General features: G+C 68.1%; 55 protein-coding genes and 3 pseudogenes (1 of these 58 cut by a window edge). 29 read left to right on the top strand and 29 right to left on the bottom strand.

Features of this window, described 5'->3' with window-relative positions:
• The 4 genes from P3H15_RS26440 to P3H15_RS26425 all read right to left on the bottom strand — a co-directional run.
• On the bottom strand, positions 1–113 hold the beginning of the coding sequence (locus tag P3H15_RS26440; RefSeq protein ID WP_276139938.1) for a DUF3558 domain-containing protein. Its footprint begins 427 nt before the window's first position; the window shows 113 of its 540 coding nt (coding positions 1–113); it begins with the start codon at positions 111–113; its stop codon lies beyond the left edge, outside the window.
• Positions 97–372 (bottom strand): GNAT family N-acetyltransferase, encoded by a 276-nt coding sequence (locus P3H15_RS26435; RefSeq protein WP_276139937.1) that lies wholly within the window; start codon positions 370–372, stop codon positions 97–99. The genes P3H15_RS26440 and P3H15_RS26435 overlap by 17 nt, the downstream gene beginning before the upstream one ends.
• A 64-nt stretch (positions 373–436) precedes the next feature.
• Positions 437–1627: a DUF4185 domain-containing protein gene (locus tag P3H15_RS26430; protein ID WP_276139936.1), complete on the bottom strand. Its 1191-nt coding sequence runs from the start codon at positions 1625–1627 to the stop codon at positions 437–439.
• 111 nt (positions 1628–1738) lie between these two features.
• On the bottom strand, positions 1739–3112 hold the full coding sequence (locus tag P3H15_RS26425) for an FAD-binding oxidoreductase (RefSeq protein WP_276139978.1): 1374 nt from the start codon (positions 3110–3112) through the stop codon (positions 1739–1741).
• 513 nt (positions 3113–3625) lie between these two features.
• Here P3H15_RS26425 and P3H15_RS26420 point away from each other — a divergent pair.
• Positions 3626–3955 carry a hypothetical protein gene (locus P3H15_RS26420; RefSeq protein WP_011594545.1) on the top strand — a complete coding sequence of 110 codons (330 nt, stop codon included), beginning with the start codon at positions 3626–3628 and terminating at the stop codon, positions 3953–3955.
• Between the two features lie 29 nt (positions 3956–3984).
• On the opposite strand, the gene P3H15_RS26415 is transcribed toward P3H15_RS26420, so the two are convergent.
• Together P3H15_RS26415 and P3H15_RS26410 are read right to left on the bottom strand one after the other, a co-directional pair.
• Positions 3985–4668, bottom strand: a complete 684-nt coding sequence (locus tag P3H15_RS26415) for a Type 1 glutamine amidotransferase-like domain-containing protein (protein ID WP_276139935.1) — start codon at positions 4666–4668, stop codon at positions 3985–3987.
• Between the two features lie 5 nt (positions 4669–4673).
• A complete protein-coding gene (locus P3H15_RS26410) occupies positions 4674–5492 on the bottom strand; it encodes a maleylpyruvate isomerase family mycothiol-dependent enzyme (RefSeq protein ID WP_276139934.1) in 819 nt (272 codons plus the stop codon).
• Positions 5493–5660: 168 nt separating this feature from the next.
• Here P3H15_RS26410 and P3H15_RS26405 point away from each other — a divergent pair, with 168 nt between their 5' ends.
• Positions 5661–7202 carry an AMP-binding protein gene (locus P3H15_RS26405; protein WP_276139933.1) on the top strand — a complete coding sequence of 514 codons (1542 nt, stop codon included), beginning with the start codon at positions 5661–5663 and terminating at the stop codon, positions 7200–7202.
• Between the two features lie 11 nt (positions 7203–7213).
• On the opposite strand, the gene P3H15_RS26400 is transcribed toward P3H15_RS26405, so the two are convergent.
• Both P3H15_RS26400 and P3H15_RS26395 read right to left on the bottom strand, forming a co-directional pair.
• Positions 7214–7381 carry a hypothetical protein gene (locus tag P3H15_RS26400; protein WP_276139932.1) on the bottom strand — a complete coding sequence of 56 codons (168 nt, stop codon included), beginning with the start codon at positions 7379–7381 and terminating at the stop codon, positions 7214–7216.
• Complete coding sequence (locus P3H15_RS26395) at positions 7378–7779, bottom strand: DUF488 domain-containing protein (RefSeq protein ID WP_072945947.1); 402 nt, start codon at positions 7777–7779, stop codon at positions 7378–7380. Before P3H15_RS26395 ends, P3H15_RS26400 begins: the two co-directional genes overlap by 4 nt.
• Before the next feature lie 270 nt (positions 7780–8049).
• Here P3H15_RS26395 and P3H15_RS26390 point away from each other — a divergent pair, with 270 nt between their 5' ends.
• Genes P3H15_RS26390 through P3H15_RS26380 form a run of 3 tightly spaced genes read left to right on the top strand, consistent with a single transcriptional unit; the run spans position 8050 to position 10913 of the window.
• Positions 8050–9162, top strand: a complete 1113-nt coding sequence (locus P3H15_RS26390) for a Re/Si-specific NAD(P)(+) transhydrogenase subunit alpha (protein ID WP_276139931.1) — start codon at positions 8050–8052, stop codon at positions 9160–9162.
• Positions 9163–9489, top strand: a complete 327-nt coding sequence (locus tag P3H15_RS26385) for an NAD(P) transhydrogenase subunit alpha (protein ID WP_276139930.1) — start codon at positions 9163–9165, stop codon at positions 9487–9489.
• Positions 9489–10913, top strand: coding sequence for an NAD(P)(+) transhydrogenase (Re/Si-specific) subunit beta (locus tag P3H15_RS26380; protein ID WP_276139977.1), 1425 nt, complete (start codon positions 9489–9491; stop codon positions 10911–10913). The genes P3H15_RS26385 and P3H15_RS26380 overlap by 1 nt, the downstream gene beginning before the upstream one ends.
• Before the next feature lie 68 nt (positions 10914–10981).
• Here P3H15_RS26380 and P3H15_RS26375 read toward each other — a convergent pair whose 3' ends face one another.
• On the bottom strand, positions 10982–11599 hold the full coding sequence (locus P3H15_RS26375; RefSeq protein WP_276139929.1) for a hypothetical protein: 618 nt from the start codon (positions 11597–11599) through the stop codon (positions 10982–10984).
• 183 nt (positions 11600–11782) lie between these two features.
• Here P3H15_RS26375 and P3H15_RS26370 point away from each other — a divergent pair, with 183 nt between their 5' ends.
• A complete protein-coding gene (locus P3H15_RS26370) occupies positions 11783–13558 on the top strand; it encodes a multicopper oxidase family protein (protein WP_276139928.1) in 1776 nt (591 codons plus the stop codon).
• Positions 13559–13561: 3 nt separating this feature from the next.
• On the opposite strand, the gene P3H15_RS26365 is transcribed toward P3H15_RS26370, so the two are convergent.
• From P3H15_RS26365 to P3H15_RS26345, 5 genes are all read right to left on the bottom strand, one after another.
• A complete protein-coding gene (locus P3H15_RS26365) occupies positions 13562–14752 on the bottom strand; it encodes an MFS transporter (RefSeq protein ID WP_276139927.1) in 1191 nt (396 codons plus the stop codon).
• A gap of 19 nt (positions 14753–14771) precedes the next feature.
• Entirely contained in the window at positions 14772–16016 is a 1245-nt protein-coding gene (locus P3H15_RS26360; protein WP_276139926.1) for a dihydrolipoamide acetyltransferase family protein, read from the bottom strand.
• Positions 16017–16046: 30 nt separating this feature from the next.
• Positions 16047–17030: an alpha-ketoacid dehydrogenase subunit beta gene (locus tag P3H15_RS26355; RefSeq protein ID WP_276139925.1), complete on the bottom strand. Its 984-nt coding sequence runs from the start codon at positions 17028–17030 to the stop codon at positions 16047–16049.
• The gene (pdhA, locus tag P3H15_RS26350) at positions 17027–18124 is read right to left on the bottom strand and encodes a pyruvate dehydrogenase (acetyl-transferring) E1 component subunit alpha (protein ID WP_276139924.1); all 1098 of its coding nucleotides are present in this window, start codon (positions 18122–18124) and stop codon (positions 17027–17029) included. The genes P3H15_RS26355 and pdhA overlap by 4 nt, the downstream gene beginning before the upstream one ends.
• 241 nt (positions 18125–18365) lie before the next feature.
• The gene (locus P3H15_RS26345) at positions 18366–18734 is read right to left on the bottom strand and encodes a DoxX family protein (protein WP_276139923.1); all 369 of its coding nucleotides are present in this window, start codon (positions 18732–18734) and stop codon (positions 18366–18368) included.
• A gap of 115 nt (positions 18735–18849) precedes the next feature.
• Here P3H15_RS26345 and P3H15_RS26340 point away from each other — a divergent pair, with 115 nt between their 5' ends.
• Positions 18850–19878, top strand: coding sequence for a phosphotransferase family protein (locus P3H15_RS26340; protein ID WP_276139922.1), 1029 nt, complete (start codon positions 18850–18852; stop codon positions 19876–19878).
• A gap of 22 nt (positions 19879–19900) precedes the next feature.
• On the opposite strand, the gene P3H15_RS26335 is transcribed toward P3H15_RS26340, so the two are convergent.
• A complete protein-coding gene (locus P3H15_RS26335) occupies positions 19901–20338 on the bottom strand; it encodes a thioesterase family protein (RefSeq protein WP_276139976.1) in 438 nt (145 codons plus the stop codon).
• An 82-nt stretch (positions 20339–20420) separates the two neighbouring features.
• Between P3H15_RS26335 and P3H15_RS26330 the strand changes: the two genes are divergently transcribed.
• Positions 20421–21611 carry a benzoate/H(+) symporter BenE family transporter gene (locus tag P3H15_RS26330; RefSeq protein ID WP_276139921.1) on the top strand — a complete coding sequence of 397 codons (1191 nt, stop codon included), beginning with the start codon at positions 20421–20423 and terminating at the stop codon, positions 21609–21611.
• Positions 21612–21618: 7 nt separating this feature from the next.
• Positions 21619–22128 carry an O-acetyl-ADP-ribose deacetylase gene (locus tag P3H15_RS26325; protein ID WP_276139920.1) on the top strand — a complete coding sequence of 170 codons (510 nt, stop codon included), beginning with the start codon at positions 21619–21621 and terminating at the stop codon, positions 22126–22128.
• Between the two features lie 61 nt (positions 22129–22189).
• Here P3H15_RS26325 and P3H15_RS26320 read toward each other — a convergent pair.
• The 7 genes and pseudogenes from P3H15_RS26320 to P3H15_RS26290 all read right to left on the bottom strand — a co-directional run.
• Positions 22190–22456: pseudogene (locus P3H15_RS26320) on the bottom strand (LysR family transcriptional regulator); the annotation flags it as partial.
• Positions 22449–23918: a nucleobase:cation symporter-2 family protein gene (locus P3H15_RS26315; protein ID WP_276139919.1), complete on the bottom strand. Its 1470-nt coding sequence runs from the start codon at positions 23916–23918 to the stop codon at positions 22449–22451. The pseudogene P3H15_RS26320 and the gene P3H15_RS26315, both read right to left, overlap by 8 nt.
• A gap of 10 nt (positions 23919–23928) precedes the next feature.
• A complete protein-coding gene (gene pucL / locus P3H15_RS26310; RefSeq protein WP_276139918.1) occupies positions 23929–24822 on the bottom strand; it encodes a factor-independent urate hydroxylase in 894 nt (297 codons plus the stop codon).
• A 2-nt stretch (positions 24823–24824) separates the two neighbouring features.
• Positions 24825–25169 (bottom strand): hydroxyisourate hydrolase, encoded by a 345-nt coding sequence (uraH, locus tag P3H15_RS26305; RefSeq protein ID WP_072946167.1) that lies wholly within the window; start codon positions 25167–25169, stop codon positions 24825–24827.
• Positions 25166–25675 (bottom strand): 2-oxo-4-hydroxy-4-carboxy-5-ureidoimidazoline decarboxylase, encoded by a 510-nt coding sequence (uraD, locus tag P3H15_RS26300; protein WP_276139917.1) that lies wholly within the window; start codon positions 25673–25675, stop codon positions 25166–25168. The genes uraH and uraD overlap by 4 nt, the downstream gene beginning before the upstream one ends.
• Positions 25676–25906: 231 nt before the next feature.
• Positions 25907–26374 (bottom strand): DUF6328 family protein, encoded by a 468-nt coding sequence (locus P3H15_RS26295; protein WP_276139916.1) that lies wholly within the window; start codon positions 26372–26374, stop codon positions 25907–25909.
• A 1-nt stretch (position 26375) separates the two neighbouring features.
• Complete coding sequence (locus tag P3H15_RS26290) at positions 26376–27191, bottom strand: shikimate 5-dehydrogenase (protein WP_276139915.1); 816 nt, start codon at positions 27189–27191, stop codon at positions 26376–26378.
• Positions 27192–27276: 85 nt separating this feature from the next.
• Between P3H15_RS26290 and P3H15_RS26285 the strand changes: the two genes are divergently transcribed.
• Positions 27277–28851: a molybdopterin-dependent oxidoreductase gene (locus P3H15_RS26285; RefSeq protein WP_276139914.1), complete on the top strand. Its 1575-nt coding sequence runs from the start codon at positions 27277–27279 to the stop codon at positions 28849–28851.
• Between the two features lie 13 nt (positions 28852–28864).
• On the opposite strand, the pseudogene P3H15_RS26280 reads toward P3H15_RS26285, so the two are convergent.
• A pseudogene (locus tag P3H15_RS26280) lies at positions 28865–29146 on the bottom strand (HNH endonuclease family protein); the annotation flags it as partial.
• A 187-nt stretch (positions 29147–29333) separates the two neighbouring features.
• Between P3H15_RS26280 and P3H15_RS26275 the strand changes: the two are divergent.
• The 3 genes from P3H15_RS26275 to P3H15_RS26265 all read left to right on the top strand — a co-directional run bounded on the left by P3H15_RS26275 (position 29334) and on the right by P3H15_RS26265 (position 33079).
• Positions 29334–30506, top strand: a complete 1173-nt coding sequence (locus P3H15_RS26275; protein ID WP_276139913.1) for a tyrosine-type recombinase/integrase — start codon at positions 29334–29336, stop codon at positions 30504–30506.
• Positions 30507–30576: 70 nt separating this feature from the next.
• A complete protein-coding gene (locus tag P3H15_RS26270; protein WP_276139912.1) occupies positions 30577–32664 on the top strand; it encodes a site-specific integrase in 2088 nt (695 codons plus the stop codon).
• 13 nt (positions 32665–32677) lie between these two features.
• On the top strand, positions 32678–33079 hold the full coding sequence (locus P3H15_RS26265; protein ID WP_276139911.1) for a DUF6262 family protein: 402 nt from the start codon (positions 32678–32680) through the stop codon (positions 33077–33079).
• 97 nt (positions 33080–33176) lie between these two features.
• Here the strand turns inward: P3H15_RS26265 and P3H15_RS26260 are convergent.
• The 3 genes and pseudogenes from P3H15_RS26260 to P3H15_RS26250 all read right to left on the bottom strand — a co-directional run.
• Positions 33177–33617: pseudogene (locus P3H15_RS26260) on the bottom strand (deoxyribonuclease); the annotation flags it as partial.
• Between the two features lie 64 nt (positions 33618–33681).
• A complete protein-coding gene (locus P3H15_RS26255) occupies positions 33682–33999 on the bottom strand; it encodes a hypothetical protein (RefSeq protein WP_012688484.1) in 318 nt (105 codons plus the stop codon).
• 43 nt (positions 34000–34042) lie between these two features.
• Positions 34043–34975: an NADP-dependent oxidoreductase gene (locus tag P3H15_RS26250; RefSeq protein ID WP_276139975.1), complete on the bottom strand. Its 933-nt coding sequence runs from the start codon at positions 34973–34975 to the stop codon at positions 34043–34045.
• Positions 34976–35349: 374 nt separating this feature from the next.
• Between P3H15_RS26250 and P3H15_RS26245 the strand changes: the two genes are divergently transcribed.
• From P3H15_RS26245 to P3H15_RS26220, 6 genes are all read left to right on the top strand, one after another.
• Complete coding sequence (locus P3H15_RS26245) at positions 35350–38181, top strand: DEAD/DEAH box helicase (protein ID WP_276139910.1); 2832 nt, start codon at positions 35350–35352, stop codon at positions 38179–38181.
• Positions 38178–38951, top strand: a complete 774-nt coding sequence (locus P3H15_RS26240) for an SWIM zinc finger family protein (protein ID WP_276139909.1) — start codon at positions 38178–38180, stop codon at positions 38949–38951. The genes P3H15_RS26245 and P3H15_RS26240 overlap by 4 nt, the downstream gene beginning before the upstream one ends.
• A 60-nt stretch (positions 38952–39011) precedes the next feature.
• Positions 39012–42023: an AAA family ATPase gene (locus P3H15_RS26235; RefSeq protein WP_276139908.1), complete on the top strand. Its 3012-nt coding sequence runs from the start codon at positions 39012–39014 to the stop codon at positions 42021–42023.
• A gap of 48 nt (positions 42024–42071) precedes the next feature.
• Entirely contained in the window at positions 42072–43496 is a 1425-nt protein-coding gene (locus P3H15_RS26230; RefSeq protein ID WP_276139907.1) for an FAD-binding oxidoreductase, read from the top strand.
• An 80-nt stretch (positions 43497–43576) separates the two neighbouring features.
• Positions 43577–44056 carry a DUF1990 family protein gene (locus P3H15_RS26225; RefSeq protein ID WP_276139906.1) on the top strand — a complete coding sequence of 160 codons (480 nt, stop codon included), beginning with the start codon at positions 43577–43579 and terminating at the stop codon, positions 44054–44056.
• Between the two features lie 114 nt (positions 44057–44170).
• On the top strand, positions 44171–44914 hold the full coding sequence (locus P3H15_RS26220; RefSeq protein WP_072945999.1) for a GntR family transcriptional regulator: 744 nt from the start codon (positions 44171–44173) through the stop codon (positions 44912–44914).
• A 23-nt stretch (positions 44915–44937) separates the two neighbouring features.
• Here P3H15_RS26220 and P3H15_RS26215 read toward each other — a convergent pair whose 3' ends face one another.
• Together P3H15_RS26215 and P3H15_RS26210 are read right to left on the bottom strand one after the other, a co-directional pair.
• On the bottom strand, positions 44938–45402 hold the full coding sequence (locus P3H15_RS26215) for a PTS glucose transporter subunit IIA (protein WP_276139905.1): 465 nt from the start codon (positions 45400–45402) through the stop codon (positions 44938–44940).
• Positions 45399–45710: a glucose PTS transporter subunit EIIB gene (locus tag P3H15_RS26210; RefSeq protein WP_143051459.1), complete on the bottom strand. Its 312-nt coding sequence runs from the start codon at positions 45708–45710 to the stop codon at positions 45399–45401. Before P3H15_RS26210 ends, P3H15_RS26215 begins: the two co-directional genes overlap by 4 nt.
• 166 nt (positions 45711–45876) lie before the next feature.
• Here P3H15_RS26210 and P3H15_RS26205 point away from each other — a divergent pair, with 166 nt between their 5' ends.
• From P3H15_RS26205 to P3H15_RS26170, 8 genes are all read left to right on the top strand, one after another.
• Positions 45877–47124: a PTS transporter subunit EIIC gene (locus P3H15_RS26205; RefSeq protein WP_276139904.1), complete on the top strand. Its 1248-nt coding sequence runs from the start codon at positions 45877–45879 to the stop codon at positions 47122–47124.
• Positions 47125–47126: 2 nt separating this feature from the next.
• On the top strand, positions 47127–47396 hold the full coding sequence (locus P3H15_RS26200) for an HPr family phosphocarrier protein (protein WP_072946005.1): 270 nt from the start codon (positions 47127–47129) through the stop codon (positions 47394–47396).
• Positions 47396–49075, top strand: a complete 1680-nt coding sequence (ptsP, locus tag P3H15_RS26195; protein ID WP_276139903.1) for a phosphoenolpyruvate--protein phosphotransferase — start codon at positions 47396–47398, stop codon at positions 49073–49075. Before P3H15_RS26200 ends, ptsP begins: the two co-directional genes overlap by 1 nt.
• Positions 49072–50256: an N-acetylglucosamine-6-phosphate deacetylase gene (locus tag P3H15_RS26190; RefSeq protein WP_276139902.1), complete on the top strand. Its 1185-nt coding sequence runs from the start codon at positions 49072–49074 to the stop codon at positions 50254–50256. Before ptsP ends, P3H15_RS26190 begins: the two co-directional genes overlap by 4 nt.
• Positions 50244–51023, top strand: coding sequence for a glucosamine-6-phosphate deaminase (gene nagB / locus P3H15_RS26185; protein ID WP_276139901.1), 780 nt, complete (start codon positions 50244–50246; stop codon positions 51021–51023). The genes P3H15_RS26190 and nagB overlap by 13 nt, the downstream gene beginning before the upstream one ends.
• Positions 51024–51737: a copper homeostasis protein CutC gene (locus P3H15_RS26180; RefSeq protein WP_276139900.1), complete on the top strand. Its 714-nt coding sequence runs from the start codon at positions 51024–51026 to the stop codon at positions 51735–51737.
• Between the two features lie 77 nt (positions 51738–51814).
• The gene (locus P3H15_RS26175) at positions 51815–53137 is read left to right on the top strand and encodes an HNH endonuclease signature motif containing protein (RefSeq protein WP_276139899.1); all 1323 of its coding nucleotides are present in this window, start codon (positions 51815–51817) and stop codon (positions 53135–53137) included.
• A gap of 36 nt (positions 53138–53173) precedes the next feature.
• Positions 53174–53665 carry a pyridoxamine 5'-phosphate oxidase family protein gene (locus P3H15_RS26170; protein ID WP_276139898.1) on the top strand — a complete coding sequence of 164 codons (492 nt, stop codon included), beginning with the start codon at positions 53174–53176 and terminating at the stop codon, positions 53663–53665.
• Positions 53666–53669: 4 nt separating this feature from the next.
• Here P3H15_RS26170 and P3H15_RS26165 read toward each other — a convergent pair whose 3' ends face one another.
• Positions 53670–54257 carry a nucleotidyltransferase family protein gene (locus P3H15_RS26165; RefSeq protein ID WP_276139897.1) on the bottom strand — a complete coding sequence of 196 codons (588 nt, stop codon included), beginning with the start codon at positions 54255–54257 and terminating at the stop codon, positions 53670–53672.
• 96 nt (positions 54258–54353) lie between these two features.
• Between P3H15_RS26165 and P3H15_RS26160 the strand changes: the two genes are divergently transcribed.
• Positions 54354–55856, top strand: a complete 1503-nt coding sequence (locus tag P3H15_RS26160; protein ID WP_276139896.1) for a CoA-acylating methylmalonate-semialdehyde dehydrogenase — start codon at positions 54354–54356, stop codon at positions 55854–55856.
• 10 nt (positions 55857–55866) lie between these two features.
• On the top strand, positions 55867–55957 hold a 91-nt coding region (locus P3H15_RS26155; RefSeq protein WP_276139974.1), incomplete at its 3' end, for an acyl-CoA dehydrogenase family protein.

Genomic DNA, 55957 nt, shown 5'->3' with positions numbered 1-55957 from the left:
GCCGGATCGGTGTCCGAACCGCCGCCGGAACCGCAACCGGCCAGCACGACCGTCGCGGCGAGAAGACACGTCGCGCGGACGGCCGGGCGGAGCGGATCAGACGAGCTCCGCATAGCTCGGATTCTCGGTGATGTACTTCTCCACGTACGAGCACGACGGGATCACGGAGAGCCCACTGGACTTCGTGTCGTCGAGGGCGGCCTTCACCACCACCGCCGCCAGACCCTGCCCGCGGAACTGCGGGTACGTCACGGTGTGGTGGAAGTCGCGGGCGCCGTTCCGCTCGAAGTAATCGGCGTATCCGGCCAGCTGACCGTCGAGGTAGATCTCGAACCGGGATTCCGACACGTCGTGTTCCACCGTGGCCGCCACAGATCGCTCCTCTGCTCGTGTGGCGTGCGCGCTGTCCCGCGCACGCTGTCACTCGCAGATTACGTCAGTCCGCGAGGTTGGTGCGCAGCAGCATGACGTTGTAGTCCGACCAGGTGGTGGCCAGGAAATACAGGTCGGATCCCTTCGACCACGGGTGCATGTACGCGCCGTAGAGCTCGGGCACGTCCCGGCTGCTCACGAGCACTTCGGGTTCGCTCCAGCCGGATTCGAGGTGGTCGGACCGGCGCATCACCACCGAGTTGCCGGCATCGGTGTACATCGCCACGAACTGACCGAGGTATTCGTTGAACTGCACGGACAACTCGCTGACCGGTCCGGGGATCACCGGTGTGGCGACGGTGGCGTTGGCCTTCACCCAGGCCTTGCCGTCCCAGTACTCGTACAGCGTGAGGTTCCGGATGTCCGCCTCCTTCACCCGCGACAACCGGGCGTCGCCGGAACGCCCCGAGGGGGTGCCGAACGCGTAGACGAATCCGTCGTGCTTGACGTACGAGCCCATCTGGAAGTTCTCGGCGCCCGTGCCCGGCACGTTGGGCCGCAGCGTCAGCGGATCGGTGACCCAGTTCTCGCCGTTTTCCACGGAGTACGCGATGCCGGACGCGTTGGTGTCCCACTCGCCCGGGGCGCCCCAGCTGCGCACCGACATGTAATTGATGTATTGCGTCGCGGCCGGGCCCTCGCCGACCGAGATGCCGGTGGTGGGGATGACGGTCTGCTCCACGCCCGGGATCTTCTGGCTCTGGATGATCTCCTTGGAATGGTTCGGCAGGTCGACCGGGGAATTGTCGATGCCCATCCCGTCGGTGAGGTCTTTGTCGGAGCTGCGCAGCAGGATGTTGCTGCGCCAGTCGCCGACCAGACCGCACAGCGGGTTGTCGCTCAGCCCGACGGTGTCACCGAACGCGGTGAGGATCTCGCCTCCGCCGTTGTCCCACATGATGCCGAGGTCGGTGCCGAGTACCCGGAACCTGCCGATCGTGTCGTTGGGGCTGCGAGGCCCGGTGATGTGCGCGATTGCCTGAGTTTTGCCACGCAGCTCGGGAAGGCGGCCGTCACTGCCGTTGAGCCAGGGGATGGGATTGATGCCCTGGCCCGAGCCACTCGATCCGAGGCTGCCGGTTCCGCCGAGGCACGGCGCCGCCGTCGCAACAGGGGGCGCCAGCGTGACGAACGTGCAGGTGGAAGCGAGTAAGGCGGGCATCGCCAGGGAGGCGACACGGCGGAGTCCGGTCACGAGCGCACCTCTCTGCGACGAGTCGAGTTCGGTCCGGCCACGCTAGCAATACCTCACCTGTCACACCAGTCCCTTGGGTAACCATTGGGTATCGCACCCGCCCCGGGGTAGCTACAGAATCGCTCCGGGGTTGAGTATCCCCAGTGGGTCGAGTGCCGTCTTGATCCGCTGCGTCAATTCCATGACGTCCGGGCCCAACTGGTCGGGCAGCCAGGCCTTCTTCAAGCGGCCGACACCGTGCTCGCCGGTGATCGTGCCGCCGAGAGCGATTGCGAGGTCCATGATCTCGCCGAAAGCGAGGTGTGCGCGCTCGGCCATCGCGGCATCCTCGGGGTCGAACACGATGAGCGGGTGCGTGTTTCCGTCGCCGGCATGGGCGATCACCGCGACCATCACGTCACGCTCGCGGGAGATGGCCGCGATTCCCTCCACCAGCGCAGGCAGTTTCGGCAACGGGACCCCGACGTCCTCGAGGAGCAGGGTGCCCAGTCTCTCGACCGCGGGGATCGCGAATCGTCTTGCCGCGGCGAACGCTTCGCCCTCGTCGGGGTCGTCGGTGGTGAAGACCTCGGTCGCGCCGTTTGCCGTGCAGGCGTCCGCCATGACGGAAATCTCTTCGGCTGCAATCGAACCGGGGGCGTCCGACCGGGCGATGAGCATCGCCTCCGCCGTCCGGTCCAGGCCCATCTTCAGTGCGTCCTCGACGGCGCCGATCGAGGCGCGGTCCATGAACTCGAGCATCGACGGTCGCAGCGTGCGGGTGATGGCCAGCACGGTGTCGGCGGCCGCCTTCACGGAGGCGAACGACGCGACGAGGGTGCTCGCAGGCGGCTGGGCCGGGATCAGCCGCAGCGTCGCCTCCGTGACGATGCCGAGTGTTCCCTCGCTCCCGACGAACAGCTTGGTCAGCGACAGGCCGGCCACGTCCTTCAGCCGCGGGCCGCCGAGGCGCACGTCCGTCCCGTCCGCGAGAACCACCCGCAGCGCGAGGACGTAGTCGGTGGTGACGCCGTATTTGACGCAGCACAGCCCGCCCGCGTTGGTCGCGACGTTGCCGCCGATCGAGCACATCTCGAACGACGACGGATCGGGCGGGTACCAGAGGCCGTGTTCGGCGGCCGCGGCCTTGACCTCGGCGTTGAGCAGCCCCGGTTCGGCGACGGCGATCCGCGTCACCGGGTCCACCTCGATCCGGCGCATGCGCTCGGTGCTGACCACCACGCTGCCCGCCACGGCGGTGGCGCCGCCGCTGAGCCCGGAGCCGGCGCCGCGCGGGATCACGGGGACGCGGTGCTCGGTCGCCCAGCGCATCACCACCTGGACTTCCTCGGTGGTCGTGGGGCGGGCGACGGCGAGGGGGAGGACGGCGTCGGGATCGCGCGCCCAGTCCTGGCGGTAGGACGCCAGGACGTCCGGATCGGTGACGAGGCAGCCCCGGGGGAGCGCGCTCGTGAGCGCCGCGAGTGCGTCGTCGGTGACCGTCATCGTGACTCCTGGAATGCGGGTGTCGGGGACCTCGACGGTAGCCCGGCGAACGGCGAGTGTCCGCGAATTGGTCATGCGTCCAACTGAACCGATTCCGACCGTGTTTCCCGGATATCGCTCCAACCTGGACGTTCGGTGTAGAAGCGACCCCCCAATAGCCCATCTGTTAGTTACTTACGCGTAGGAGTCTCACGATGTGGGATCAGGGGGGTGAATTTTTTCGGAGGGTCCACCGATGGGGTATGCAACCGTGCCCGGAGGGGAAAATGCTGGTAGAGGCGTCCCGCGAACCGGGCGGACCCGGACGAATCGGGTGTAACACAGGTCACATTCGTCGCTCTGTTACCGGATCGTATCGACCAGGCAATGCAAAAACCCACTTCTACGGGTTAGCGTCTTGCATCGTCAAACACCGGCGAGGCGTTACACCCAAACGGAGATTCTCACGAAATGTGAGCCAGAACACCGTTGGGGCCGGGTTTTGCCGCACCGACCCTGGAAGGACCCGCACCGATGAATGCACTCCACCGAGATCCCAGCAGCTACATCTCCGCGATGTTCTCGTACGAGTTCCTCGATGGTGGTATCGACTACGACTCCATCGAGCAGATCCACCGTGGCGAGTTCGACGAATGGATCTTCGCACTCGCCGGTTCGGGATTGTTCACCAACGAGGAAGTTCGGTCGATGGTCCAGGAATGGCGCCTGAACCCGAAGACCCTCCTGAACACGCTCCTCGCCGACGCGGACGAAGTCACCGCCAAGCGCTGCGAGGTCACCTGGGCCGCACTCGACCGCGTCGCCCCCTTCACCCCGTCCGTGCCGGTCGCCGTCTTCGGCTGAAGGCCTTCCAGCCGCAGGGCTCGCCGTCGTCAGACGAGTTCGGTTCGATCTCCGTTCACGACGATCGCCTGATCGTCCGTCAAGGTGCGGTACTCGATGCCGGCGAGCCGCAGGGCGTCGACCGTGCGCCGAACGGCGGCCACGTCCTCCAAGGGCACCGCGTTCTCGGCCCCTGGAAGCTCCGCAGGCGGGTGATGCGGCACGATCGCGAAGCCCACCATCCCCAGTCCGTCCCAGCGCGGCTCCACGCCACACGTCGCGACCACCTCCGCCGGGTCGTCGGAGGAGTCGAGACCGTGCAGCGTCGGAGTCATCACGCAGGCCCCCGCGCTGTAGCCGGCGTACACGAGCGAATCGCTCGCCAACAGTTCCGGGATCACCCGATCCGCCCCACTCCGGGCCATCTGCGCGCGCAGCACGAACGTGTTCCCGCCGCGCACCCACACCATGCCGAACCCGTCGAGCCGCTGCCTCAGCGCGGCCGCACGCGGCTGCCCGTCGTCGCCGACGTAGTCGCGTAGATCCACCTCCTCCGCGGTGAAGCCCAGGCGCGTCAGCGGCATCACGTCACTGACGACCGCGGACGTCCGCGCCGTCCGCGGCCACGCGTCCGCCGCGGCCGCGATCACCCCGACACGCCCCGGACGGCCGACGAGCGCCAGCAGCGGCGCAGGGTCCGCACCGAACCGGTACGAGGACAGGAACAGGCGCACCGCGGTCAGATCGTGAACGCGAGGTTGTCGACGATCCGCTTGCCCGCGTCGGTGTCGCCGCGCAACGCGATCTCGTCGCGGTGGTCCGCGGCCGTCGTCCTGCCGCCCGCCAGCCGGGTGAACAGCCGGGAGTCGAGAGTCACCGTCGTCGTGGCCTCCGACGGCAGTTCGTCGACCACCGCGGCCCTGCCGTCGACGGCGATGTGGATGTTCCGCGCGAGCGGTCCCGTCAGCTCGAGCGTGATCCTCGACCCGTCCGGAGCCTTGCCGCGCTTGCCGACGAGGAATGCGACGGCGCCTGCGATCTCCGCGAACGCCGTCTCCCCGCGCAGGCCGCCCTCGTCGCCGGGCAGCCCGAGCGCGTCCCGCAGGTCGAGCTCGTGCATCCAGCAGTCGAACACGCGGATGCGCATGAACCGGAGATAGGGCGCCGGCCCGACCGGCGTGGTGGTCTCGGCCGCGAACATCTCGTCGGTCATCTCGCCCAGCTCCGACCGCCTGCGGGCGACGATCATCCGGAAACGCTCGAGCATTTCGGGGCCGGAGCACCCCCGCAGTCCCTCCACCCACTGTTCGTTGAACGCACCGATCTCGTTGCGCACGTGGGCGAGGCCGCGGACGTCGATGGTGGTGTGCGGCGCGGAGATTCCGGCGAGCAGCGACTCCGTGCCGATGAGATGCGCGGTCACGTCGTGCACCGTCCACCCGGGCAGGGCGGTGGGCGTGAACCACGCGTCCCCGGACAACGAGGACAGCACGTCGTCGAGTACGTCCCATTCCTCGAACAACGCGTCGAGGATCGATTCCTTCTGCAGGGCATTCACGGGTCGTACGCCTCCTTTTGCCTCAACTCTAGGACCTTCCGCCGGACAGTCCGAGCATTTTCGCCGCGGGTGGGCGAATGCGCCGGTGAGAGCGTCGAAGGACTCCCCGTCCGGGGGTTCGGTGTGGTAGACCGATGGTGAGAATCTCCATTAACAAAAGGAGTGCGGATGTTCCCTGGAAACTTCGTGGCGACCACCCCGGACAAGCCCGCCGTCATTCGTCCCTCGACGGGGGAGCGGCTGACCTACCGGGAGTTGGACGAGCGGTCCACCCGCCTCGCACGGCACCTGCGCTCGCTCGACCTGAAGGTCGGCGACCACCTGGCGCTCGTGTCGAGCAACGACCTCCGGGTCCTCGAGGTGTACTGGGCGGCGCTGCGATCCGGGCTGTACATCACCGTGGTGAACTGGCACCTCACCGCGGAGGAAGCCGGTTACGTCGTCGACGACTGCGGAGCCGGGGTGCTCATCGTGTCCGCCGACGCGGGCGGCGCCGTGCCCCGCGACCCGAAGCAGTTGCCCCGCGTCCGTCACCGGCTCGTGTACGGCGGTGCGCTGGAGGGCTTCGACAGCTACGAGGACGCCGTGGCGGCGCAGTCGGCCGAACCGCTCGATTCGCAGCCCCGCGGACAGGACATGCTGTACTCGTCGGGCACCACCGGACGGCCCAAGGGGATCAAACCCGCACTCCCCGAGGGTGAAGTGGACACGACGACGGACCCGTACACCGCGGTGTTCGCCCCGATGTACGGATTCGATTCCGACACCGTCTATCTGTGCCCGGCACCGCTGTATCACGCCGCGCCGCTACGCTTCTGCGGCACCATCACCTCCGTCGGCGGCACGATCGTGCTGATGGACCGTTTCGACGCCGAGGAATCGCTGCGGCTCATCGAGGAGTACCGGGTGACCCACAGTCAGTGGGTTCCGACGATGTTCGTCCGGATGCTCAAGCTGCCGAAGGACGTTCGCGACAAGTTCGACGTGTCGAGCCTGAAGGTGGCGATCCACGCGGCGGCGCCGTGCCCGCCCGACGTGAAGCGGTCGATGATCGACTGGTGGGGTCCGGTCGTCCACGAGTACTACGCCTCCACGGAGGGCGCCGGTGCCACGTTCATCGACAGCGCCCAGGCACTCGCCAAGCCCGGGTCGGTGGGCCACGACGGGGTCATGGGCATCGTCCACATCTGCGACGACACCGGCGCGGACGTCCCCGTCGGCGACGTCGGAACCGTCTACTGGGAACGGGAGGAGCGACCGTTCGAGTATCACAACGACCCCGCGAAGACCGACTCCGCGACGCACCCCGACCACTCGACGTGGACGACGAGCGGCGACATCGGGTACATCGACTCCGACCGCTTCCTCTACCTCACGGACCGGGCCGCGTTCATGATCATCTCGGGTGGAGTGAACATCTACCCGCAGGAGTCGGAGAACGTTCTCACCATGCATCCCAAGGTGTTCGACGTCGCGGTGATCGGCGTACCCGACGAGGAGATGGGCGAACAGGTCAAAGCCGTCGTGCAACTCGTCGACGGAGTGGAGCCGTCGGACGCCGTCGCCCGCGAGCTACTCGACTACGTGCGGGAGCGGGTCAGTCACTACAAGGCGCCGCGCAGCATCGACTTCTCCGACGACCTGCCGCGCACCCCCACCGGCAAACTCGTCAAGCACAAACTCCGCGCGCGGTACCTGAACGCCGGCTGAACCCCCGACCGTCACCTGTCCCGTGCCGCACCGCAGCGCGGGCAGGTGCTCGCGGTCCGGTCGGTGAGGAACAACCCGCAGTCGGGGCACACGCGGTCGAGCCAGCAGACCGGATCGCCGCCGCCGACGTCGCCGTCCGGCTCGGCGACGGGCACGGCCTCGTCGCCGGGAGACGTCACAACCGATCCAGCATGTATTCGGCGAGGACCTCGGCATGACTGTGACTGACGTCCTTCGTCGCGGTGAGCAGAACGATCGGCCGCCCCTGCGCCAGTTCCTGCACCCGTGCGACCGCCTTCCGGCCGGTCGGTGAATCGAGCTCGTGGACGTACCGCTCGCGGAACTCGCTGAACGCGGCGACGTCGTGCGAGTACCAATGACGCAACTCCGTCGACGGCGCCAGGTCCTTGGCCCAGTCGTCGAAATGGAACGCGTCCTTGCGCAGCCCCCGCGGCCACAGCCGGTCCACGAACAGTCGCAGTCCGTCGCCCTCGGTCGGATGGTCGTAGACCCGCTCGACGATCACCGGCGGATCCGCGGTGACGTCCTCCGCGCTCCGTTCCTTCGGTTTGCTCATGGCCGAACCTCCGCTTCCGTGCGGCTGTCTACCGTCAGACTACGACGAATCGCCCTGTGATCGGGTTCACAAACGAGCAGAAAGATCTGTGAGAACGACTGTTCGGACTCGATTCAGACGCGTACGCACGGACTTCTCTGTTCCCTACGTCACGCGATCTCTGGCTACTATCAGCTAACTCAGTCGAATCGGGGGAATTTTTTTCCGCTCATCATCGGTTGATCGCCGCTCGTCGCGGCACACACACCATCTACCGCAGGAAGTCGATACATGGATACATCGCAGAGCGCGTCCACTGCGCGCCCGACGATCGGTGTCGTTCGGGAGTCGAACGACGGTGAGCGTCGGGTGGCGTTGGTGCCGAAGGTTGTGGCGTCGTTGATCGCCAAGGGCGTCGACGTGGTGGTCGAGTCGGGTGCCGGGTTGGGCGCGTTGATTCCGGACGAGTTGTACAAGGACGCGGGGGCGACGATCGCCGATCCGTGGTCGGCGGATGTGGTCGTGAAGGTCGCGCCGCCGTCGGACGAGGAGGTGGGCCGGTTGCATGCCGGGCAGACCCTGATCGGGTTCCTCGCCCCCCGCAATCAGGACAACCAGGTCGCCGCGCTGAAGGCGGCCGGGGTGGCGGCGTTCGCCGTGGAGGCGATCCCGCGGATCTCCCGCGCCCAGGTGATGGACGCGCTCTCGTCGCAGGCGAACGTGTCCGGCTACAAGTCGGTGCTGCTGGCGGCGTCGGAGTCGACCCGGTTCTTCCCGATGCTCACCACCGCCGCGGGCACCGTCAAGCCCGCGACGGTGCTGGTGCTCGGGGTCGGGGTCGCCGGCCTGCAGGCCCTGGCCACGGCGAAGCGGCTCGGCGGCCGGGCCACCGGCTACGACGTGCGCCCCGAGGTCGCCGACCAGGTCCGCTCGGTCGGTGCGCAGTGGCTCGATCTGGGGATCGACGCCGCCGGTGAGGGCGGCTACGCCCGGGAGCTGACCGAGGCGGAGCGGGCGCAGCAGCAGCAGGCGCTCGAGGACGCGATCAAGGGTTTCGACGTGGTCATTACCACCGCCCTGGTCCCGGGCCGCCCGGCACCGCGCCTGGTGACCGCCGCCGCGGTGGAGGGCATGAAACCGGGCTCGGTGGTGGTCGACCTGGCCGGCGAGACCGGCGGGAACTGCGAGCTCACCGAACCCGGTCAGACGGTTGTCAAGCACGGGGTGACGATCTGCTCGCCGCTGAACCTGCCCGCGTCCATGCCCGAGCACGCCTCGGAGCTGTACTCGAAGAACATCTCCGCGCTGCTGGAGCTGATGCTCGTCGACGGGGCGCTGGCCCCGGATTTCTCGGACGAGGTCCTGGCCGCGTCCTGCGTCACCCGTGAGGAGGGTGTGTCCTAGATGTATACCGAATTGTTGGCGAACATCGCGATCCTGGTGTTGTCCGGGTTCGTGGGGTTCGCGGTGATCTCCAAGGTCCCGAACACGTTGCACACCCCGCTGATGTCGGGCACGAACGCGATCCACGGCATCGTCGTGCTCGGCGCCCTGGTGGTGCTCGGGAAGGTCGACAACCCGCCGTGGGGGCTGCAGGTGATCCTGTTCGTCGCGCTGGTGTTCGGAACGATCAACGTGGTCGGTGGTTTCGTGGTGACCGACCGGATGCTGGCGATGTTCAAGTCGAAGCCGGCTGCCCCCGTTGCTGCTGAGAAGGCGGGTGATCGGTGATGGAGTATTTGGTCAACGTGCTCTACATCGTGGCGTTCTCGATGTTCATCTACGGTCTGATGGGTCTGACCGGCCCGAAGACCGCGGTCCGCGGTAACCAGATCGCCGCGGTCGGCATGGGTGTCGCCGTGGTCGCCACCCTGATCTCGATCCGGGACACCTCCAACTGGGTGCTGATCGTGTCCGGTCTGGTGATCGGTGTGGTGCTGGGGGTGCCGCCGGCGTTGCGGACGAAGATGACCGCGATGCCGCAGTTGGTGGCGTTGTTCAACGGTGTCGGTGGTGGCACCGTCGCGTTGATCGCGTATGCGGAGTTCCTGGACTCGGACGGGTTCACCGCGTTCTCCCATGGTGAGTCGCCGACGGTGCACATCGTGATCGCGTCGCTGTTCGCGGCGATCATCGGGTCGGTGTCGTTCTGGGGCAGCGTGATCGCGTTCCTGAAGCTGCAGGAAACCCTGCCCGGGCGGCCGATCGGCATCGGCCGGTTGCAGCAACCCCTCAATGCGGTGCTGCTGGTCGGGGCGGTCGCGTTGGCGGTGGCGATCGGGGTCAAGGCGATCGACCCGACCGCACCCACGTCGCAGTGGTGGATCGTCGGGGTGCTGGTGCTGGCGGCGGTGCTGGGGTTGATGGTGGTGCTGCCGATCGGCGGCGCCGACATGCCCGTGGTGATCTCCCTGCTCAACGCGTTGACCGGGTTGTCCGCGGCGGCGGCGGGTCTGGCGCTCAATAATCAGGCGATGATCGTGGCCGGGATGATCGTCGGGGCGTCGGGTTCGATCCTGACGAACCTGATGGCGAAGGCGATGAACCGGTCGATCCCGGCGATCGTGGCCGGCGGGTTCGGTGGCGGCGGCGCCGCGGCGGCGGTCGGCGACGGCACCGCGAAGACGGCGAAGGCGACGTCGGCGGCGGATGCGGCGATCCAGATGGCGTACGCCAACCAGGTGATCGTGGTTCCGGGGTACGGGTTGGCGGTGGCGCAGGCCCAGCACGCGGTCAAGGACATGGCCAAGTTGCTCGAGTCGAAGGGTGTCGAGGTCAAGTACGCGATTCACCCGGTGGCGGGGCGGATGCCCGGGCACATGAACGTGCTGCTGGCGGAGGCCGACGTCGAGTACGACGCGATGAAGGAAATGGACGACATCAACGACGAGTTCTCGCGGACCGATGTCACCCTGGTGATCGGGGCGAACGATGTCACCAACCCGGCCGCGCGGAATGATCCGTCCAGCCCGATTCACGGGATGCCCATTTTGAATGTGGATCAGTCGAAGTCGGTGATCGTGCTGAAGCGGTCGATGAACTCCGGGTTCGCCGGCATCGACAATCCGTTGTTCTTCGCGGACACCACCTCGATGCTGTTCGGGGACGCGAAGAAGTCGGTCTCCGAGGTCACCGAGGAACTCAAGGCCCTCTAGGCCCTCCGGGCCCGTGCGTGGTTGACGAGTGCAGAGACTCGTTAACCACGCACGGGCGGCGGAGCCGCCTACAGCCGCCGCGAGAAGGCGATGGCGGCTGTGTCGGGCCGGCGCTCTTCGCGCTCGGCCGCGACGGGGGAGTACAGCATCAGGGTGGACGCCAGCGCCCACCAGATCGCGAAGATGATCAGACTGGCCGCGAGGCCGAAGATGCCGGTGGACTCGACGAGCGCAGCGGCCCCTGCGACACCGAGAACGACGGCGAAACCCAGGCCCGCGATGACGGGCCGGAACCGGGGCGCCGACACCAGCAGCGCCGAACCGTACAGGGCGGTGACGGCGACGACGTGCCCGCTCGGCAGCAGCACGGACGGCGCATCCGATTCCCAGGCCCGCACGGCGGCGCTGGTGAGATTCGCGCCGATACAGAGCAGCAGTACCGCACCCATGCCGTACGAAAGTTTTCGCATCGCCGCGACGATGGCGAGAACGACGGCCGCTGCGAGGACCGTCGTGACGTCGATCGCCTGGATCACGGGTTCGGCGACGGGTCGGAGTGCCTCCGGGAGGACGAGACCCGACGATTCGGGGCGGATGAGGTACAGCGCGCACAGTGCCACCACACCCGCCGCGGCGAAGGCGAGGCGACGAACACTGTGACGAAGCCTGCTAGTCGATTCGGTCACGACACACAGTGTGCCAACCGACGCTGAGTGATCCATGAGCGGCCGCTGTGAGGTCGGTGAACGGTCGTCGTCGTGCGACGAGCGTGGGTCCGGATCTCGGGTAGGTGCCGCACCCGTCGGAGTAACGTCGTCGTCGACCGATCTCGAATCGTCTTTCCGCGTGACACGCACGAAGTGACCGATATGAGTGGACGGATCTCGCGCCGATCGTTCCTGCGGGCGGTGGCGCTGGGCGGTGGGCTGGGCGGGGTGTCGGCCGGTTCGGCGAGCGCGTTCCCCTTCGACATCGATCCGCTGCGACCGTTGATGTTCTCGTCGCCGCCGATCCAGCCGTATCGTGATCGGCTGCCGATCCTGCCGACGACGTCCGGGACGCGCGTCGACGTGCAGGCGAGCAGCACGCTGCATCAGTTCCACGCCGACCTGGCGCCCTCGCCGGCGTTGGCATACAGCGGCGCGGACTATCTCGGCGCGACGATCGAGGCGCACGTCGATCAGCCGACGACGATGGCGTTCCGGAACGCCGTCACCGTCCACCCGTTCGCGGTCGACTTCGACACGTCGCTGCACGGGCTGAGCGACCGGGACCGCACTCAGGTGCCCACAGCGACGCATCTGCACGGCGGGGTGAACCCGCCCCAGTTCGACGGGCACCCGGAGCAGGTGTTCCGGCCGGGCGAGGAGTACCTGCACCATCTTCCGAACCGGCAGGACGCGGCCGGACTCTGGTACCACGACCACGCCATGGGGGTGACGAGGCTCAACGTCTACGCGGGCCTGGTCGGGCTGTACCTGCTGCGGGACGGCTTCGACACCGGACGCGCCGACAATCCGCTGGGTCTGCCTGCGGGGGAGTTCGAGGTGCCGCTCGTGCTGCAGGAGAAGATGTTCACCGCTGACGGCAGGCAGCGGATCCGTTCGACGCCCACCGTGCCGCAGGGGAGTTGGGAAGGGGGCGCGGTCGGCGATGTCGGGGTCGTGAACGGCAAGGTGTGGCCGGAACTCGACGTGGCCCGCGGCCTGTACCGATTGCGACTCGTCAACGCGGGTTCGCTGAGCGTGTGGAATCTGTATTTCGGCAACCGCATGCCGTTCTGGGTCATCGGCGGCGACAACGGGTTGCTCGACGCCCCGGTCGCGGTGACGCGGGTGCGGTTGAGCCCGGCCGAGCGGGTCGACCTGCTCGTCGATTTCGGCGCGCTGGAACCGGGGTCGACGGTGGAGCTCTGCAACGACGAGCCACCGCCGTTCCAGGCCGCGCTGATCGGCGAGCGCACGATGCCGAGGTTCTGCCGGTTCCGGGTGGGCACGGCCCGCGGATTTACCGGCGCGCCGCCCGCGACGTTGCGCGGGGGACCCGGGCAGCCGGAGTTGCTGCCGCCGATCCCGCGGCCTCAGGTCTTCCGGGACGTCACCCTCAGCCAGCCGAGCGACGTGCGCCTGCCACCGTCGATCATGTCCCTGAACAACCTCCGGTATTCGACCGAGGACATCGAGTTGCCGCGCCAGGGGACGGTGGAGCAGTGGAACATCGTCAACGCGACCAACGATCCGCATCCCGTGCATCTTCATCTCGCGAACTTCCGGGTGCTGGGGCGTCAGGTCATCGAGACGCTGCGTCTCGCGTTCGCCGCCCCGCAGCCGCCGCTCGGAATCCGGTGGACGCCGTCCGCCGACGCGTTCACCATCTCGCCGCTCCTTCCCGCGGAACCGTGGGAGCGGGGATTCAAGGACACGGTGCTGGCGAACGCCAATTCCGTCACCAGGATTGTCGTTCGGTTCCGGACCGCGGAGTCGCTGGGATTCGATCCTGATGCCGTGTTCGGGCACGGGGAACACGACGCCCACGGGCACGGCCCCGGTGGAGTTCCGCGATCACTGCAGGGCTACGTGTGGCACTGTCACATCCTCGATCACGAGGATCACGAGATGATGCTCAGATACCGCACCGTCGCCTGAGGTTCAGGTGCGCCGGACCGCCCCCGCGAACGTGGCGGCCACCAGCACACACACCAGTGGCACCACCATCGCGACGGTCAGGGGAACCACCTGGGTGATCCAGCCGATGGTGGCGGGTCCGGCGAGAAATCCGACATACCCCAGCCCGACCACGCGGGACATGTTGGTGCCGGCGGAACCCGCGCCGAGGTTGCCCGCGGCAGTGAAGATCTGCGGGACGCAGCCCGACAGTCCCAGGCCGAACAGCGCCCAGCCGAGGATCGTGAGCGGGAGCAGCGCCGAGACGAGGACGAGCAGCATGCCGAGCGCGGCGATCAGGGTGCCGTAGCGGACGACGGCGACGGGGCCGAGCGCAGCGCTCACGCGGTCTGCCGTGAACCGGCCCACCGTCATCATCACCGAGAAGGCGCCGAACGCGAGGGCGGCGACGGAATCCGACGTTCCGAGGTGTTCCTTGACCTGCAGGGTGCTCCAGTCGTTCGCGACACCCTCCGACAGCATGAGGACGAAGGCGATGCCACCGAGCGCGAGCACCCGCACGGACAGTCGGCCGTGGGCCTTCTGGGCGGGTGCCGGGTCGTGCCGCGAGCGGGAATGATCCGCCATCAGCCGGCGGGAGCCCACGGCGACGGTGACGACCCCGATGCCGCCGGCGACCAGCAGCGCCGTCAGGGGCGCCCATCCGGCGGCGAGCGTCGCCGCACCGAGCAGGGACCCCGCCACCCCGCCGACGGAGAACAGGGCATGGAACGCCGACATGATCGGCCGTCGATATCGCTGCTCGACTTCGACGGCCTGGGAGTTCATCGACACGTCCAGTGCGCCGTTGGCGAAGCCGAACACGAGCAGGGTGAGTCCGAGTTGCCAGGCAGTGGACGCCAGCCCCGGACCCACGGTGGCGACCGACAGCGCGAGTCCGGCGACGATCACCATCCGCCTGCTGCCGAACCGGTCGGCCAGGGGGCCGCTGACCTGCATGCCGCCGATCGCGCCGACCGCCAGCAGGAGCAGCAGCGAACCCAGCGTGGAGTGGCTGATGCCGGTCCGGTTCTCGATCGCCGGGATGTGCACGACCCACATGCCCAGCAGGAACCCGTTGATCCCGAAGATCCCGAACGTTCCCGCCCTGGCCCGGCGGAGCGGCTCGGCCGCCGGCACACGCGTGTCGACAGGGGATGCTCGGGAAGTGCTCACCGACCAAACGTACCGAGGATCAGAGGTGCGCGAGCAGTGAGGCGGGATCGTGCAGCATCGCCGCGACGGACGACAGGAACCTCGACCCCTGTTCGCCGTCGACCACCCGGTGATCGAACGACACGCTCAACGTGGTGACCCACCGCACCGCGAGTTCGTCCTCGTGCACCCACGGTCTCTTGCCGACGCTGCCGAGGCACAGGATGGCCGCCTCGCCGGGGTTGAGGATGGGTGTGCCCGCGTCGACACCGAACACCCCGACGTTGGTGATCGACACCGTGCCGCCGGTCAGCTGCGCGGGATCGGCCTTGCCGCTGCGCGCGGTCGCGGTCAGTTCGGTGATCGCGCGGCACAATTCGACCAGGCTCAGCGACTGCGCCTCCTTGATGTTGGGGACCACCAGACCGCGGGGTGTGGCCGCGGCGATACCGAGATTGACGTATTGCTTGGTGACGATCTCCTGGTTCTCCTCGTCCCACGAGGCGTTGAGGCTCGGGTTCGCCCGCAATGCGACGATCATCGCCTTCGCGACCAGGCTCAGCGGTGTCACCGACAGTCCCTCGAATTCGGGGAGGTCACGCAGACGCTCGAGCAGTTCCACCGAGCGCGTCACGTCGACGGTCACGAATTCGGTGACGTGCGGGGCCGTGAACGCGCTGCGGACCATCGCCGCCGCCGTCTGCTTGCGGACACCGCGGATCGGGGTGCGGGTCTCGCGCGGCAGCGACTCGGAAGGCTCCGGCGAGACTGACGGCTCAGTCGATCCCGCATAGGATTCCACGTCGTTCCTGGTCACGGCGCCGGACGGTCCCGTCCCCGTGACGACCGCGAGGTCGATCCCGCGTTCACGGGCCGTGAGCCGGGCGGCCGGCGACGCGTCGGGGCGCCTGCGGTCCGGGCGGACAGCCTCCGCGCGGGCAGTCTCCGGGCCGACGGATCGCCGCCGGGCGCGCTTGCTCTCGGCGGCGGCTTCGGGCCCGTAGCCCACCAGGACGGGTGTGCGCACGGGAGCCTCCTCGATGGCCGCATCCGTCGCGATCCGGATGATCGGTGTCCCCACCGGCACCGTCGCGCCCGGTGCGACCAGCAGTTCCTCCACGACACCCGGGTACGGCGAGGGCAACTCGACGAGCGCCTTCGCCGTCTCGACTTCGCCGATCACCTGATTGAGTTCGATCGTCTGGCCCACCGCGACGGCCCAGGAGACCAGTTCGGCCTCCGTCAGTCCCTCACCGAGATCGGGTAGGCGGAATTCCTGTGCCAACGGACAACTCCTCTCCTCCGGTGAAGGCGATCAGGCCGCAAGACTGCGATCGACGGCGTCGAGCAGGCGGTCGGCGTCCGGCAGATGATGCCGTTCCAGCTTCGACGGGGGATACGGGACGTCGAATCCGCCGACCCGCAGGACCGGAGCGTCCAGCTGGTAGAAGCACCGCTCGGAGATGCGGGCCGCGATCTCCGCACCCAGCCCGAGGAACGTCGACGCCTCGTGCGCGATGACGAGTCTCCCGGTCTTGCGAACCGACTCCTCGACGGTGTCGAAGTCGATCGGGGAGAGGGAGCGCAGGTCGATCACCTCGAGGGAGTGCCCCTCGCCGGCGGCGATCGACGCCGCCGACAGGGCCGTCGGCACGACGGAGCCGTACGCGACGATGGTCGCATCCGTGCCCGCCCGGGCCACCCGGGCCCGATGCAGCGGCAGGTCCGGTTCGGCGTCCACGTCGAACTCGGCCTTGTCCCAGTACCGCCGCTTCGGTTCGAAGAACACCACCGGGTCGTCCGCCGCGACGGACTGCTGGATCATGTGGAACGCGTCCGCCGGGTTGCTGGGGGTGACCACGCGGAGTCCGGCGGTGTGGACGAAGTACGCCTCCGGCGACTCCGAATGGTGTTCGACCGCGCCGATGCCGCCGCCGTACGGGATCCGGATCGTGAGGGGCGCGGTGACCCGGCCCTGTGTGCGGTAGTGAATCTTGGCGACCTGCGAGACGATCTGGTCGAAGGCGGGGTAGACGAATCCGTCGAACTGGATCTCGCACACCGGCCGGTAGCCGCGCAGCGCCATCCCGAACGCCGCGCCGACGATCCCCGATTCGGCGAGCGGGGTGTCGATGACCCGGTTGTCGCCGAAGTCCTTCTGCAGAGTGTCGGTGACGCGGAAGACCCCGCCGAGGCGCCCGACGTCCTCGCCCATGATCACGACCTTCCGGTCGTGTTCGAGGGCGCGCCGCAGACCGGCGTTGAGCGCGGCGCCGAGCGACAGCGTGGTGGTGGTCATGACAGTGCCTCCTCGATGCCGGCGAAACCTGCGAGATACGCGCCGTACTGCTCGCGTTCCTCGTCGATGAGCGGGTGGTCGGTGGAATAGACGTGATCGAACAGATCGAGCGGCGCGGGGTCGGGCGCCTCGACGGTCCCCGAGCGCAGTCGCGCGGCCACGGCGTCTGCGGTGGCCTGCACCCGGGCGAGGAAGTCGTCGCCCAGCAGTCCCTCCCGGTCGAGGAGCCGCTTCATCCGGTCGATGGGGTCGCGGGCCTTCCAGATCTCCGTCTCGGCCGCGGCCCGGTACCGGGTGGGATCGTCCGACGTGGTGTGGGGGCCCATCCGGTACGTGATGGCCTCGATGAACGTCGGTCCACTGCCTTCGCGGGCGCGCTGGGTGGCCTGGCGGGTGACCGCCAGGACCGCGAGAACGTCGTTGCCGTCCACCCGGAGGGCGGGCATGCCGTAACCGGCGGCGCGCTGTGCGATGGGGACGGGACTCTGCAGGTGGACCGGTTCGCTGATCGCGAACTGGTTGTTCTGGCAGAAGAATACGACCGGTGCGTTGAAACTCATCGAGAAGCCGAGGGCCTCCGCGAGGTCGCCCTGACTGGTGGCGCCGTCGCCGAAGTAGGCGATCGTCGCGATCTCCGCACCGTCGAGGTGGGCGCCCATGGCGTACCCGGTGGCGTGCAGCCCCTGGGAGCCGACGACGATCGCCGGATTCGTCACGTTCACGGAACTCGGATCCCAGGCCGAATGCGCGCATCCCCGCCACATGCGGGTCATCACACCCGGGTCCACGCCCCGGCAGTAGGCGACGGCATGTTCGCGGTAGCTGATGAACGCGTAGTCGTCGGGACGGAGGGCGCGGGCGGAGCCGACCTGGGCGGCTTCCTGACCGAGCAGCGGGGCCCAGAGTCCCAGTTCACCCTGGCGTTGCAGGGCGACCGCCTCGACATCCATCCGACGCGCGGCGACGAGGTCCTCGTACAGGTCGCGCAGTTGGTCGGGTCCGATGTCGCGGACGAGGCTCGTGTAGTCGGGTCTGAAGACCCGTCGGCCGTCCGGCTGGATGAGCTGGACCGGATAGGCAATCTTGTCGACCATCGGGGTCACCTCGTGTTGTCGAGTCCGTGAACCTTGTGGGTTCGTCGGAGACGGGTACTGCGGTAGGACGGGTGTGTCCTACTTCACAGCATCCACGGGAACGCGAAGTGCGCAAGTGGCACCGCCGACGTCGAGCAGAATGCCCAGTTTCGGGGGTGCGATGGGTGTCATGCTGCGTCTAATGACCAATTCGAACGCCACCGACGCATGGTTGTCGCTGCAATTGTCCGAAACGTCCGGATCACCCCGCGAACACGAACCCGATCGAGGCGAGGACGGCGAGCACCGCGAGGTAGACCGCGGGCATCGCGACGGCCCGGGTATCGGGATTGCCGTAATCGCCGTGTCTGGCGTGAAACGCGATAGCGCACAAGAGGAGAATCAGCAGCGCCACCGTCGCGATCACGCCCAGCGGAGTCCAGTAGAGGCCGACGAGAACGCCGATACCGCCCGCGAGTTCCGCCACGCCGATCAGCCGCACCTGCTGCCCGCTCAGGCCCCGGGCCTGCAACCCCGTCCACGCGGTTCCCTTCAGTCTCAGCTTGGGAATGCTCACGGCGACGGCGCTCACGGCGAGGAGCACGCCACACACGATGAGGAAAACTTCCACGTCCGTCCCTCCAGTTCCGGCCGATTCGGCCTCACTGTTGCCACCCTAGGGCCGCGACCTGCGGTGCGGACCGGTTCCCTCCGCATCGGGCTTCCGAGCGGTTAGCATCGAGCGCGTGAATGCTGTGGGGCTGAACGAAGATGCCGTTTCTGCGTGGATTGCCGGACTCGGTGTGGGAGCGATCGCGCCGCTGAGCTTCGAGAGGATCGGGAACGGTCAGTCGAATCTCACGTACGCGGTCAGCGACGCGGGTGGCGGACGGTGGGTGCTGCGGCGACCACCGCTCGGACATCTGCTCGCGTCGGCGCACGACGTGGTCCGCGAACACCGGATTCTGTCTTCTCTGCAGGGATCCGACGTTCCGGTGCCGAAGATTCTCGGACTCACCGAAGATCCGGAGGTCACGGACGCGCCGCTCGTGCTGATGAGTTACGTCGCGGGGGTGGTGATCGACAGTGTCGGCGTGGCGAAGAAGCTGACACCCGAGCAGCGGGGTGCCGTCGGGCTGGCGATGCCGAAGGCGCTCGCGAAGATTCACGCGGTCGACCTCCGGGACGCCGGGCTGGAGGACCTGGCCAGCCACAAACCTTACGCGGCAAGGCAGTTGAAGCGCTGGACGGATCAGTGGGAGAAGTCCCGCACCCGCGAGGTCCCGGCCATCGAGGATCTGGCCGGGATTCTCGAGCGCAACATGCCGGAGCAGGCCGAACTGTCGTTGGTGCACGGTGATTTTCACCTGAGCAACGTCATCACCTCGCCGGAGGAGGGCGAGGTGGTCGCGGTGGTCGACTGGGAACTGTGCACGCTGGGAGACCCGCTCGCCGACGTGGGCGCGCTGCTGGCCTACTGGCCCGAGGCAGGCGACGAGGACGCCGGACCGTTCCCCGCCTCCACCCTCGAGGGATTCCCCACCCGGGCCGAACTCGTGGAGGCCTATGTCCACCACACCAAACGCGATGTCACGCACGTCGGGTACTGGCACGTGCTCGCGTTGTGGAAGCTGGCGATCATCGCCGAAGGCGTGCTGCGCCGCGTGATCGACGACCCCCGCAACAAGGCCGAGACCGGTGCGCCCACGGTCGCGCTGATCGACGGGATCATCGCCCGGGCGGTGGCCACCGCCGAGGCCGAGGGCCTGCGCTGAACCACCCGGTGGTGCCGGACCCTCAGGGCGTGCCCGGCGCCGCCAGAAGGGTTACGGCGCTGCGAATTTCGTCAGGGATCGGAACCGGCGTGCGGGTCTTCGCGTCCACGTAGACGTGAACGAAGCGGCCGAGAGCGGCGAGGTCGAGTGCGTCGCCGTTCTCGCGGAAAATGGCGAGCGCGTACACGATGCTCCGGGTGCCCAGCTTCTCGACGGACAATCCCACCTGCAGGCGGTCCGGGAACGTCAGCTCGCTGACGTACCTGCAGGACGTCTCGGCGACCACGCCGATGGCGGGCAGATCCCGGATGTCGGTGCCCGTCGTCGCGATCAGCCAGCCGTTGACGGCCGTGTCGAAGTACGAGTAGTACGTGACGTTGTTGACGTGCCCGTAGTGGTCGTTGTCCGCCCAGCGGGTCGGCACCGGCCACAGCGCGGGGAAGTGTGCGGCGGTCGGCATCGCGGGGGCGTCGTCGTGTTTCACCGTCCCGACCCTAATGCCACGGATCGTCTGCACCCCGCGTCGGGCAGAATCGCGTCCTATGTCTGTGCCCGACAGTGATGTGCGTTCACCGGATTCCGCCGCCCAGCCGATCAGCGCCGGAATCGTCACCGCCCTGGTGGGCTTCACCAGTTCGTTCGCGGTCGTACTCACCGGGCTGACGGCGGTGGGCGCGAACTCCGCCCAGGCCGCGTCGGGACTGCTGGCGCTGTGTGTGACGCAGGCGCTGGGGATGCTGTGGATGTCGCGGCACTACCGCATGCCGATCACCCTCGCGTGGTCGACGCCGGGCGCGGCTCTGCTCGCCGGGGCGGGAACGGTGAGCGGCGGGTGGCCCGCCGCGGTCGGGGCGTTCGCCGTCGTGGGGGCGGCGGTGATCCTCACGGGGCTGTGGCCGCGGCTGGGACGGCTCATCGCGGCCATCCCCCCGGCCCTCGCGCAGGCGATGCTCGCCGGGGTGCTGCTGCCGCTGTGCCTGGCGCCGGTGCTGGCGTTGCGCGACGCCCCGCTCGCCGTTGCGCCCGTCGTCCTCGTGTGGCTGGTTCTGCAGCGGTATTCGCCGCGGTGGGCGGTCCCGGCCGCGTTCGCGGCTGCCGCGGTGGTGATCGCGGTCGGTCTCGTCTCCGGCAACGACACCCTCGACACCAGCGCGCTCCTGCCGAGGCTCGACGTCACGGCACCGGCATGGACGTGGCAGGCGATGGTCGGGATCGCGATCCCGCTGTACATCGTGACGATGGCGTCCCAGAACATTCCCGGCACCGCCGTCATGAATTCCTTCGGCTACCGGGTGCCGTGGCGGCCGGCCATGCTGGTGACCGGTGTCGGGACCCTCGTCGGCGCCCCCGCGGGTGGGCACGCCATCAACCTCGCCGCCATCAGCGCCGCGCTCGCCGCCGCGCCGTCCGCACATCCCGACCCACGGAAACGCTGGATCGCGGCGTTCACGGCAGGCTGGGCGTACCTCGTGCTCGCGGTGTGTTCCGCCGCGGTCGCCGCACTCATCGCCGCGGCGCCCGAGGGCGTCGTGGAGGCCGTCGCCGGACTCGCCCTCCTCGGCACCCTCGGCGGGGCTCTGGCCTCCGCCCTCGACGACGTCCGCGAACGGGAGGGTGCCGTCGTCACGTTCCTGATCGCCGCCTCGGGGGTGAGCATCCTCGGCATCGGGTCCGCATTCTGGGCGCTGGTCGCCGGACTGATCGTGCGGGTCGCGGTGGGCTCGCGGCGATAATGGGCACATGACCACCATCGAGGTAGTGCAGGGTGACATCACGACGGTCGAGGTCGACGCGATCGTCAACGCCGCCAACTCCGGACTGCTCGGCGGCGGTGGCGTGGACGGCGCCATCCACCGGGCCGGTGGCCCCGAGATCCTCGCCGAATGCCGGCAACTGAGGGCCACCACATTGCAGGACGGACTGCCGGCGGGACACGCGGTCGCGACGACGGCGGGCCGGTTGCCCGCCCGATGGGTGATCCACACGGTCGGCCCCGTCTATTCCGCTTCGGACGATCGGTCGGCCACCCTGCGCAGCGCGTACACCGCGAGCCTGGCGGTGGCCGCCGATGTCGGCGCGCAGTCCGTCGCGTTCCCGCTGATCTCGTCCGGGGTGTACGGCTGGCCCGCGGACGACGCCGTCCGGCAGGCGGTCGGCGCCGTCCGTGACTCGGACTCCGGGATTCCGCGGGTGCTGTTCGTGGCGTTCGACGCGCGGATGGCGTCGCTGCTGCGGGCCGAGGTGGGGTGAGGACGCCTGCCCGCGTCCCCACCCCTCACCGGGTCCGGATCCGCCGTGACGCCATAGCGGTGGCCGAGGCCACGAACTCCTCGGTGGCGTCGAGGGTGCGCTGCGCGTACGGAAGCAGTCGCCCGCCGACCGGGGTCAGGATCGCCCGGCGACTGCTCCGCTCGATCAGGGTGACCCCGAGCCCGGTCTCGAGAGCAGCCAGCGCCCTCGAGAGGGTGGGCTGGCTGATCCCGAGATCCGATGCCGCCGAGCCGAAATGCAGGTGGGTGGCGACGGCGGCGAACGCGCGGAGTTGCGTCAGCGTCGGCTGATACGGCTGATCACTCATTGCGCACGGCGGAGGTGCGCGCCGTGTCCGCCCGGGGCTCGGTGTCCGCCGGTCGCTCAATGTCGGCCGGGTGCTCCGACTCTTCAGCGCGGTGGACGGCGACGGGAGGCGCCGCCGACACCACCGACGGCGCGGGCCGGTTGCCCGCCTTGATCTCGTTGAACAGGATGTTCAGCAACACCGCGACGATGCTCGCCGCGCTGATTCCCGAGTCGAAGACGATGTGCACCCACTCCGGGAAGGCCGAGTAGAACTCGGGCACCGCGATCGGGATGACGCCGAATCCGAGGGCCACCGCGACGATCACCAGGTTCAGGTTGCCGTCGTACGACACCTTGGACAGGGTGCGGATTCCGCTCGCGGCCACCGAGCCGAAGAGCACGATCCCGGCGCCGCCGAGGACGGGCAGCGGCACGGAGGCCACCAGCCGACCCAGGATGGGGAACAGCCCGAGAGCGAACAGGACCGAACCGCCTGCCGCGACGACGTACCGGCTCTTGATCCCGGTGATCGCGACGAGCCCGACGTTCTGGGCGAACGCGCTGGCCGGGAACGTCCCGAACACCGGTGCCACGGTGGTGGCGAGCATGTCGGCGCGGAGTCCGTCGCCGACCCGGCGAGCATCCACCTTCGTCCCCACGATCTCGCCGACCGCGAGGATGTCCGCCGTCGTCTCGGTCATGATCACCAGGATCACCACCGTCATCGAGATGATCGCGCCGATCTGGAACAGCGGGGTGCCGAACGCGAACACCTGCGGCAGTTCGAAGATCGCACCCTTCCCGACGGCACTGAAGTCGGCCTTGCCGATCAGCGCGGCGAACAGCGTGCCCACCACGATGCCGATCAGGATGGACAACCGCGACAGGGTGCCCTGGACCAGTCGGCTCACCAGCAACACGACGAACAGGCTGAACCCGGCGAGTCCGATGTTGGACATCGATCCCCAGTCCGGGGCCTTGGCGTTGCCGCCCATCGCCCACCGCACCGCGACCGGCAGGAGGGAGATGCCGATGACCGTGATGATCGACCCGGTGACGACGGGGGGAAAGTAGCGCACGATCTTGCAGAAGAAGGGGCTGATCAGCAACCCGATCACGCCTGCGACCATGATGGCCCCGAACACCGAGCGCAGCCCGCCCGGACCGGCGGCCACCGCCACCATCGTCGACACCGAGGCGAAGGAAATGCCCTGCACCAGGGGGAGTTTGGCGCCGAAGAAGGGAACGCCGAGGGTCTGCAGCAAGGTGGCGGCGCCGCTGACGAACAAGGCCGCCGACACGAGCAGGCCGATCTCGACGCCGGTCAGTCCGGCGGCGCCGCCGACGATCAGGGGAGGCGCGATCACGCCGCCGTACATGGTCAGGATGTGCTGCAACCCGTAGATGTACGACTTTCCGAGCGGCAAACGCTCGTCTTCGGGTCCGGTCGTTCCGGCGACCCGATGTCCGATCCGCTTCATCGCCGCGCTCCTAGCAGAATCCGGGAACGGAATCCCAGGCGCGGCCGGCGTCGGGCGCGCCCTCACGCTCGACGGTCGCCTCGATCAACCCGTAGGGGCGGTCGGCGGCGAAGAACACCTCGCCGGGGTTGTCGAGTCCGAACGGTTCCAGGTCGACCAGGAAGTGGTGCTTGTTCGGCATCGAGAACTTCACCTCGGCGATCTCCGGATGCGCCTCGAGGACCGCCGAACCCATCTGGAACAGCGACTGCTGCAGCGCGAGCGAATGGGTGGTGGCGAACGCCTCCAACATGATTGCGCGCACGTTCTCGAACGTCTTGTCGAAGTCGACGTCGGTGGTGAGGTACCGCCATCGGGCGCTCACCGACGTCGCGAGGATCCGGTCGGACGTCTCCTGCAGGGTCGTGTACTTGTCCTTCGGGTATCCGCGGAACTCCGAACCCGTCGACTTCAGCACCACCATGTTGCTGAGACCGGACACGATCCAAATCCGGTCGCCGTCGATGGTGACCACGGTGTTGCGTCGTTCGTCGCTGGATCGGACGAAGGAATGGTCGTGGCCCTCGCCGTCGACCGGGATCCGCGCCCACGAGTACTGCTCGATCTCCCACCGCCCGCCGGTGATCCACTCGAACTCGCCGGTGAAGTGCTTCCCGAGTCGCATGGCGAACGTCTCGATCGCGCCGACGCCGTCGCGCGCGAACGCGTACACCGTGTTCTTCTGGGTGTCCGTGGCCACGACGTGCGCGTTGTCGCCTTCGGTGTGTACCGCGTCGAGGTCTCCGCGCAGTTGCGAAGTGACGGTGACGTCTTCGATCTCGTGTCGCTTGGTGTCCCGGGTGATCTTGACCAACCGGACTTCCGCCTTGCCGTACTGGTTCTGGCCGAGCACGATCTTGCTCATGATTAGCTCCCTCGGTAGGTCGAGTATGCGAATGGGCTGAGAAGGACAGGTACGTGGTAGTGCTGTTCGCTGTCGGTGAGGGCGAACGTGATGGTGATGTCGGGGTAGAACGTCGGACGTCCCTTCGCGGCGAAGTAGCGTCCGGTGTCGAACACGATCCGGTAGGTGCCCGGCTCGAGTCGGGCAGGTCCCAGGGCCGCGGCGCGCCCGTCGTCGTCGGTGACGGCGTCGGCGACGGTGACCCACGCGGACTCTCGCAGGACCGCCAGCGTGACCGGCACCTCCCGCGCGGGCATGCCTTCGGCCGCGTCCAGCACGTGGGTGGTGACCTGGCTGACGTCGCTCATGCGTCCAGCATCCCGGTGAGCCGGAGTGCGGCGATGTCGCGCAGTTCCTCTGCGACAACGGCCAATTCGCCGGCCTCGTCGTTGACCAGCCTGCGGTCGAGGGCGGTGAGGACGTCGGACGTGCTGCGCCCGGCGGCGCGGATCAGGAAGACCCGTCCGAACTTGTCCTCGTAGGCGCGGTTGCCGTCGGTCAGCCGTTTCTTCGCCGCCGCGTCGGACGAATCGACGTTCGACTGCTCCGAGCGGGCCAGGTGCGACTCGGCGTCGTCGCCGCCCGGGGGTTCACCGATTCGGGGGTGGTGGGCGAGGGCCAGTTCAATCTCCTCCGCGGAGAGCGGGCCGGCCCCCGTCCTGGCCGCGGTGAGCAGCGAGGCGCGATCGGGGTACGGCCGGGCGGAGACGAGTTCGTCTGCCCACCGGGGGATGTCCAGGCAGATTCGCGCCCATTCCATTGCCTCGGACCGTGACGCCTCGTTGAATCGTTGGAGTCCTGCATCGAAAACCATGCGACCCTTCTTCCACAATGCGAAATAATGATTCCGTATAGAGAAGCGTGACAGGGGTCACAATTCGTGTCAAGACCCAAAATTGAATTAATCCAGATTCGGACACGGTTGGGGTTTACGGCCGACCGGGGGCGTGACGGGTCCCGGATGCGGTGGTGGGGGAACCACCTGCGGTGAGAAAAACGTTGTCGGGCAACAGCTCGCGGACAACGGGACGCGGAGCGGCGGGACCTACTCCTCGCCGTCGGCGTGGTGATTGAAAAGACGGGGCAACACAAACCAGAGCGTCGCGAACATCAGCGCGGCCGCCACGCCGATCACGATCGCGACCGGACCGCCCACTGCCACTTCGGCAATCAGGATCACGGTGCCGGTCATGGCGGCGGCCAGAAATCCGACACCCCACAGCGCGAACAGGTTGGCCTTACGCAGGATGTCGGCCCGGCGGCCCTGACGGAACAGCACGCGATGCCAGACCGCCGGGGCGATGAGGAGCGCCGAGGACACCGTCGTCAGGAGCACCGTGACGAGATGCAGCATGCGGAGGCCGAACGACTGCTCCTCGTACGCCTCGGTGAAGGCGACCGCCAGGAGGAAGGCGAACAGGATCTGCACACCGGCCTGCGCGACACGGAGTTCCTGCAGTAGCTCGCTGAAATTGCGGGCGAGCCGCTGCGCGGGTGTCTCGGCGGTGGTCACCTCACGACCGTGAATACTCGGAGGCCCTGCGGATCTCTTCGGGAGACGGGCGCACGCCGGTGTAGAGGACGAACTGTTCCGCGGCCTGCAACGCGATCACCTCGGCGCCCGTGATGACGGTCTTGTGGCGTTCGGCCGCCGCCCGGATCAGTGGCGTCGCGGCGGGCATCGCCACCACGTCGAATACGGCCTCCGCCGCGTCGATCGCGTCGAGTTCGAATGCCAGATCCTCGGCCTCGGGACCACCGGCCATTCCGACGGGGGTGGCATTGATCAGCAGCCCCGGTCGCGCCGCGCCCAGTTCGGGCTGCCAGTCGAATCCGTACTGCTTCGCGACGGCGCCGCCGGTCTTCTCGTTGCGGGCGATCACGGTGACGTCGGTGAACCCGTAGTCGCGCACGGCGGCGACGACGGCCTTGGCCATGCCGCCGCTCCCGGCCACCGCCACCGAGAGCGAGTGGGGCAACGCGTTGTCGCGCAACAGGTTCGCGATGGCCTGGTAGTCGGTGTTGTAGGCGTGCAACGCCCCGTCCTCGTTGACGATCGTGTTGACGGACTCGATGACCGACGCCGATTCGTGCATCACGTCGACATAATCGATGATCTGCTCCTTGAACGGCATGGAGACACCGGCGCCGCGGATCCCCAGCGCCCGGATGCCGCCGACCGCGGCCTGGAGGTCGTTGGTGGTGAAGGCTTTGTACACGAAATTGAGGCCCAGCTCGCCGTACAGATAATTGTGAAACCGGGTGCCGATGTTGCTCGGCCGGCCGGAGAGCGAGATGCAGAGAAGAGTGTCTTTGTCGAGCTGGTTCATCCGGTAAATACTAGTGGTGGGCTCCCATCCGTGCGCGTTCTCAGCTCCGAATACACGGTGACGACGGCAAAGGAGCAAGGCTGCGATGACTACCACGATCGGTGACCGGCACGAGGCGGCGCGGACGCCACGGAGACGGCGGCACCTGTTCTCGCGCGCGCTCGCCGGAGTGATCGCCGCCGGCATGGTACTCGGAGTGGGCGAACTGCTGGCGGCGCTGATCGACCCGAATGCGTCGCCGTTCTACGCAGTCGGATCGACGACGGTGGACCGCAGCCCCGCCTGGGCCCGCGAGTTCGCGATACACACGTTCGGCACCAACGACAAACCCGCGTTGTTCGTGGGCATGACGATCCTCATCGTGGCCCTCGCTGCGGTCGCGGGGATCGTCGAGCGCCCCCGGGCCCCGTTCGGCAGCGCAATCCTCGCGGTGCTCGGGCTGGTCGGAATCGTGGCCGCCACCCAGCGTCCCGGCGCCACCTGGATGTATGCGCTGCCGACAGTGGTGGGTGTCGTCGCCGGTATCGCGGTCCTGCGGGTGCTGACTGCCACCGCGCGGGCACCCGAGAACTCGGACTCCGAGGATTCGTGGTTGCCGCGCCGCACTTTTCTCCTGGTGGCCGCAGCCGCCGCCGCGACGGCCGCGGCCGCGGGAGCCGCGGGCCGGTACCTCGGGCAGCAGGTCGCGGGCGCCGTGGACAACCGCCGCGCCTTCGCGATTCCCGGGGTGACGGACCGGGCGGCCGCGATCGCGCCGGGCACCGACATCGGCGTGCCGGGCGGCACCCCGTTCGTCACGTCGAACGAGGACTTCTACCGGATCGACACCGCCCTGCGGGTGCCGCGGCTGACGACGGACGACTGGCAACTGCGTATCCACGGCATGGTGGACCGCGAACTCACCCTCTCGTGGGACGACCTGATCGCACGCACGCCCGTGGAACGGCTGATCACGTTGACGTGCGTGTCCAACGAGGTCGGTGGAAACCTCGCGGGCAACGCCACGTGGATCGGCTACCCCATCAAGGACATCCTCGACGAGGCAGGCGTGCACCCCGACGCCGACATGCTGCTGTCCACGAGCAGCGACCACTTCACGGCGGGCACCCCGGTCGCGGCGCTGCGGGACGGACGCGACGCGATTCTCGCGGTGGCGATGAACGGTCAGCCGCTGCCGTTCGAACACGGTTACCCCGTGCGGCAGGTCGTCCCCGGTCTCTACGGCTACGTGTCGGCCACCAAATGGGTGGTGGAGTGGGAACTCACACGATTCGACAAGGCCGAGGCCTACTGGACGAAGCGCGGGTGGTCCGCGGAAGGTCCGATCAAGACCGCATCCCGGATCGACGTGCCCGCCCCGTTCGCACCCACCGCGCCCGGCCCGGTACTCGTCGCCGGAACCGCATGGGCGCAGCACCGCGGCATCGAGAAGGTGGAGGTACGGGTCGACAACGGCGCATGGCAGACCGCGACCCTCGCCCCGCAGTACAGCATCGACACCTGGCGGCAGTGGACGTGGGAGTGGGAGGCCGCGTCCGGCCTGCACACACTCCAGGTGCGCGCCACCGATCTGGACGGCAACGTGCAGGTGGAGGAGCGGACGCCGCCGGTCCCGAGCGGCGCCACCGGCTGGCACACCCGGTCGTTCACGGTGGCCTGAGGCGCTGAGACGATCACGGACACCACTCCGCCACTTCGGCGAGCGCGTCGCGGTCCGCCTGTGTCACCGGAAGTCCGTACTCCACCGCCACCGAGAGGTACTTGCCCGCGTAGAAGCAGCGGTACGCCGGGTTCGGTGGCAGCCAGTCCTGCGGGGTCTGGTCGCCCTTGTCCTGATTGTCGGCGCCGTTGACGGCCAGCAGGTTGAACGTGACGTCGTTGGCGAACCGGAGCCGGCGCTCGGGCGGCCACGTCGACGCGCCCATGTCCCACGCCGCCGCCAGCGGGTAGACGTGGTATCCGGCACTAGGAGTGTTGTGCCGTTCACATCATCGACATGGGTGTAGTTCGTCGGCGATCGTCGTCACGGGTACACGTATCGGACGTTGGCATGCGATGCCGACGACATCGCTGACACACCGGACGGCAATCCCGAGACTGAGGCATTGAGCGCGTTAGCGTGGTCACGTCGAAGGAGACCAGATGGCGTCCACGCAACGTGTGATGACCGGCGGAGAGACGACGTGGACGGTGGTGTCCGATTCCCACACACTCGTCGAACCGATCGAGCAGTATCTGGAATTCGCCCGTCAATCGGAGTTCTCTCCGAACACCATCAAAACGTACGCGCGTGGTCTGGCACTCTGGTGGTCCTACCTGGAGAAGTCGGGACGGCAGTGGGATACGGTCCAGCTCAGCGACTTCGGACAATTTCTGATGGCCGTGCGCACCGGTCAGTTCGATCCGGCGATCCGGCAACTTCATCCGGAAGCGACCGTCACAGAAGCAACCGTGGCGATCCGCATACGACCGGTGATGAGCTTCTACCGATACCATGCCGCGTTCGGCGTCGATGCCGCATCGTTCCTCTACGAGCACGTGCGATCACGGCCGGGCAGATATATGCCGATGCTCGAACACATTGCTCGTCGAAATACTCAGCGACGGACTGCTATCCGCGTGAGACTCCGAAACCGGCGGACTCCACTGCTGGAGCCGGACTCCATCGACGCCCTGATCGCAGCCGAGGCATCGTGCGCGCCGACCGGCGACTGGTCAGGAGATCTGCGGTACCGATTTCTCTGGACCTTGCTGGCCGAGACCGGCATGCGAATCGGTGAAGCACTCTCACTTCAGCATCGAGACTGGAACACCAGCCGCGGCGACACGGCATCGGTTGCCATCGTGCCACGACCACACCCCCACGGACTGATACCGAAATCCGGCTACCGCAAGATCTTCGTCGGCAGCCGCCTCGACCGCCTCTACGGCGATTTCGTGTGGTGGCTCTGCGACCATGGCGCAGACGGCGTGATCGACGACTGGGACACCGGATACATCTTCTGCAACACCCGACGCGAACCGCTCTACGCACCACTGCGCGGCGAAAGCGTGTATGCGCACCTGAGAGCGATGAAACGGAAGGTGCCGCAGCTACCGGAATCGATGACGCCGCACTGGTTCCGTCATACCCACGCCACCGCACTGCTGCTCGCGGGAACACCGCTGCATGTGGTCAGCAGGCGACTCGGGCACCGAGACGTGCAAACCACGATCAACAGGTATGGGCACGTCACCGAGGACGCCGAACTCGAAGCGCTGGCGAACTGGCGTGACGTCGTATCCGGATGGGAGACGAAAACTGATGTCCCGTAGTCAAAAACGCGATCCCGGCCCAGAACCTAAACGCCTCGAAAGCCGCGACCTGCGGCTGCCCGTCTCGGAGATGTTTGATCCCCTTCGGGCGCGGCAGCTGTGGGATTCACTGCCCGAGCCATGCCGCAGAGATCATTTCGACAAGAAGAACATGCCCGACATCTACGCCCCCGCGGTCGCCGAGCGCAGCGTGGGAGGAGGACCATGGACATCGGTGGCCCTGAACTTTCGCTCGCTGCCGGAACCGATGACCTGGGAGTTGGCCTGGTTGATCCACCGGGAGGTGGAATTGGGTAGAAATATCCACCCAGTGCACTTCAACGCCGCCACAGGAACCCTGCGTGCCGCTACTGGCTACGGTGGGAAGACTGCCCGGTCGGCGCAGTCATTGCTGCACCTCACCCCTGAACAGTGGCTGAGAGAGGCGCAGCGGGCGCGGTTACGCGGACTGCAGCGCGGAGCCAGCCACGACGGAAATGCTCTCCACCGTTTGCGGCGTCTACAGGACATTCTTGTCTACCCCTACCATCAGGGCCCGTGGTGGCAGCTGAACCTGTGGAATCCACAACTCGACCCCCGCGTTCCCCAACGTGAACACGAACCGATGGGCCAACACACCGCCAACTTCAGTCGACTGAGCAGTGACTGGCTCCGTGAGGGCGCCAAATTATGGCTCTCGGAGAACCTCGAGAACGGCCGCTACAGCTGGAGCACGATCAAATCGCGTCTCGACGCACTCAAATGGCTTCAACGCCATCTCGACACGGTCGGTGACGCCGGCCCCGCCCTGACCAGCGACCCTTCCACCTTCCGGCCGTTCGTGCGGGGATTCTGCGAGATGCTACGCACGCACACCGTCACCACCGGAAAGAACAAGAACCAGCTCCTGGGCAAGAATCCGCGTCGGAACATCATGACCTCGATTGAACAGTTCTACCAATGGATGTTTGACCATCGCGACGAAGCGTCCCACACGCTGGGCCAACCCGAATGGCGACTACTGCGCCCCGAGCACTGCGTGTTGTTCCGGCCCGAAGACAAACCACGCCTGACCAACAAGCGACACGACGACGACATGGTCCTCGAAGACGCGGTGGTCACCAGGATCGCCGCCGGCGCCGAACTGCTCGCGAAGCCACGCACCGAGGGCGGCCTCGGTGACATCCAGGCCTTTCACATCTTGATGCTCCTCATTCGCACCGGACGCCGAGTCAACGAGATCCTCATGATGGACTTCGACCCCTTGATCCCACTCCAGAGAACATCGAAGCCGCATTCCGACACGGTCGACAGTGCGGACTTCGTGGCCCGCATGCGCTACCAACAGACGAAGATCGAATCCGCACAACCCGCCTCGATCCCGGTCGATGCCGAAATCGTCACCGTCATCAGGGCTCAACAACAGGTCGCGCGAGAGCACATGGCGCGAGTCGGCAGACCAGACCAGACTCCCAGATACCTTTTCCTGAAACGTATTCAGAACCGCAACGGCACCGCGTCCTATCCAATGCCCACCTTGCATGCGCACCTGGCCGCACTCGCGGATCGCTTGGCGATCACCGACAGCGCCGGACACCCGGTCACGATCAGTAAGACACACCGCTTCCGACACACAGCCGCCACCAACCTGCTCAACGCGGGCGTTCCATTGCACGTGGTGATGAGATACTTCGGACATGTCAGCCCTGAAATGACCATGCACTATGCGGTGACGCTGTCGGAAACCCAGGAGCGTGAATTCCTGCGCTACAAGAAGGTCACCAGCGACGGCCGAGCCCCCGCGATCGACACCTCGGATCTCTACGACTTCCTCAAGCTCGACAGCCGGGCTGATCGCGTTCTGCCGAACGGTTGGTGCACCCTCCCGCCGAAGCAGTCCTGCGACAAGGGCAACGCGTGCTTGACCTGCCCGAAGTTCGTAACTGATGCCACCCATGCCACCGAACTCTCCCGGCAACTCGAGGAGACCCAGCGGCTCATCGAGATCCGCAAGGAGACATTCGCGGCCCGCTACGGAACGCAGATGAGCGAGGACAACGTCTGGCTACAAGGCCGCACCGACGAGGTCACCTCACTCAACCAGATCCTGCTCGCGATCACCGACGCCGCCGACCAACACGGAATCCGCGGCGCCGGAGTCCACGACCACACCGCCTGACGGGAGCCGAATCATGCCCGAACACCTCCAGCAAGCTGCACGCCGCCGACACGACCAGGCCATGGCACGGGCCACCGACGCACTCCGAGAACTGTCCTCGGCTGGCCAGCCGGTCACCTTCGCGAGCGTCGCCCGCAAGGCCGGACTCTCGACCGACTTCCTCTACAAGCACGGCGACCTCCGCCGAAAGATCGAAGACCTCCGCACCACGGCCGGCCACCACAGCGCGGGCCGCGACACCACCCCCGCCGAGCAGCCGACCACATCCTCCGCAGTCCGCGCCCTGTCCACCCAGCTGAAGGAAATCCGCAGCCGCCACCACGCAGAAATGCTCGAGCTCCGACAGGCCCTCGCCGCCGCCCACGGAGAGAATCTCACACTCCGACGCGAAATCGCCCAGCTAAGACCCCTCTAGCAACACAGCGCCTGGCACGCTCGACCTCACCCAAGCATGCAGACGTCGTCGGCATGCCGACGACGCTCTGACCACGACCTTTCGCTGGCAACACCTACGAAGCAACAGATACGACGTGGTCGATCTGGACGGCTTTCGCGTCCGCCCGGTCGAACGGGAGCACCTCACCGGAGTACGGATCGGCGAGGACACCGCTGAGCACCACGCAGTCGCGGGTGCCGTCGCGGAAGACCACCGAGCGGAGATCGATTGCCAGAACGTTGTTGCGGGTGTCGCACCCGTCGTGGCCGCCCGCGGCGTCCTGGTCGTCGGTCCAGGCCGGTCCGAAGACGCACAGCTCCCGGCCGGAACACCCGCGCTGGTATCCGCCCGGGTGCGGACGGGATTCGACCGTCGCGACCCGCCCGAGCAACTCCTCGATGTGCGCGCGGGGCGGGCTGCCCGGTGCGGGGCTGTCACCCAGGTCGAGCAGCGACACCCCGCAACCACCGGCCGACAGGATCACGGCCAGCCACGCCGTCACGTACAGAAGTCTCATGCGTCCCCCGGCGCTCGAAAACTCTCCCCTACCGTCCAGGAGTATGCACCGGGCCCCCGACAGGTCAGCTGAAGGGCAGGCGCACCGCGGCGATCGACGACACGTGCGTGCCGTCGTGACCGATGACCCAGGAACCGCCGCTCTGCCGGCATTCGGCGAGCAGGTCGAGCGTGCGCAGGAGGAAGAAGATCGCCTCGCTGGCGACGGGAGTGACCGCAAGCCGGTGCGCCTCACCGTGTTTCATTCCGTCGAGCCACACACCCGACTGCCCGTCCAGGCGAATGGTGACGATGTGGGTGGCATCGACGAAGGCGTACTTCCGTTGCTCCCACGGGGTGGTGAGCGCGTACCCCTGTTCGAGAACCTGGATCAGGATGCTCATGGCCGACTCCCGAGAGTTTCCGGCAGCTACGTCTCTCCAGCATCTACCTCGGACCGGGTGAAAGCCAGACCCGCTCACCGAACTCGATCACGACCTTGCCGCTCGTGTGACCGGATTCGACCGTCGCGAGAGCGTCACCGGCGTGCGCGAACGGGAACCGGTGTGCCACCCGCGGGTCGAGGGTTCCGTCGGCCACCAGCGCGGCCACCTTCGCGAACACCGCGGACGTGCGGCGCCGTTCCACTCCCGAACCGCCGAGGTCCCGTGCCGCGAGTGGGTCGCCGACACTGATGATCGCCGCCGGATCCGTCACCAGCCGCGCCGCCTCGGCCAGCGCGGCACCGCCGACGAGATCGAAGACCGCGTCCACCGGGCCGGGCACCCGTTCGGCGAGTCCGTTCCCGGACGCCACCCACGTGGCGCCGAGCGACTCGACGACCTCCCGCTTGCCCTCGCTCGCGACCCCGATCACGGTGACGTCCCGGGCCGCGGCCAACTGCAGCGCCGCCACCCCCACGCCACCGCCCGCACCGACGACGAGCAATCGGCTGCCGGGAGCCAGGTCCAGGGTCGTCAGCGCGTCGTACGCGGTCCCCGCCGCGACGGGCAGGGTGGCCGCGTCGGCGAACGAGACCGCGTCGGGCTTGTGCGCCGCTGCGGCCGTGTTGACCAGGGTGTACTCGGTGTATCCACCGAAACCGGTGGCGGTCGCCCCGAACACGGCGTCGCCGACCGCGAACCCGGTCACCCGGGGGCCGACGTCGGCGACCACACCCGCGACCTCCCGGCCGAGAACCGCGGGAAGGGTGACCGGGACCGTGTCCTTCCGCGTTCCCGCCCGCACCTTCCAATCGGCGGGATTCACGCCCGCCGCGTGGACGGCGACCAGCAGTTGTCCGGGGCCGGGGGAGGGAACGGGGACGTCGAAGAACTGCTGCGTCTCGGGGCCGCCGTATTCGCTGAAGCCGTATGCCATGCTCACGCCCACAGTCCTATCACGAACTCCAGGCCCGGATCCGGGCACGACGTAGGCCCGCCGAACGGGGTCGGCGGGCCTGCTTCGTGAGAACTCAGGAGCCGAACAGGCTACCCAGGGAGCCTGTGCCTCCGCCGCCTCCGCCGCCTCCCATCAACGGTCCGAGGACCTGGATGAGCTGAACGAGAACCTGCAACATCTGTGTCGCGTCCATTGTGTCTTCCTCCGATCACTGCGATCTACCAACGGCAGCGATCCCGGTCGATCCCGGCGTGGACAGCCGCCACCTCGTTCATCGGTGGAATCTCGTCGAGGGTTACAGCCGCCGAGCAGGGATTTCTCCGACTGTCGGTTGCGCCTGATTGGATGGGTGCATGCTGCACGGCCTCTGGACACCCGGTTCGGGTCTCATGCTGTGGGTGGAGGACCGGAATCCGGCCGCCGAGGAGCCGACCGACGCGGTCGGGCGGGTGCTCGCCCGGAAGTTCCGCCATCACGTGAAGGTGCCGATGCCGACGCCGTCGGGCCCGGAGATGCTCGAGTGGGCGGCGGTCGCCCTCGCACCGCCGGACGCGACCGACTTCCTGCTGTCGGTGTCGGCCCGCGACCCCCGGGTCGCCGGGGATCTGCGCTACCTCGCCCACGTGGCGCGCGGCGTCGAGCGCTGGGTGCGTGCGGGACGCGTGGTGCCGGAGGTGCACCGGGCGGAGGGCGGCTGGTGGCCGCGCTGGCGGCTCCTCGGCGGCGAACGGCAGCGTGCGTGGCTCACGGAACTGTCGGTCGCGATGCCCCCGGTGCAGCGCCACGGAACCACCCCGCGGGCGGTGCTCGACGACATGGTGACCGAGTTGACCGACCCCGTCGCCCGGCGGGTCCTGGGCGGCAGGCACCCGGACGATTCCGGCACCGCACCGGAGCATCCGCTGATCGACGCGCTGATTCGGGGTGAGGACTTCGCCGAGGGCACCGCCCAGCTGGCGGGTGCCCTCGACGGGTGGCGGGACAGCCTGAAGGTGGACGAACCCGAACTGGTGCTGCGATTGCTCGAGCCGGAAGACGTGGACGTGGAGGGCGATTGGGACCCGGACACGGTGTTGTGGCGGCTGCAGGTGTGCCTGCGTCCGGAAGGTGAAGCGCCGGTGCCGATTCCGCTGCACCGGACGGAGGCGAGCCGCCTGCAGACCGGTGTTCGCAAACTGACCGAGGCCGTCGCCGCCTACCCGCGTCTGCAGGACGTCCCGAGCGACCCCGACAGTCTCGACCTGATGCTGCCCACCGCGGTGGTCATCGACCTCGTCGGGCACGGCGCGGTGGCGTTGAAGGAGAAGGGCATCAGCCTGCTGCTGCCGCGGGCCTGGAGTGTGGCGTCGCCGTCGATGCGACTACGGGTGAGCTCACCGAGCACCCCGGCGAGCGCGGAGAACCGGTCCGTCGGCAAAGACCAGTTGGTGCAGTACAACTGGGAACTGGCACTCGGCGACACGGTGCTCACCGCCGCGGAGATGAACCGGCTGGTCACTGCGAAGAGCGACCTCGTGCGGCTGCGCGGTGAGTGGGTCCGGGCCGATCAGGACGTGCTCTCCCGCGCCGCGCGGTACGTCGCGGAGCGGCACAGCAGCGGCGACCGCGCCATCGTGGACCTGCTGAAAGACCTGATCGCAGACGATCTGTCCGATCTCCCCGTCGAGGAGGTCACCGCCACCGGCTGGGCGGCCGCGCTGCTCGACGGCGACATCACGCCGCAGGACGTGCCGACCCCGGACGGGTTGGACGCCACGCTGCGGCCGTACCAGAAGCGGGGGCTCGACTGGCTGGTGTTCATGAGCCGCCTCGGGCTCGGGGCGGTCCTGGCCGACGACATGGGTCTCGGCAAGACGCTGCAGTTGCTCGCCCTGCTCGCACACGAGGACGCCGCCACGCCCACACTGCTGGTGTGCCCGATGTCGGTGGTCGGCAACTGGCAGCGTGAGGCGGCGCGCTTCGTTCCCTCGCTGCGGGTGCTCGTCCACCACGGTCCGCAGCGGCTGAGCGGCGACGACCTCGCCGCCGCCGTGACGCAGAGCGACCTGGTGATCACCACGTACGCGCTGCTGGCCCGCGACGTCGCGCAGCTGAAGGAGCAGGACTGGCGGCGGGTGGTGCTGGACGAGGCGCAGCACATCAAGAACGCGAAGACCGGGCAGGCGCGGGCGGCCCGCAGCATCCCGGCGGAGCACCGCGTCGCGCTGACGGGCACTCCGGTCGAGAACCGGCTGGACGAACTGCGCTCGATCCTCGATTTCGCGAACTCGGGCATCCTGGGTTCGGAGGTGATGTTCCGCAAGCGTTTCGTGGTGCCGATCGAGCGGGAACAGGACGAGAGGGCGGTCGCCCGGCTCCGCGCCGTCACGTCCCCGTTCGTGCTGCGCCGCGTCAAGACCGATCCCGCCGTCATCGCCGACCTCCCGGACAAGTTCGAGATGACGGTCCGCGCCAACCTCACCGCCGAACAGGCCGCGCTGTACCGGGCGGTGGTCGACGACATGATGGCGCAGATCAAGGACAAGAAGGGCATGAAGCGCAAGGGCGCCGTCCTCGCCGCCCTGACCAAACTCAAACAGGTGTGCAACCATCCGGCGCATTTCCTGCGCGACGGGTCGGCGGTGATGCGGCGCGGACAGCACCGGTCCGGCAAGCTGGGGCTCGTCGAGGACATCCTCGACTCCGTCGTGGCGGACGGCGAGAAGGCGTTGCTGTTCACCCAGTTCCGGGAATTCGGTGATCTCGTCACCCCGTATCTCGCCGAACGTTTCGGTACCCCCGTGCCGTTTCTGCACGGGGGTGTTCCGAAGCAGAAACGCGACGACATGGTGGCCTCGTTCCAAGGAGACGACGGGCCGCCGATCATGATGCTGTCGCTGAAGGCAGGCGGAACGGGGCTGAACCTCACCGCCGCCAATCACGTCGTCCACCTCGACCGGTGGTGGAACCCGGCCGTCGAGAACCAGGCCACGGACCGGGCGTTCCGGATCGGCCAGCGGCGGGACGTGCAGGTGCGCAAGCTCGTGTGCGTCGGAACCCTGGAGGAGCGGATCGACGCGATGATCGCCACCAAACAGGAGTTGGCGGACCTCGCCGTCGGGACGGGTGAGAACTGGGTGACGGAGATGAGCACCGAACAGCTGGGCGAACTGCTGCGGCTCGGCGACGAGGCGGTGGGCGAATGACGAATCGGCGGCCCGGACCGTACTTCGGTCGGTACGGCCCGCGACGACCCGTGACGGGCGGGCTGGAGGCACGGTCCCAGCGGGGATCATTCGGCCGCACGTGGTGGGGCCGCGAATTCGTCGACATCATCGAGTTCGTCGCCGACAAGGGCCGGATGAGCCGCGGTCGGAGTTACGCGCGCAGCGGTCAGGTGATCTCGCTCGAGATCGCAGGCGGAATGGTGACGGGGGAGGTTCAGGGCAGCCAACTCCAGCCCTTCGTCGCGACCGTCTCGATCGATCGCCTCGACGAGTCGGAGATCGCCGAACTGGTCGCGGTGGTCCGCAGGCAACCGGGCAGCCTGGCGATGCTGGCGGGCGGCGGGGTTCCGGAGGCGCTCGGCCCCCTGCTGCTGCCCGCCGGGGCGTCCGCGCTGAACTACGACTGCACGTGCCCGGACGACGGGTGGCCGTGCAAGCATGCGGCGGCGGTCGCGTACCTCACCACCGAACGCATCGACGAGAACCCGCTCGAAATCCTGACGCTGCGCGGCGTCGATCTGGACATGCTGATCGAGGGCGTCGGGGGCGACTCCTCCGACGCGGACGTCGACGACTGGTTCGGGGACGAGTCCTCGTTGCCCGGACTGCCCGACGCCGACTTCCGGGCGGCGATCGACGACCTCGACCCGCTCCTGCTGCGGAAGGCGATCCGCTCGGTCAGTGAGGACGAGCGTGCGGTGGACGCCGCGATCCGGGAGCTGAAAGCGCTGTACCAGCACTTCCGCTGACCGTGCGATGATGAATGACGCGGAAGCTCGCCTCGTTCCGCGACCGGGAGCTGGTCAGTCATGGTGACGGTCTACCTGCTCGGCGAGCAGCGCGTGTCGAACCCGGAGGGCGACGGGGCAGGCACCGTCTCGTCACGGGCGATCGCGCTGCTGGCCTATCTCGTGCTGCACGCCGGTCTCGCCCAGTCCAGGACCCGTCTCGCCGGGCTGTTCTGGCCCGAGTCGAGCGAGCAGCAGGCCCGCACCAACCTGCGGCGGGAACTGCACAACCTCCGTGGTCTCCTGGGGTCGGACGGTGCGCCGACCGCGGACGGGCCGACGCTGACGTGGACGGACTCGCCGTCGTGCCGGGTGGACGTCGACACGTTCCGCAGCGAGCGGGCGGCAGCCCTCGCCGCCCTCGCCGATTCCGACACCCCGGCATTTCTCGAACACGCGGACTGCGCGATCGACACCTATCGCGGGGACCTCATGCCTGGGGCGTACGAGGACTGGGTCCTCGACCATCGGGACGTGCTGCGCCGGGAGTGCGTCGAACTCTGCGAGGCGACGGTGCGGGTGCTGCGGGAATCGGGTGAGGTGGAGACGGCGACGACGTGGGCGCGTCGGCGCATCCAACTCGACCCGCTGGCCGAGGCCGGGTACCGGACGCTCATGGAACTGCAGGCCGCATCGGGCGACCGGGCGGCGGCGATGACCACGTATCACCGGTGCGCGGCGGTGCTGGAGACCGAACTCGGGGTCGCGCCGGGCGCCGCGACCACCCGCTTGTTCGACAACCTGCTGGGCGAGAAACCCGCCGCGGCTCCCCGGCGCGAACGCGTTCGGACGGCGATGCCCGCCCTGATCGGGCGGGAGCGCGAATGCACGGAATTGCAGCGGCGGTGGCGGCAGGCCCTCGACGGCAGGCAGGGGCTGGTGCTCGTCTCCGGTGACGCGGGGGTCGGCAAGACCCGGTTGACCACCGAACTCGCGGAGATCGCTCGCGCCGACGGGGCAGTGGTGGCGACGGCGCGGTGTTTCGGACTCCCGGGCCGCGTCGCGCTCGCCCCCGTCGCCGAGTGGCTGCGCAGCCCGGAGTTTCGGTCGGCGATCGGGTCGCTGGATCCGTTGTGGAGGGTCGAGGTCGAGCGGCTGGTCCCGAGCGCCGAGTCCGCGCCGCGGCCGGCGACGTCCCGGGCGATGGTCGACGCATGGCAGAGGCACCGCTTCTTCGAGGGGACGGCGCGCGCGGTGCTGTCGCCCGGCCGGCCGGTCCTGCTCGTCCTCGACGATCTGCAGTGGTGCGACGCGGAGACGACGGCGTGGCTGGCGTTCCTGCTGTCCCTCGACACCCGTCTGCGGGTACTGGTCGCGGCGACCGCCCGCACGGACGAGGCGCAGTCCCGCCGCGACGTGAGGGACGCGTTGCGGGCCCTCCGGTCGGCGCGATTGGTCACGGACGTCGAGGTGGACCCGTTGACCGCGGACGGGACCGTCGAACTGGCGAGGTCTCTCGGTGGCCGGGTGCTGGATCCTGCGGAGGAGGCGGTGCTGTACGCCGCGACCGCGGGCTACCCGCTGTACGTCGTGGAGGCCGCCAGGATGGTGCCGGGCACGGATGCGACCGAGGGCGGCGGGGGCGCCGGCGACCTCGGCGAGGTGCTGGCCCGGCGACTCGGGCAGTGCTCGGAACCGGCCCGGGACGTCGCAGGCCTCGCCGCGGCCCTCGGCGCGGATTTCGATCTGGACCTGCTCAGCGAGGCGAGCGACCTGGACACCGATTCCCTCGTGCAGGCGGTGGACGAACTGTGGCGGCGCAGGATCGTCAGGCCGGCGGGCACCGGGTACGACTTCGTGCACGACCTGGTCCGGGAGGCCGCGTACCGCTCGGTCGGTCCGCCGCGACGCTGGCTCCTGCATCGGCGTCTGGCGCAGGGGCTCGAACTTCTGCACACCGGCCGCACCGACGACGTGGCCGCGCAACTCGCCGAGCAGTATCGGCGCGGCGGCCGCCCCGACCGTGCCCTCCACTATCTGCAGCGCGCAGCCGAGGTAGCGGCAGGCGTGTTCGCGAACGCCGACGCCCTGCGGCTCTTCCGGGACTGCCTCGACCTTCTCGAGGCGATGCCGGTGGGCCGCAACCGGGACGCTCACGAGGTGGACGTGCGGCAGGGGATGTCGGCGCCGCTGACCACCCTGTACGGATACTCCGACCCTCAGCTCGAGCGGACGCTGGACCGCACCATGGAGTTGGGGCAGCGACTCCGCAGGCCGAAGGTGGTGCTCGGTGCGCTGATCGGATTGTTCGCGGTCCACTTCGTGCAGGGGCACACCGCGCACGCCCACGGGCTCGGCGTGCGTGCCCTCGAACTGTCCGCGGCGGATCCGGAATTCGAGGGTCAGGCGCATTTCGCGGTGGCGGGCGGCGCCCTCGGTCTCGGCAGGCCGAGAGAGGCGATCGAACATTTCGACATCGCGCAGCGATCGTTCTCGGACGACTATTCGTTCATCCTCGGAACGCGGCTCGAGGTGCATTGCCACGCGTGGGAGTCGCACGCGTACTGGATGATCGGCGACGAGCAGGCGGCCGAGCAGGCGTCCGCGGATGCTCTCGAGCTGGGCAGGGCCTGCGGCCACCCGTACAGTCTCGCGGTGGCGCTGGGGTACGCGTCGGTGCTGCATCAGGTCCGGGGCGACGACACCGCGTTGCTCGCCTCGCTGACGGAGTTGCGGCAGCTGTGCGAGCGCTACCACTTCGCCTACTACAGCCAGTGGGCGCAGATCCTCGAAGGCCGGCTTGTCGGCGGCGAACCGGGAATCGCGAAGATCCGCGACGGGCTCGCCGCGTTGCGACGGCAGCGGGCGTTCGCGCGGATGCCGTACTGGCTCTCGTTGCTGGCGGAGGTCCAGATCGACGCCGGGTCGGTGGACGCCGCCCGCGCCACTCTCGATGCCGCCCTGATCGCCGCCGAGCAACACGACGACCGGTGGTGGTTGCCGCAGGTCCTGCGGCTTCGTGCGGACGTCGGACCGTTCGCGGGCGGGGTTTCGGCGCGAACGGTGCGCGAACGCCCGATTCCTACGGTGTGAATTACCAGGCACTGCCCGTTCCGGGGCCGCCGATCCGAGGAGAAGGTCATGAGCACCACCACCAGTTCGACACCGACGACGACACCGCCTTTCACGGAACTGGCCGCGTCTCTGCGCGGAGAGTTGATCACGCCCGGCGACGCCGGCTACGACGACGCGCGGGCCGTGTACAACGCCATGATCGACCGTCGTCCCGCGGCCATCGCGCGGTGCGCCAACGCCGCGGATGTCGTCGCCTGCGTGCGGTTCGCGCGGGAGCAGCACGTCGAGCTCGCGGTTCGTGGAGGCGGACACAACGCGGGAGGTCTCGGCGTGTGGGACGACGCCCTCGTGATCGATCTGTCGGGGATGCGCGGGACCACGGTCTCGCCCGCCGACCGGACCGTCCGGGTCGACGGCGGCTGCACCTGGAGCGACGTCGACCATGCCACCGTGCCGTTCGGCATGGCCACCCCGTCGGGGTTCATCGCCTCCACCGGTGTCGGCGGGCTGACGCTCGGCGGAGGGATCGGCTATCTGACGCGCCGTTTCGGTCTCACGGTGGACAATCTGCTCTCCGCCGACGTCGTGCTCGCCGACGGCACCCTGGTGACGGCGAGCGAGCGGTCGCATCCGGACCTGTTCTGGGCGCTGCGGGGCGGCGGCGGGAACTTCGGTGTGGTCACGTCGTTCCAGTTCGCGTGTCACGAGATCGGCGACCACGGAAATGTCGTCGGCGGGCCGGTGCTGTACGACCTGGAGGACACCCCCGACGTGATGCGGTGGTACCGCGAACTCCTCCCGTCGCTGCCCGAGGAACTCAACGGCTGGATCGGCCTGCTGACCATTCCGCCGGCGCCGCCGTTCCCCGAGGAACTGTGGGGCCGCAAGGCGTGCGGCATCATCTGGTGCTACACCGGCGATCCGGGCAAGGCCGACGCGGTGCTCGAACCGATCCGCGAATTCGGTAATCCACTGCTGGTAGGGGTCGGCGAAATGCCCTTCACAGCATTGCAATCGGCCTTCGACGCACTGTACCCGGCAGGATTGCAGTGGTACTGGCGCGCAGACTTCGTCCGGGAGATCTCCGACGAGGCTGTCGACATCCACCTGGAGTTCGGCCGTCGGCTGCCCACCGGCCATTCGACGATGCACATGTATCCGATCGACGGCGCGGCGACGCGGGTGGCCGAGGACGGCACGGCGTTCGCGTACCGGGACGGCGGCTGGGCGGGCGTGATCGTCGGGGTCGACCCGGATCCGGCGAACGCGGAGGTCATCACGGACTGGGCCAAGCAGTACTGGGAGGCCCTCCACCCGACGACCGCGGGCGGGGCGTACGTCAACTTCATGATGTCCGAGGGCGAGGACCGGGTGCGTGCCTCATACCTCGGCAATTACGACCGGTTGGCGCAGGTGAAGGCGAAGTACGATCCGGACAACCTCTTCCATGTGAATCAGAACATCCGTCCCGCGGCCCGGTCGGAGCAGTAGGCTGGGCGACCTCCCGACCGAGAGGATCGACCGTCATCAGTACCTCCGGAAACGACCTGCCCGCGTTCACGTACCCGGAGGTGGGTGCGAGCCGCGACGTTCCGTTCCCGGCGGGATACCACCATCTGCGTGAGCAGAAGGTGATCGGTGACGGGGCAGACGCATTCGAGGCGGCCGCCGGCCTCCTGTGTGCCTGGGGGATGCACCGCGGCGCGGGGCTCGAGGTGCGGGCCGAGGCCCCGACCGCAGTGCCCGGCTCGTCGGTCGAACTGCGCTGGGGCGTCGGTCCGTTCCGGCTGAGGTTCTCCTGCCGGGTCGTCTACGTGCTCGACGATCCGCAGCGCAAGGGCTTCGCGTACGGCACGCTGCCGGGTCATCCCGAGCGTGGCGAGGAGAGCTTCGTCGTCGAACAGCGGCCGGACGGCACCGTCGTCGCGACCGTGTCGGCGTTCTCGAAACCGGGGCGGTGGTTCACGCGGCTCGGCGGGCCCGCGGGCAGGGTCGTGCAGAAGGTGATGACGCGCAGATACCTCGAGGCGTTGGCCGCCGCGGCACGGTAGGCCCGGGCGCTCGGATCACGTATTCTCGGTGTTGGACCGGACCGGACGGGACCTTTGGAGTCCGACCGACTGATCCGATGTGTCCGACCCGTGAACAGAGCTGGAGCCGCCGGCATGATGCCCGTACATCTACGCGACAGCGTGATTCCGAAGCACGAGCAACTCCGTGCCATCCTGCTGCACAAGTGCACCAAGGAACTTCAGCCCGGCGATCTCATGACCAGCGAACGAAAACTGATGCAGGACTACGGCGTCAGTCGCATCACGGTTCGCGAGGCGATCGGGCAGCTCGTCAACGAGGGGCACCTGGTCCGGGTCCGTGGCAAGGGCACGTTCGTGGCTCATCGTCCGGTGCAGTCGAAACTCCACCTGGCCTCGTTCACGGAGGAGATGCGGGCGCAGGGCCACAAGCCGACGACGGTGGTGCTCCAGAGCGAGGAGGACGCTGCGCCCGAGGCCACCGCGAAGGCCCTGCGGATCGCACCGGACACCAGCGCCTACCACGTCAAACGGCTGCGGCTGGCCGACGGCGAACCGGTCAGCGTCGACGACGGCTGGTTCAACGCCGCACTGCTTCCCGGCCTGCTGGACCTCGACCTCACCGGGTCGATCTACCGGGCCACCGCCGACCGGTACGGCATGCCGATCGACCGGGCCGAGCAGACCGTGAGCGCCGACGGGGCGAGCCAGGAGATCGCGACCCTGCTCGGCATCAAGAAGGGCGCCCCGGTGATGTACTTCGACCGGGTGTCCTTCAGCGGCCCCACACCGGTCGAGCACACCCGCAGCTGGTACCGGTCCGATCGCTACCAACTGCAGATGGAAGTTCAGGGGGAGCGGACTCAGCGCAGCGTCTGAGTCCGGCAGCCCTGGCCCTGCTACTACTGCGCCGCCCAGGCGAACAGGACGTCGCCGGTGGTCACGTCGGACCCGATGGTGTCGGTGGACACCGAGTCCGGCGTGGAATCCATCACCACGATCGGGCAGACGGCGGAGTACCCGGTGCCGTCGATCTCGGTCGGATCGAACCGCACCACGGGGTCGCCGGCGTCGACCTCGTCGCCCTCCGCCGCGAGCAGGGTGAACCCCTCACCCTGCAACTTCACCGTGTCGATTCCCAGGTGCACCAGCACGCCACCGCCCGCCGAGCCCAGGATGACGAACGCATGCGGGTGCAGTTTGAGGATCTTGCCCGAGATCGGCGCGAGCACGTCGAGGGCGCCACGGTCGCGGGCCGGCTCGATCGCGACTCCGGAACCCACCATCTGTCCGGCGAACACGGGGTCGGGCACGTCGGCCAGGGCGAGTACCCGGCCGGGCAGCGGTGCCTGCACGGACAGGCTCACAGGATGTCCTCGATGTCCTCGGCCAGGGTGTCCGCCTCGGGGCCGACGATGACCTGGACGACGCTGCCCGCCTTCAACACCCCGTGGGCGCCTGCGGCCTTGAGCGCGGCCTCGTCGACCTTGGCGCCGTCCTTGACCTCGGTGCGCAGCCGGGTGATGCAGGCCTCGATCTCGACGATGTTGTCGGCACCGCCGAGGCCGCTGATGATTGCGTCCGCTTTGGACATCGGTTCTCCCTCGTAGTTCGTGTTTGCGCTGCAGGTGATGGTGAGGAATGAGTTAGCTGGATCACATTTGCCTGTTGACATCCTGTGCTCACCTGGTCAAACTAGCAACTGGTTATGACCGGACAGTACCCGTTGGGGGTGCTGGTCCACAATAGTTTTCCCGAAGCCGTACGACGCGCTCGCCGCCACCGGTTTCGGGACTCACCAGACGCCGATTCGGCGACCGACGCGCACAGAGAAGGCCGATATGACTGTCGTAGACAGCCCGAAAAAGGAATCAGCGGTGTTTGCCGGGTTACAGCGCCTCGGGCGCAGCCTGATGCTGCCGATCGCGGTACTTCCCGCGGCCGGCATCCTGCTGCGGCTCGGCCAGGACGACCTCCTCGGCCGGTTCGACTCGATGCACACCGCCGCGTCCGTCATCTCCGCGGCAGGCCAGGCAGTGTTCACCTGGCTGCCCCTCATCTTCGCGGTGGGCATCGCCATCGGGTGGGCCAAGAAGGCGGACGGTTCCACCGCCCTGGCCGCCGTGGTCGGATACATGGTCGTCAACGGCGTGTTCGAGGCCATGTCCCCGGTCGTCCTGGAAGGCAAGACCGACCCGAACGGCGACCAGGCGCTGATCAACTATGGTGTCCTCGCGGGCATCGTGATGGGTCTGCTGTCCGCCATTCTGTGGCAGCGGTTCTACCGCACCAAACTGCCCGACTACCTCGGATTCTTCAACGGGCGCAGGCTCGTTCCCATCCTCACCGCCGTCACCGGTCTCGTCGTCGGCGTCCTCATGGCATTCCTGTACCCGGCGTTCAACTCCGCCCTGACGTGGGTGGGCGAGACGGTCGCCGAGAACTCGGTGATCGGTGGCGGCGTCTACGGCATGGCCAACCGCCTGCTCATCCCGACCGGACTGCACCACATCCTGAACTCCACCGTGTGGTTCCTCGTCGGCGACTACCAGAACGCGAGCGGAGAACTCGTCCGCGGCGACCTCAACCGGTTCTTCGCCGGCGACCCGAGCGCCGGCATCTTCATGACCGGCTTCTTCCCGATCATGATGTTCGCGCTTCCCGCTGCGGCACTGGCGATCTGGCGCAACGCCCGGCCCTCGCAGAAGAAGGTCGTGGGCGGCATCATGCTCTCCACCGCGCTGACGGCGTTCCTCACCGGGATCACCGAGCCCCTCGAATTCGCGTTCATGTTCGTCGCCTGGCCGCTGTACCTGATCCACGCGTTCCTCACCGGCACCTCGATGGCCCTGGTCAACGCGCTCGGCATCCACGACGGATTCACGTTCTCCGCAGGCTTCTTCGACTACGTCCTCAACTTCGGCAAGGCCACCAACGCGTGGATGCTGATCCCCATCGGACTCGGGTACGCGGTGATCTATTACGTCCTGTTCAGCTTCGTCATCAAGAAATGGAACCTGCGCACTCCCGGCCGGGAGGACGACGCGGACACCAACACCGACACCGACACGGAAAAGGCAGGTCAGTGAGCATGGCTTCACGAACGGTCCTCATCGGTTCGAAGGTGGGCCTGCACGCCCGCCCCGCCGCGAAATTCACCCAGGCCGCCGCGGCCGTGCCGGTCCCGGTGCAGATCGCCGTCGGCGAGTCGGCGCCGGTGGACGCGGGCAGCATGCTCGCGGTCATGACCCTCGGCGCCGCATTCGGTACCGAGGTGACGATCACCGCGGAAGGGGAGGGCAGCGAGGAGGCCCTCGACCGCCTCGCCGACCTGCTCGCCTCCGACCTCGACGCCGCCTGATGCCGACGACCACGGAACAGGTAGTGCACGGACTCGGGGTGAGTCCGGGGCTGGTCTGCGCGCCCTGGCTCGCGTTCGGGACGCCGGTCGAGACGTCCGCCGAAGACCCTGTGGGCGAATCGGTCCCGGCGGAGATCGCCCGGGTGCGGGACGCCCTCGCGACGGTGTCCGGTGACCTCGAGGCCCGCGCCGCGCAGGTGGACGGCGTCGCGTCCGAGATCCTGCTCGTGTCGGCGGCGATGGCCCGCGACCCGGGAATCGTGTCCGCCGCCGAGGAGAACCTTCGCGGCGGCATGCCGACGGCGCACGCCGTGAGCGTCGCATTCGAGGGATATTGCGTCACACTCGAGGCACTCGGCGGGTACATGGCCGAGCGCGTCGCGGACCTGCGCGACCTCGGGCATCGTGCGGTCGCGGTGCTGTCGGGAGTGCCGATGCCCGGAATCCCCGACCCCGGATACCCGTTCGTTCTCGTTGCCCGGGACCTGTCGCCCGCGGACACCGCGATGCTCGGCGGCAGCGACGTGGTGGGCCTGCTCACTGCGGAGGGCGGGCCCACGAGTCACACCGCGATACTGGCGAAATCGCTCGGCCTGCCCGCGATCGTGAGCTGCGCCGACCTCGACCGATTGATCGAGGGGAGACCGGTGGTGCTCGACGGCACCACGGGCGAGGTCGTCGTCGATCCCGGTGAACGTCGGCAGTCGGAGGTGTCGACGCGGATCGCCGAGGCCCGGGCGCGGGTCGCGGCCACGAGTGGGCCGGGCCGCACCCGGGACGGCGCATCCGTCGGGTTGCTCGTGAATATCGGCACCGTCGACGACGCCGTGCGCGCCGCCGCCGCGGATTCGGAGGGCGTCGGACTGTTCCGCACCGAGTTCCTCTACCTCGGCAGGCAGACCGCGCCCACCCTCGACGAGCAGATCGCCACCTACACCTCCGTGCTGGAGCGTTTCGCCGGACGGAAGGTGGTGGTCCGGACACTCGATTCCGGATCCGACAAACCGCTGCCGTTCCTCGACCTGGGCACCGAGGAGAACCCGGCACTCGGTGTGCGGGGACTGCGGGTCGGCTCCGTCTTCCCGGACGTCCTGGCCACCCAACTGGAAGCGCTCGGCGTCGCGGCCTCCGCCACCGGTGCGGACCTGTGGGTGATGGCCCCGATGGTCGCCACGGCGGGAGAGGCGGAGGGATTCGCCGCACTCGCCCGGTCCCGCGGCATCGCGAAGGTCGGGGCGATGATCGAGATCCCTTCGGCGGCACTGCGCGCCCGCGATCTGCTCGAACACCTCGATTTCGTCAGTATCGGAACCAACGACCTGAGCCAGTACACGTGCGCTGCAGACCGGATGGCCGGTGGCCTTGCCGCACTGCTCGACCCGTGGCAGCCCGCGGTCCTGGACCTGATCGGCCTGGTCGGTGCGGCCGGAGCGGAGGCAGGCGCACCCGTCGGGGTGTGCGGGGAGGCCGCGTCCGATCCCGTGCTGGCGCCGGTGCTCGTCGGGCTGGGCGTCACCAGCCTGTCCATGGTGGCGCCGTCCCTGGGCGCCGTCCGGGCACGCCTGGCCGCCACCGACCTCGACCGGTGCCGGGAGATGGCTGTCGCCGCGCGCAGCGCACAGTCCCCGCAGGCCGCACGGTCGGCAGTCGCGGCTCTCGCGTCCGGGGCGCCCCGATGATCCTGCGGGGCAGGGCCGTCGTGGAGGACGGCGTCCTCGCCGACGGCGTGGTCGTCACCGACGGCGACCGAATCTCCTGGGTCGGTTCCGCGTCGCAGTACCGCGGGCAGGTGCCGCTGCCGGACCCGACTTCGTCGATACTGCTGCCGGGCCTGATCGACCTGCACTGCCACGGCGGCGCAGGCGCAGGCTTTCCGAACGCCGACGCCGACGGGGCCAGGCTGGCCGCGGACCATCACCGCGGGCACGGCACCACCGGACTGCTCGGGAGCCTGGTCTCGGCGGGGGAGCAGGACCTGCTCCGGCAGGCCGGAATCCTCGCAGACCTGGTGGAACGCGGTGACCTCCTCGGGATCCACCTGGAAGGCCCGTTCATCTCCGGTGCCCGCTGCGGTGCGCAGGATCCCGCGTCCGTGGTGCCCGGCGACCCCGGCCTGTTCGAGCGGATCTGCGACGCCGCGCGTGGCACCGTTCGGTCGATGACGCTCGCACCGGAGACCGCGCACTTCGGCGAGCTTCTCACCGCGATGCGCCGGCGCGGCGTGTTACCGAGCCTCGGCCACACCGACACCGACGCGGCGACGACGTCCGCACGGATCGCCGACGCCGCCGGCGGGCCGCTGACCGCCACACATCTGTTCAACGCGATGCCGCCGCTCCATCACCGCGCGCCGGGGCCGGTGGCCGCGTTTCTCGCCGCCGCCGGTCGCGGCGACATCGTCGTCGAACTGATCGCGGACGGAGTGCATCTCGCGCCCGAGACCGTGTCGATGGTGTTCGACGCCGTCGGACCCGACCAGATCGTCCTCGTCAGCGACGCCATGGCCGCCGCCGGTGTCTCGGACGGCGACTACCAACTCGGGCCACTGGACGTGCGCGTCTCGCACGGGGTCGCCCGGCTCGCGACCGCCGACGGATCCGTGGGAGCCATTGCAGGCGGCACCGCACGACTGCTGGACGTCGTGCGCACCACCGTTGTCGACAGCGGCGTCGGACTCGTCGACGCCGTCGCATCCGCCACCAGGACCCCGGCCCGGCTGCTCGGCCTGGAATCCGAACGCGGCACCCTGGCCCCGGGCCTCCGCGCAGATATCGTCGTGACCGATCACCAACTGCGTCCGCGTGGCGTGTTTTTCGGCGGAATGCCCGCCGGAACGGAAGGACTCGCATGGAAATCGTAATCCGGCAGACGCCGTCGGAGGTGAGCACGACGGTCGCGGACATCGTCGAGAGGTACGTCCGACGCGGTCCGGCGACACTGGGCCTCGCCACCGGGTCGTCCCCGCTCGGAAGCTACCGCGAACTCGCGCGACGGCACCGCGAGTCCGGACTGGACTTCGCGGACTCGCGGGCCTTCCTCCTCGACGAGTACGTCGGGCTGCCGAAAAGTCACGATCAGTCGTACTTCTCGGTGATCCGCTCGGAGTTCGTCGACCACGTCAACCTCGATCCCGATCGGGTGCTCAGCCCGAACGGCGAATCGCCCGACATCGCCGAGGAAGGCGCACGATACGACGCGGCCATCGCCGAGGCGGGTGGCGTCGACGTGCAGCTGCTCGGCATCGGAACCGACGGCCACATCGGGTTCAACGAGCCGGGTTCCGCACTGACCTCACGCACCCGCGTCAAGACCCTCACCGAGCAGACCCGACTCGACAACGCGCGGTTTTTCGACAGCGTGGACGACGTCCCGCACCACGTCCTCACCCAGGGGCTGGGCACCATCAGCGAGGCCCGGCACCTGGTGATGATCGCGTTCGGCAAGGGCAAGGCCGAAGCGATCGCCGCCGCCGCCGAAGGACCGCTCGCTGCGTTCTGTCCGGCGTCGGTGATGCAACTGCACCCGCACGTGACCGTCGTCATCGACGAGGCCGCGGCGAGCAAACTGCAACTCGCCGACTACTACCGGTACGCACTGGAACACAAGCCTTCCTGGCAGTTGTTCTAGATGGCACCCGTACTCGAACTGGCGGTCCAGGACGTCGCGGGCGCCCGGATCGCACGGCGCGCCGGTGCCTCGCGTGTCGAGTTGTGCACCGCACTCGGCGCGACCGGCGGGCTGACACCGAGCATCGGCATGATCGAAGCCGTTGTGGCCCAGGGGATCGCGGTACACCCGCTGATCCGGTGCCGACCCGGCGGATTCGTCTACGACGCCGACGAGATCGCGGTCATGGCCCGCGACATTCGTGCCGCGGTGGGCACGGGTGCATCCGGCGTCGTCGTCGGTGCGCTCACGCCCGGCTTGGCCGTCGACCGCGACGCGCTGGCCCGCCTGATCGACGGCATCGACCCGTACGCGGTGGAGGTGACGTTTCATCGTGCGATGGACGTCGTCGACGACAGGGCGACGGCCCTCGATGCGCTCGCGCGGTCGGGCATCATCCGGGTCCTCACCTCCGGCGGAGCGCCCCGCTGCATCGACGGCCTCGACGCCCTGTCGGCCATGGTCGCCCACGCACACGGGCGGATCCAGGTGATGGCAGGTGGCGGGATCCGCGTCGACGACATCGCCGCGGTCGCGGGGACCGGTGTCGACGCCGTACACCTGTCCGCCCGCCGCACCGTCGCCGACAGCGGTGGCCCGGGCGGTGGATCGGGCGATTACGACACCGTCGACGAAACCCTCGCCCTCGCAGCCGCTGCGGCACTGGGGATCTGAATTTTCGGCCATTGCCTGTGGTCCGGTCAGGCTGCTAGGATTCGAACAAAGTTTCGAACAAGCTCGGGGGAGGGCTGGTGGGGGATGTGGTGGCACCGGATCTGGACGAGTTGCGGGCGTTCACGGCGCGGTTGCGGTGTGTCGGGCCGTGTGGTGAGGCGGGGTTGGGGATCGAGTGGCTCGACGCGGTGGAGTCGTTGAAGTCGGTGGGGTGCGCGGTGCAGGCGGTCGTCACCGACGATGTCGCGACGAGTATCCGTGCCGACCGTAGGGCTCGGCGACTTCCGCAGTCCGAGTGGGACCGTGGTATCGCGTCGCAGATTGCGTTGGCGCGCAGGGAGTCCCCGAACCGCGGCGGTCGGCATCTGGGTTTCGCGCAGGCTCTGGTGCACGAAATGCCGCACACCCTTGCCATGTTGCAGGCCGGCCGGCTGAATGAATGGCGGGCCACGTTGTTGGTGCGGGAGACGGCGTGTTTGTCGGCGGCGGATCGCGCGGTGGTGGATCGGCGGTTGTGTTCGGACCCGGACGTTCTCGACGGGGTCGGGGACCGCGGCCTGGTCGCGAAGGCGAAGGCCCTGGCGGTGGAACTGGATGCCGCCGCGGTCGTCCGGCGGCATCGTAAGGCGGTGTCGGAGCGGCGGGTGACGACGCGGCCGGCGCCGGATTCGATGGCCTATCTCAGCGTGTTGATGCCGGTCGAGCAGGCCGTGTGTGTGCAGGCCACGCTGGGGCGCGATGCCGACAGTCTCATCGCGACCGGCGAGAGCGGTGGCCGCACCCGCAATCAGCTGATGGTGGATCTGTTGTTCGCACGCGGCACCGGAGCCGACGTGGGGTCGGGTGTTCCGGTGGCGGTGAATCTGGTGATCTCCGACGAAACACTGCTGGCGGGTGAGAGTGAGGCGGCGCAGCTGCAGGGGTTCGGGCCGGTGCCGGCGGGGATCGCGCGGCAACTGGTGGCGGACGCCCTCGAGGGGGAGACCGAGGCCACCCTGCGGTTGATCTACGCGTGTCCGTTGTCGGGGTCGTTGACGGCGATGGAATCGCAGTCGCGGACGTTCCCGAAAGGGTTGCGAAAGTTGATCGATCTCCGCGATCGGACGTGCCGGACGCCGTGGTGTGATGCGCCGATCCGCCATCATGATCACATCCTCTCGCGCCGAAACGAGGGTGCCACCACGGCACATAATGGGGCCGGGTTGTGCGCGGCGTGCAATTACGCGAAGGAGGGCGATGGCTGGACCGCGCGCCCCGTCAGGAGGCATGGCCGAACGCATCTCTTCGACCTCGGCACCCCGACGGGTCACCGCTGCCGGTCCGCGGCCCCACGCCTCCCGTCCGCGGCGCGGCGGTCAGAAGTCGAGGCGATTCTGATCGCACAATTGCGTGCGTCTTGACCCGGCGGCCATGGGATTCGTCGTAGGGTCGTGTGCATGGCCAGCTGGAATGAGTTCGCCGACGCTGCTCCGCGGATTGCCGCGATCTTCTCCCGCAGGCACGCGGCGACCAAGAACCTGTGCATGCTCGGCACGCTTCGCTCCGACGGATTTCCGCGGATCAGCCCGGTCGAGCCGAGATTTTTCGAGAATCAGTTGTGGATCGCCGGAATGCCGAACACCACGAAATTCCGTGATCTGGCACGGGATCCGCGCTTCTGCCTGCACACCGCGACCGTCGACACCGAGGTGAAGGAGGGTGACGCGAAACTGTGGGGTGTCGTAGACGACGTCCAGGACAGGGCCCTGCATCAGCGTTTCGCGCAGGCACTGTTCGACGAGACCGGGTTCGACATCCGGGGGCAGGAATTCGATCACTGCTACCGAGCCGACCTGATCGGCGGCTCGGCGGTGGAGGTCGGCGACGGCCACATGGACATCACCATCTGGAAACCGGGCGAGCCCGAGCGCGTCGTGCGAAAGCACTGACTGCTCACGCCGGCCACGGCACCACGGTCAAACGGGGCCATTCCTTCTGCCACCGGTCAGCTTTGGATTCGTACACCTCCCGCGGAGCGAGGACGGGATTCGGTCGCAGAACCATGTCGTAGAGGTCGGTGAACCCGTGTGGAGCGTAGATCTCGACGTCTCCGGTCGTGTTTCTCCGGATTCCGTAGCAGCAGGTGGTGGAGGCGAAGTGGTCGATGGCGTCCTTGCAGTCGGCGAAGGGTGTCGAGGGCGCGCCGAAGTGGTCCTCGTACCAAAGATGCACACGCGCTTCGTTTCTGACCTCGACGCGCACATCGAGGTCGCCGAACAGGGCGTCGGCTCGGCGGATGACGTCGTCTTCGGCGTCGTAGCCGAGATCGGTGTCGTCGAAGTAGAAGAGGTCGTAGTCGTTGATCCCCGACTCCGGGTCGCGGCCGTCGAGGTGGTTCCAGACCGTCTGGAATACCGCGCCTGCGGTGAGATACCAGTCCGAGAGGCCGAGGTGGGGTGCACGGTCCAGGATCGTGGTGAGGTACGGGTTGGTCTGCAGGATGCGGAGGAAGTTCAGCTCCTCGGGAGAGTGAATCTGCATGTTCCGATCATATGGTGGACATACATGGACATCCAACTATAGGATGAGCACATATTCGGAACTCCCTCATCATCGAACAAGGAACGGGTTCGCACAATGGTTCAAGAGCTATCCCACTTCGTCGGCGGCAAGCGCGTCCCCGGTGCCTCCAACAAGTTCGGCGACGTCTACGACCCCAACACCGGTGAGGTGCAGGCGCGTGTGCCTCTCGCCGACAAGGCCGAGACGGAGGCGATCATCGCGAATGCGGTGGAAGCTCAGCGTGAATGGGCGCTGTTCAATCCGCAGAAGCGGGCGCGCGTCCTGATGAAGTTCCTCCAGCTCGTGCAGGAGGAGATGGATTCGCTGGCGCGCCTCCTGTCGTCCGAGCACGGCAAGACGATCCCCGACGCGAAGGGCGACATCCAGCGCGGCCTCGAGGTCATCGAGTTCGCACTCGGCGCCCCGCACCTGCTCAAGGGCGAATACACGGAATCCGCCGGAACCGGTATCGACGTGTACTCCATGCGTCAGCCGCTCGGCGTCGTCGCCGGCATCACGCCCTTCAACTTCCCGGCCATGATCCCGCTGTGGAAGGCCGGTCCCGCGCTGGCCGCCGGCAACGCCTTCATCCTCAAGCCGTCCGAGCGCGACCCCTCGGTGCCGCTTCGCCTGGCCGAACTGTTCCTCGAGGCCGGTCTGCCCGCGGGTGTGTTCAACGTGGTCAACGGTGACAAGGAAGTGGTGGACGTCCTGCTCACCGACGACCGCGTCAAGGCTGTCGGGTTCGTCGGCTCCACCCCGATCGCGCAGTACATCTACGAGACCGCCGCGGCCCACGGCAAGCGCGCACAATGCTTCGGTGGCGCGAAGAACCACGCGATCATCATGCCCGATGCTGACCTCGACGAGGTTGCCGACGCCCTCATCGGCGCAGGTTACGGCTCCGCGGGTGAGCGGTGTATGGCCATTTCCGTCGCCGTGCCGGTGGGCGAGGAGACGGCGGATGCGCTCGTCGCGAAGCTGACCGAACGGGTCGGCAAGCTCACGATCGGCCGCAGCGACGACGAGTCCGCCGACTTCGGACCGCTGGTCAGCAAGGACGCCGTCGAGCGGGTGAACAACTACATCCAGATCGGCATCGACGAGGGCGCGGAGGCCGTGATCGACGGCCGCGGCTTCACCCTCGAGGGCCACGAGAACGGCTTCTTCGCCGGCGCGACCCTGTTCGACAAGGTCACCACCGACATGCGCGTGTACAGGGAAGAGATCTTCGGACCCGTCCTGCTGGTCGCCCGCGCGGCGGACTACGAGGAGGCGCTCCGCCTGCCCACCGAACACGAGTACGGCAACGGCGTCGCCATCTTCACCCGCGACGGCGACACGGCCCGCGACTTCACGAACCGGGTGAACGTCGGCATGGTCGGCGTCAACGTGCCGATCCCGGTGCCGATCGCGTACCACACGTTCGGCGGCTGGAAGCGTTCCGGCTTCGGCGACCTGAACCAGCACGGTCCCGACTCCTTCCGCTTCTACACCAAGACCAAGACCGTGACGCAACGTTGGCCCTCCGGCAAGAAGGAAGAGACCAACCACTTCGTCATCCCCACCATGAACTGAACGGATCTCCATGTTCACCTTGACCGATGACGAGCGGGCGATCAGTGACACGGCCCGTGATTTCGCGGCCGAGCATCTGGCGCCGCATGCGGTGGAGTGGG

It is taken from the genome of Rhodococcus sp. T2V (genome assembly GCF_029269925.1).
GTDB classification, from domain to species: domain Bacteria; phylum Actinomycetota; class Actinomycetes; order Mycobacteriales; family Mycobacteriaceae; genus Rhodococcus_F; species Rhodococcus_F koreensis.
Note: the sequence above shows the minus strand (reverse complement) of the source record. Positions and strands in the feature narration are given on the sequence as shown.

What these genes read in the sequence shown, in the direction of transcription:
- P3H15_RS26370 (WP_276139928.1), top strand. Translation starts at nt 11,783, where the DNA reads ATGAGTGGACGGATCTCGCGCCGATCGTTCCTGCGGGCGGTGGCGCTG.
- P3H15_RS26325 (WP_276139920.1), top strand. Translation starts at nt 21,619, where the DNA reads ATGACCACCATCGAGGTAGTGCAGGGTGACATCACGACGGTCGAGGTC.
- P3H15_RS26160 (WP_276139896.1), top strand. Translation starts at nt 54,354, where the DNA reads ATGGTTCAAGAGCTATCCCACTTCGTCGGCGGCAAGCGCGTCCCCGGT.
- P3H15_RS26205 (WP_276139904.1), top strand. Translation starts at nt 45,877, where the DNA reads ATGACTGTCGTAGACAGCCCGAAAAAGGAATCAGCGGTGTTTGCCGGG.
- P3H15_RS26290 (WP_276139915.1), bottom strand. Translation starts at nt 27,191, where the DNA reads ATGAACCAGCTCGACAAAGACACTCTTCTCTGCATCTCGCTCTCCGGC.
- P3H15_RS26245 (WP_276139910.1), top strand. Translation starts at nt 35,350, where the DNA reads ATGCTGCACGGCCTCTGGACACCCGGTTCGGGTCTCATGCTGTGGGTG.
- P3H15_RS26235 (WP_276139908.1), top strand. Translation starts at nt 39,012, where the DNA reads ATGGTGACGGTCTACCTGCTCGGCGAGCAGCGCGTGTCGAACCCGGAG.
- P3H15_RS26220 (WP_072945999.1), top strand. Translation starts at nt 44,171, where the DNA reads ATGATGCCCGTACATCTACGCGACAGCGTGATTCCGAAGCACGAGCAA.
- pucL (WP_276139918.1), bottom strand. Translation starts at nt 24,822, where the DNA reads ATGAGCAAGATCGTGCTCGGCCAGAACCAGTACGGCAAGGCGGAAGTC.
- P3H15_RS26315 (WP_276139919.1), bottom strand. Translation starts at nt 23,918, where the DNA reads ATGAAGCGGATCGGACATCGGGTCGCCGGAACGACCGGACCCGAAGAC.
- P3H15_RS26275 (WP_276139913.1), top strand. Translation starts at nt 29,334, where the DNA reads ATGGCGTCCACGCAACGTGTGATGACCGGCGGAGAGACGACGTGGACG.
- P3H15_RS26420 (WP_011594545.1), top strand. Translation starts at nt 3,626, where the DNA reads ATGAATGCACTCCACCGAGATCCCAGCAGCTACATCTCCGCGATGTTC.
- uraD (WP_276139917.1), bottom strand. Translation starts at nt 25,675, where the DNA reads ATGGTTTTCGATGCAGGACTCCAACGATTCAACGAGGCGTCACGGTCC.
- P3H15_RS26405 (WP_276139933.1), top strand. Translation starts at nt 5,661, where the DNA reads ATGTTCCCTGGAAACTTCGTGGCGACCACCCCGGACAAGCCCGCCGTC.
- P3H15_RS26230 (WP_276139907.1), top strand. Translation starts at nt 42,072, where the DNA reads ATGAGCACCACCACCAGTTCGACACCGACGACGACACCGCCTTTCACG.
- uraH (WP_072946167.1), bottom strand. Translation starts at nt 25,169, where the DNA reads ATGAGCGACGTCAGCCAGGTCACCACCCACGTGCTGGACGCGGCCGAA.
- nagB (WP_276139901.1), top strand. Translation starts at nt 50,244, where the DNA reads ATGGAAATCGTAATCCGGCAGACGCCGTCGGAGGTGAGCACGACGGTC.
- P3H15_RS26380 (WP_276139977.1), top strand. Translation starts at nt 9,489, where the DNA reads ATGGAGTATTTGGTCAACGTGCTCTACATCGTGGCGTTCTCGATGTTC.
- P3H15_RS26385 (WP_276139930.1), top strand. Translation starts at nt 9,163, where the DNA reads ATGTATACCGAATTGTTGGCGAACATCGCGATCCTGGTGTTGTCCGGG.
- P3H15_RS26210 (WP_143051459.1), bottom strand. Translation starts at nt 45,710, where the DNA reads ATGTCAACAGGCAAATGTGATCCAGCTAACTCATTCCTCACCATCACC.
- P3H15_RS26180 (WP_276139900.1), top strand. Translation starts at nt 51,024, where the DNA reads ATGGCACCCGTACTCGAACTGGCGGTCCAGGACGTCGCGGGCGCCCGG.
- P3H15_RS26165 (WP_276139897.1), bottom strand. Translation starts at nt 54,257, where the DNA reads ATGCAGATTCACTCTCCCGAGGAGCTGAACTTCCTCCGCATCCTGCAG.
- P3H15_RS26285 (WP_276139914.1), top strand. Translation starts at nt 27,277, where the DNA reads ATGACTACCACGATCGGTGACCGGCACGAGGCGGCGCGGACGCCACGG.
- P3H15_RS26190 (WP_276139902.1), top strand. Translation starts at nt 49,072, where the DNA reads ATGATCCTGCGGGGCAGGGCCGTCGTGGAGGACGGCGTCCTCGCCGAC.
- P3H15_RS26270 (WP_276139912.1), top strand. Translation starts at nt 30,577, where the DNA reads ATGTTTGATCCCCTTCGGGCGCGGCAGCTGTGGGATTCACTGCCCGAG.
- P3H15_RS26265 (WP_276139911.1), top strand. Translation starts at nt 32,678, where the DNA reads ATGCCCGAACACCTCCAGCAAGCTGCACGCCGCCGACACGACCAGGCC.
- P3H15_RS26425 (WP_276139978.1), bottom strand. Translation starts at nt 3,112, where the DNA reads ATGACGGTCACCGACGACGCACTCGCGGCGCTCACGAGCGCGCTCCCC.
- P3H15_RS26355 (WP_276139925.1), bottom strand. Translation starts at nt 17,030, where the DNA reads ATGACCACCACCACGCTGTCGCTCGGCGCCGCGCTCAACGCCGGTCTG.
- P3H15_RS26250 (WP_276139975.1), bottom strand. Translation starts at nt 34,975, where the DNA reads ATGGCATACGGCTTCAGCGAATACGGCGGCCCCGAGACGCAGCAGTTC.
- ptsP (WP_276139903.1), top strand. Translation starts at nt 47,396, where the DNA reads ATGCCGACGACCACGGAACAGGTAGTGCACGGACTCGGGGTGAGTCCG.
- P3H15_RS26200 (WP_072946005.1), top strand. Translation starts at nt 47,127, where the DNA reads ATGGCTTCACGAACGGTCCTCATCGGTTCGAAGGTGGGCCTGCACGCC.
- P3H15_RS26395 (WP_072945947.1), bottom strand. Translation starts at nt 7,779, where the DNA reads ATGAGCAAACCGAAGGAACGGAGCGCGGAGGACGTCACCGCGGATCCG.
- P3H15_RS26335 (WP_276139976.1), bottom strand. Translation starts at nt 20,338, where the DNA reads ATGCCGACCGCCGCACACTTCCCCGCGCTGTGGCCGGTGCCGACCCGC.
- P3H15_RS26170 (WP_276139898.1), top strand. Translation starts at nt 53,174, where the DNA reads ATGGCCAGCTGGAATGAGTTCGCCGACGCTGCTCCGCGGATTGCCGCG.
- P3H15_RS26255 (WP_012688484.1), bottom strand. Translation starts at nt 33,999, where the DNA reads ATGAGCATCCTGATCCAGGTTCTCGAACAGGGGTACGCGCTCACCACC.
- P3H15_RS26240 (WP_276139909.1), top strand. Translation starts at nt 38,178, where the DNA reads ATGACGAATCGGCGGCCCGGACCGTACTTCGGTCGGTACGGCCCGCGA.
- pdhA (WP_276139924.1), bottom strand. Translation starts at nt 18,124, where the DNA reads ATGGTCGACAAGATTGCCTATCCGGTCCAGCTCATCCAGCCGGACGGC.
- P3H15_RS26330 (WP_276139921.1), top strand. Translation starts at nt 20,421, where the DNA reads ATGTCTGTGCCCGACAGTGATGTGCGTTCACCGGATTCCGCCGCCCAG.
- P3H15_RS26390 (WP_276139931.1), top strand. Translation starts at nt 8,050, where the DNA reads ATGGATACATCGCAGAGCGCGTCCACTGCGCGCCCGACGATCGGTGTC.